Annotated in this window: 53 protein-coding genes, 1 pseudogene and 1 riboswitch (2 of these 55 cut by a window edge); of the genes and pseudogenes, 32 read left to right on the forward strand and 22 right to left on the reverse strand. The window is 54.3% G+C overall.

The features are described from left to right. A protein-coding gene (gene glnE, locus AAEY27_RS03480; RefSeq protein ID WP_342323531.1) for a bifunctional [glutamate--ammonia ligase]-adenylyl-L-tyrosine phosphorylase/[glutamate--ammonia-ligase] adenylyltransferase crosses the window boundary here: on the forward strand, window positions 1-1656 show its 3' portion. Its footprint begins 1194 nt before the window's first position; only the last 1656 of its 2850 coding nucleotides appear in the window; its start codon lies off the left edge, out of view; the stop codon is at window positions 1654-1656. A 46-nt stretch (window positions 1657-1702) separates the two neighbouring features. Further along, entirely contained in the window at window positions 1703-3133 is a 1431-nt protein-coding gene (gene hldE / locus AAEY27_RS03485; RefSeq protein WP_342323532.1) for a bifunctional D-glycero-beta-D-manno-heptose-7-phosphate kinase/D-glycero-beta-D-manno-heptose 1-phosphate adenylyltransferase HldE, read from the forward strand. Window positions 3134-3373: 240 nt separating this feature from the next. On the opposite strand, the gene AAEY27_RS03490 is transcribed toward hldE, so the two are convergent. The 3 genes from AAEY27_RS03490 to ubiK all read right to left on the reverse strand — a co-directional run bounded on the left by AAEY27_RS03490 (window position 3374) and on the right by ubiK (window position 6217). Then, window positions 3374-5098, reverse strand: a complete 1725-nt coding sequence (locus AAEY27_RS03490; protein WP_342323533.1) for a flotillin family protein — start codon at window positions 5096-5098, stop codon at window positions 3374-3376. 18 nt (window positions 5099-5116) lie between these two features. After that, on the reverse strand, window positions 5117-5746 hold the full coding sequence (locus AAEY27_RS03495) for an OB-fold-containig protein (protein ID WP_342325453.1): 630 nt from the start codon (window positions 5744-5746) through the stop codon (window positions 5117-5119). 174 nt (window positions 5747-5920) lie between these two features. Beyond that, on the reverse strand, window positions 5921-6217 hold the full coding sequence (ubiK, locus tag AAEY27_RS03500) for a ubiquinone biosynthesis accessory factor UbiK (protein ID WP_342323534.1): 297 nt from the start codon (window positions 6215-6217) through the stop codon (window positions 5921-5923). Between the two features lie 122 nt (window positions 6218-6339). Beyond that, a riboswitch (FMN riboswitch) is annotated at window positions 6340-6489 on the forward strand. 106 nt (window positions 6490-6595) lie between these two features. Between ubiK and ribB the strand changes: the two genes are divergently transcribed. Further along, window positions 6596-7249 (forward strand): 3,4-dihydroxy-2-butanone-4-phosphate synthase, encoded by a 654-nt coding sequence (ribB, locus tag AAEY27_RS03505; protein ID WP_342323535.1) that lies wholly within the window; start codon window positions 6596-6598, stop codon window positions 7247-7249. 398 nt (window positions 7250-7647) lie between these two features. Here ribB and zupT read toward each other — a convergent pair whose 3' ends face one another. Continuing rightward, complete coding sequence (zupT, locus tag AAEY27_RS03510; RefSeq protein WP_342323536.1) at window positions 7648-8424, reverse strand: zinc transporter ZupT; 777 nt, start codon at window positions 8422-8424, stop codon at window positions 7648-7650. Window positions 8425-8619: 195 nt separating this feature from the next. On the opposite strand from zupT, the gene ygiD reads away from it, so the two are divergent. The 4 genes from ygiD to AAEY27_RS03530 all read left to right on the forward strand — a co-directional run bounded on the left by ygiD (window position 8620) and on the right by AAEY27_RS03530 (window position 12564). After that, the gene (gene ygiD / locus AAEY27_RS03515; RefSeq protein ID WP_342323537.1) at window positions 8620-9408 is read left to right on the forward strand and encodes a 4,5-DOPA dioxygenase extradiol; all 789 of its coding nucleotides are present in this window, start codon (window positions 8620-8622) and stop codon (window positions 9406-9408) included. Window positions 9409-9716: 308 nt separating this feature from the next. Then, complete coding sequence (locus AAEY27_RS03520) at window positions 9717-10694, forward strand: TRAP transporter substrate-binding protein (protein WP_342323538.1); 978 nt, start codon at window positions 9717-9719, stop codon at window positions 10692-10694. Window positions 10695-10748: 54 nt separating this feature from the next. Further along, window positions 10749-11258 (forward strand): TRAP transporter small permease, encoded by a 510-nt coding sequence (locus tag AAEY27_RS03525; protein ID WP_342323539.1) that lies wholly within the window; start codon window positions 10749-10751, stop codon window positions 11256-11258. Window positions 11259-11277: 19 nt separating this feature from the next. Beyond that, window positions 11278-12564 (forward strand): TRAP transporter large permease, encoded by a 1287-nt coding sequence (locus AAEY27_RS03530; protein WP_342323540.1) that lies wholly within the window; start codon window positions 11278-11280, stop codon window positions 12562-12564. 82 nt (window positions 12565-12646) lie between these two features. Here AAEY27_RS03530 and AAEY27_RS03535 read toward each other — a convergent pair whose 3' ends face one another. From AAEY27_RS03535 to tolC, 3 genes are all read right to left on the reverse strand, one after another. Then, window positions 12647-13807 (reverse strand): glutathionylspermidine synthase family protein, encoded by a 1161-nt coding sequence (locus AAEY27_RS03535; RefSeq protein WP_342323541.1) that lies wholly within the window; start codon window positions 13805-13807, stop codon window positions 12647-12649. A 5-nt stretch (window positions 13808-13812) separates the two neighbouring features. Further along, the gene (locus AAEY27_RS03540; RefSeq protein WP_342323542.1) at window positions 13813-14484 is read right to left on the reverse strand and encodes a DUF1190 family protein; all 672 of its coding nucleotides are present in this window, start codon (window positions 14482-14484) and stop codon (window positions 13813-13815) included. A 149-nt stretch (window positions 14485-14633) separates the two neighbouring features. Next, complete coding sequence (tolC, locus tag AAEY27_RS03545) at window positions 14634-16073, reverse strand: outer membrane channel protein TolC (RefSeq protein WP_342323543.1); 1440 nt, start codon at window positions 16071-16073, stop codon at window positions 14634-14636. A 206-nt stretch (window positions 16074-16279) separates the two neighbouring features. Between tolC and nudF the strand changes: the two genes are divergently transcribed. From nudF to AAEY27_RS03580, 7 genes are all read left to right on the forward strand, one after another. After that, a complete protein-coding gene (nudF, locus tag AAEY27_RS03550) occupies window positions 16280-16912 on the forward strand; it encodes an ADP-ribose diphosphatase (protein WP_342325454.1) in 633 nt (210 codons plus the stop codon). Beyond that, a complete protein-coding gene (locus tag AAEY27_RS03555) occupies window positions 16909-17331 on the forward strand; it encodes a DUF1249 family protein (RefSeq protein WP_342323544.1) in 423 nt (140 codons plus the stop codon). The genes nudF and AAEY27_RS03555 overlap by 4 nt, the downstream gene beginning before the upstream one ends. Window positions 17332-17355: 24 nt before the next feature. Further along, on the forward strand, window positions 17356-18183 hold the full coding sequence (gene cpdA, locus AAEY27_RS03560) for a 3',5'-cyclic-AMP phosphodiesterase (RefSeq protein ID WP_342323545.1): 828 nt from the start codon (window positions 17356-17358) through the stop codon (window positions 18181-18183). Next, entirely contained in the window at window positions 18183-18758 is a 576-nt protein-coding gene (yqiA, locus tag AAEY27_RS03565) for an esterase YqiA (RefSeq protein WP_342323546.1), read from the forward strand. Before cpdA ends, yqiA begins: the two co-directional genes overlap by 1 nt. 41 nt (window positions 18759-18799) lie before the next feature. Then, window positions 18800-20692 carry a DNA topoisomerase IV subunit B gene (parE, locus tag AAEY27_RS03570; RefSeq protein WP_342323547.1) on the forward strand — a complete coding sequence of 631 codons (1893 nt, stop codon included), beginning with the start codon at window positions 18800-18802 and terminating at the stop codon, window positions 20690-20692. A 65-nt stretch (window positions 20693-20757) separates the two neighbouring features. After that, complete coding sequence (locus AAEY27_RS03575; RefSeq protein ID WP_342323548.1) at window positions 20758-21582, forward strand: hypothetical protein; 825 nt, start codon at window positions 20758-20760, stop codon at window positions 21580-21582. After that, a complete protein-coding gene (locus AAEY27_RS03580) occupies window positions 21579-21980 on the forward strand; it encodes a hypothetical protein (protein WP_342323549.1) in 402 nt (133 codons plus the stop codon). Before AAEY27_RS03575 ends, AAEY27_RS03580 begins: the two co-directional genes overlap by 4 nt. Window positions 21981-22032: 52 nt before the next feature. On the opposite strand, the gene AAEY27_RS03585 is transcribed toward AAEY27_RS03580, so the two are convergent. From AAEY27_RS03585 to AAEY27_RS03600, 4 genes are all read right to left on the reverse strand, one after another. Next, window positions 22033-22989 carry a glutathione S-transferase family protein gene (locus AAEY27_RS03585; RefSeq protein ID WP_342323550.1) on the reverse strand — a complete coding sequence of 319 codons (957 nt, stop codon included), beginning with the start codon at window positions 22987-22989 and terminating at the stop codon, window positions 22033-22035. Window positions 22990-22999: 10 nt separating this feature from the next. After that, the gene (locus AAEY27_RS03590; protein WP_342323551.1) at window positions 23000-23407 is read right to left on the reverse strand and encodes a DoxX family protein; all 408 of its coding nucleotides are present in this window, start codon (window positions 23405-23407) and stop codon (window positions 23000-23002) included. A 102-nt stretch (window positions 23408-23509) separates the two neighbouring features. Beyond that, the gene (locus AAEY27_RS03595; protein ID WP_342323552.1) at window positions 23510-24421 is read right to left on the reverse strand and encodes a LysR family transcriptional regulator; all 912 of its coding nucleotides are present in this window, start codon (window positions 24419-24421) and stop codon (window positions 23510-23512) included. Between the two features lie 52 nt (window positions 24422-24473). Next, a complete protein-coding gene (locus tag AAEY27_RS03600) occupies window positions 24474-25334 on the reverse strand; it encodes a helix-turn-helix transcriptional regulator (RefSeq protein WP_342323553.1) in 861 nt (286 codons plus the stop codon). 165 nt (window positions 25335-25499) lie between these two features. Between AAEY27_RS03600 and AAEY27_RS03605 the strand changes: the two genes are divergently transcribed. Genes AAEY27_RS03605 through AAEY27_RS03615 form a run of 3 tightly spaced genes read left to right on the forward strand, consistent with a single transcriptional unit; the run spans window position 25500 to window position 29869 of the window. Beyond that, window positions 25500-27326 carry a DUF2264 domain-containing protein gene (locus AAEY27_RS03605; protein WP_342323554.1) on the forward strand — a complete coding sequence of 609 codons (1827 nt, stop codon included), beginning with the start codon at window positions 25500-25502 and terminating at the stop codon, window positions 27324-27326. Window positions 27327-27384: 58 nt separating this feature from the next. Further along, entirely contained in the window at window positions 27385-28641 is a 1257-nt protein-coding gene (locus AAEY27_RS03610) for an oligosaccharide MFS transporter (protein ID WP_342323555.1), read from the forward strand. Window positions 28642-28678: 37 nt separating this feature from the next. Then, window positions 28679-29869 (forward strand): glycoside hydrolase family 88 protein, encoded by a 1191-nt coding sequence (locus AAEY27_RS03615; RefSeq protein ID WP_342323556.1) that lies wholly within the window; start codon window positions 28679-28681, stop codon window positions 29867-29869. A gap of 40 nt (window positions 29870-29909) precedes the next feature. Here the strand turns inward: AAEY27_RS03615 and AAEY27_RS03620 are convergent, their stop codons facing one another. The 4 genes from AAEY27_RS03620 to qseB form a co-directional block, all read right to left on the reverse strand. Continuing rightward, the gene (locus tag AAEY27_RS03620) at window positions 29910-30224 is read right to left on the reverse strand and encodes a putative quinol monooxygenase (RefSeq protein ID WP_342323557.1); all 315 of its coding nucleotides are present in this window, start codon (window positions 30222-30224) and stop codon (window positions 29910-29912) included. Between the two features lie 28 nt (window positions 30225-30252). Further along, window positions 30253-30834, reverse strand: coding sequence for an NAD(P)H-dependent oxidoreductase (locus AAEY27_RS03625; protein WP_342323558.1), 582 nt, complete (start codon window positions 30832-30834; stop codon window positions 30253-30255). A gap of 107 nt (window positions 30835-30941) precedes the next feature. Further along, window positions 30942-32288, reverse strand: a complete 1347-nt coding sequence (gene qseC, locus AAEY27_RS03630; protein WP_342323559.1) for a quorum sensing histidine kinase QseC — start codon at window positions 32286-32288, stop codon at window positions 30942-30944. Next, entirely contained in the window at window positions 32285-32944 is a 660-nt protein-coding gene (gene qseB, locus AAEY27_RS03635; RefSeq protein ID WP_342323560.1) for a quorum sensing response regulator transcription factor QseB, read from the reverse strand. Before qseB ends, qseC begins: the two co-directional genes overlap by 4 nt. A 145-nt stretch (window positions 32945-33089) precedes the next feature. On the opposite strand from qseB, the gene AAEY27_RS03640 reads away from it, so the two are divergent. The 5 genes and pseudogenes from AAEY27_RS03640 to AAEY27_RS03660 all read left to right on the forward strand — a co-directional run bounded on the left by AAEY27_RS03640 (window position 33090) and on the right by AAEY27_RS03660 (window position 40643). Beyond that, the gene (locus AAEY27_RS03640) at window positions 33090-33494 is read left to right on the forward strand and encodes a YgiW/YdeI family stress tolerance OB fold protein (RefSeq protein WP_342323561.1); all 405 of its coding nucleotides are present in this window, start codon (window positions 33090-33092) and stop codon (window positions 33492-33494) included. Between the two features lie 118 nt (window positions 33495-33612). Further along, on the forward strand, window positions 33613-35871 hold the full coding sequence (parC, locus tag AAEY27_RS03645; RefSeq protein ID WP_342323562.1) for a DNA topoisomerase IV subunit A: 2259 nt from the start codon (window positions 33613-33615) through the stop codon (window positions 35869-35871). A 222-nt stretch (window positions 35872-36093) separates the two neighbouring features. Beyond that, complete coding sequence (locus tag AAEY27_RS03650; RefSeq protein ID WP_342323563.1) at window positions 36094-36831, forward strand: 1-acylglycerol-3-phosphate O-acyltransferase; 738 nt, start codon at window positions 36094-36096, stop codon at window positions 36829-36831. A 96-nt stretch (window positions 36832-36927) separates the two neighbouring features. Beyond that, the gene (gene ftsP, locus AAEY27_RS03655) at window positions 36928-38340 is read left to right on the forward strand and encodes a cell division protein FtsP (RefSeq protein ID WP_342323564.1); all 1413 of its coding nucleotides are present in this window, start codon (window positions 36928-36930) and stop codon (window positions 38338-38340) included. Beyond that, window positions 38341-40643 (forward strand): annotated as a pseudogene (locus AAEY27_RS03660) (YgiQ family radical SAM protein). It begins immediately after the preceding gene. 135 nt (window positions 40644-40778) lie between these two features. Here the strand turns inward: AAEY27_RS03660 and dkgA are convergent. Both dkgA and yqhD read right to left on the reverse strand, forming a co-directional pair. Beyond that, a complete protein-coding gene (gene dkgA / locus AAEY27_RS03665; protein ID WP_342323565.1) occupies window positions 40779-41606 on the reverse strand; it encodes a 2,5-didehydrogluconate reductase DkgA in 828 nt (275 codons plus the stop codon). A 102-nt stretch (window positions 41607-41708) separates the two neighbouring features. Beyond that, entirely contained in the window at window positions 41709-42872 is a 1164-nt protein-coding gene (gene yqhD, locus AAEY27_RS03670) for an alcohol dehydrogenase (protein WP_342323566.1), read from the reverse strand. Window positions 42873-43066: 194 nt separating this feature from the next. Here yqhD and AAEY27_RS03675 point away from each other — a divergent pair, with 194 nt between their 5' ends. Beyond that, window positions 43067-43966 carry an AraC family transcriptional regulator gene (locus tag AAEY27_RS03675; RefSeq protein ID WP_342323567.1) on the forward strand — a complete coding sequence of 300 codons (900 nt, stop codon included), beginning with the start codon at window positions 43067-43069 and terminating at the stop codon, window positions 43964-43966. Window positions 43967-44002: 36 nt separating this feature from the next. On the opposite strand, the gene AAEY27_RS03680 is transcribed toward AAEY27_RS03675, so the two are convergent. Both AAEY27_RS03680 and metC read right to left on the reverse strand, forming a co-directional pair. Then, the gene (locus AAEY27_RS03680) at window positions 44003-44662 is read right to left on the reverse strand and encodes a DedA family protein (protein WP_342323568.1); all 660 of its coding nucleotides are present in this window, start codon (window positions 44660-44662) and stop codon (window positions 44003-44005) included. Between the two features lie 117 nt (window positions 44663-44779). Further along, window positions 44780-45967: a cystathionine beta-lyase gene (metC, locus tag AAEY27_RS03685; protein ID WP_342323569.1), complete on the reverse strand. Its 1188-nt coding sequence runs from the start codon at window positions 45965-45967 to the stop codon at window positions 44780-44782. A 238-nt stretch (window positions 45968-46205) separates the two neighbouring features. On the opposite strand from metC, the gene exbB reads away from it, so the two are divergent. Continuing rightward, window positions 46206-46937: a tol-pal system-associated acyl-CoA thioesterase gene (exbB, locus tag AAEY27_RS03690; RefSeq protein WP_342323570.1), complete on the forward strand. Its 732-nt coding sequence runs from the start codon at window positions 46206-46208 to the stop codon at window positions 46935-46937. Window positions 46938-46943: 6 nt separating this feature from the next. After that, window positions 46944-47369 (forward strand): TonB system transport protein ExbD, encoded by a 426-nt coding sequence (gene exbD / locus AAEY27_RS03695; RefSeq protein WP_342323571.1) that lies wholly within the window; start codon window positions 46944-46946, stop codon window positions 47367-47369. A 45-nt stretch (window positions 47370-47414) separates the two neighbouring features. On the opposite strand, the gene AAEY27_RS03700 is transcribed toward exbD, so the two are convergent. Together AAEY27_RS03700 and AAEY27_RS03705 are read right to left on the reverse strand one after the other, a co-directional pair. After that, entirely contained in the window at window positions 47415-47849 is a 435-nt protein-coding gene (locus AAEY27_RS03700) for a cytoplasmic protein (RefSeq protein ID WP_342323572.1), read from the reverse strand. Between the two features lies 1 nt (window position 47850). Further along, the gene (locus AAEY27_RS03705) at window positions 47851-48255 is read right to left on the reverse strand and encodes a hypothetical protein (protein ID WP_342323573.1); all 405 of its coding nucleotides are present in this window, start codon (window positions 48253-48255) and stop codon (window positions 47851-47853) included. Between the two features lie 101 nt (window positions 48256-48356). Here AAEY27_RS03705 and AAEY27_RS03710 point away from each other — a divergent pair, with 101 nt between their 5' ends. Further along, a complete protein-coding gene (locus AAEY27_RS03710; RefSeq protein WP_342323574.1) occupies window positions 48357-48860 on the forward strand; it encodes an ESA_00282 family adhesion-associated protein in 504 nt (167 codons plus the stop codon). A gap of 156 nt (window positions 48861-49016) precedes the next feature. On the opposite strand, the gene AAEY27_RS03715 is transcribed toward AAEY27_RS03710, so the two are convergent. Then, the gene (locus tag AAEY27_RS03715) at window positions 49017-50057 is read right to left on the reverse strand and encodes an aldo/keto reductase (RefSeq protein ID WP_342323575.1); all 1041 of its coding nucleotides are present in this window, start codon (window positions 50055-50057) and stop codon (window positions 49017-49019) included. Window positions 50058-50224: 167 nt separating this feature from the next. Between AAEY27_RS03715 and yghX the strand changes: the two genes are divergently transcribed. The 6 genes from yghX to hybB form a co-directional block, all read left to right on the forward strand. Beyond that, complete coding sequence (gene yghX / locus AAEY27_RS03720; protein ID WP_342323576.1) at window positions 50225-51112, forward strand: YghX family hydrolase; 888 nt, start codon at window positions 50225-50227, stop codon at window positions 51110-51112. A gap of 857 nt (window positions 51113-51969) precedes the next feature. Further along, window positions 51970-53619, forward strand: a complete 1650-nt coding sequence (locus AAEY27_RS03725) for a methyl-accepting chemotaxis protein (RefSeq protein ID WP_342323577.1) — start codon at window positions 51970-51972, stop codon at window positions 53617-53619. A gap of 66 nt (window positions 53620-53685) precedes the next feature. Continuing rightward, the gene (locus AAEY27_RS03730) at window positions 53686-53973 is read left to right on the forward strand and encodes a DUF2623 family protein (RefSeq protein WP_342323578.1); all 288 of its coding nucleotides are present in this window, start codon (window positions 53686-53688) and stop codon (window positions 53971-53973) included. Between the two features lie 232 nt (window positions 53974-54205). Next, window positions 54206-55324 (forward strand): hydrogenase 2 small subunit, encoded by a 1119-nt coding sequence (gene hybO / locus AAEY27_RS03735; RefSeq protein ID WP_342323579.1) that lies wholly within the window; start codon window positions 54206-54208, stop codon window positions 55322-55324. A gap of 2 nt (window positions 55325-55326) precedes the next feature. Further along, a complete protein-coding gene (gene hybA, locus AAEY27_RS03740; RefSeq protein ID WP_342323580.1) occupies window positions 55327-56307 on the forward strand; it encodes a hydrogenase 2 operon protein HybA in 981 nt (326 codons plus the stop codon). After that, window positions 56297-56890 carry the 5' portion of a Ni/Fe-hydrogenase cytochrome b subunit gene (hybB, locus tag AAEY27_RS03745; RefSeq protein WP_342323581.1) on the forward strand. 579 nt of this gene lie beyond the right edge of the window, so the window shows 594 of its 1173 coding nt (coding positions 1-594); the start codon lies at window positions 56297-56299; its stop codon lies beyond the right edge, outside the window. The genes hybA and hybB overlap by 11 nt, the downstream gene beginning before the upstream one ends.

The following is a 56890-nucleotide window of genomic DNA, read 5'->3' on the forward strand; positions in this document are numbered from 1 at the left end:
CTGAACCGCGCGCGCCTTGCCTGGGGAATGGGCACGGAGAGTTGGGACGCGCTCAGCAGCCAGCTTGAGGCGCATATGGCCGCCGTGCGCCGCATTTTCAATGAGCTTATCGGCGATGATGAAACGGACGCGTCCGATGATGCGCTTTCCGAACACTGGCGTGAGCTATGGCAGGATGCTTTGCAGGAAGAGGACACTACGCCGGTGCTGGTGCATCTCAGCGATGAGGATCGCCGTCGCGTGGTGGCGCTGATTGCGGATTTTCGCAATGAGCTGGATAAACGCACCATCGGCCAGCGTGGCCGCCAGGTGCTCGATCATTTGATGCCGCATCTGCTGAGCGACGTCTGCTCGCGTGACGACGCGCCGGTGCCGTTGTCGCGCCTGACGCCGCTGTTGACCGGCATTATTACGCGCACCACCTATCTTGAACTGCTAAGCGAATTCCCCGGTGCGTTGAAGCACCTGATTTCGCTCTGCGCCGCTTCGCCCATGGTCGCCAGCCAATTGGCGCGCTACCCGATTCTGCTTGATGAGCTGCTCGACCCGAACACGCTTTATCAACCGACGGCGATGAACGCCTATCGTGACGAGTTGCGCCAGTATCTGCTGCGCGTGCCGGAAGAGGATGAAGAGCAGCAACTGGAAGCGCTGCGCCAGTTTAAACAGGCGCAATTGCTACGCGTGGCGGCGGCAGATATCGCTGGAACCTTGCCGGTCATGAAGGTGAGCGATCATTTAACCTGGCTTGCCGAAGCAATTATTGATGCCGTGGTGCAGCAAGCCTGGGGGCAAATGGTCGCGCGTTACGGCCAACCCACGCATCTCAACGATCGTGAAGGGCGCGGTTTCGCCGTGGTGGGCTACGGCAAACTGGGGGGCTGGGAACTGGGTTACAGTTCGGATCTCGACCTGGTGTTTTTGCATGACTGCCCGGTGGAAGTGATGACCGACGGCAAGCGGGAAATCGATGGCCGCCAGTTCTATCTGCGCCTGGCGCAACGCATCATGCACCTGTTCAGCACCCGCACGTCGTCCGGCATTCTCTATGAAGTGGACGCGCGTCTGCGCCCCTCCGGCGCGGCAGGCATGCTGGTAACCACCACCGAATCCTTCGCCGATTACCAGAAAAACGAAGCCTGGACGTGGGAACATCAGGCGCTGGCTCGCGCCCGCGTGGTGTATGGCGATCCGCAATTGACCGCCGAGTTTGATGCGATTCGCCGCGATGTGTTGATGACGCCGCGCGACGATGACACGCTGCAAACGGAAGTGCGCGAAATGCGCGAAAAGATGCTCGCCCATCTCGGCAACAAGCACAAAGATCGCTTCGATCTGAAAACCGATGAAGGCGGCATCACTGACATTGAGTTTATCGCGCAATACCTGGTGCTGCGTTACGCGCACGAAAAACCGAAGCTGACGCGTTGGTCGGATAACGTGCGCATTCTGGAAGGGCTGGCGCAAAACGACATTATGGATGAGCAGGAAGCGCAGGCGCTGACGCGCGCTTACACCACACTGCGCGATGAGTTGCACCATTTGGCGTTGCAAGAGTTGCCGGGAAATGTGGCGCTTTCCTGCTTTGCCGCCGAACGCCAGCTTATCAAAACCAGCTGGGACAAGTGGCTGGTGGAACCGTGCGCCCCGGCGTAAGTGTGGTATCATCGCGCGCAAATTTTGTATCTCTCAGGAGACAGGAATGAAAGTTACGCTGCCAGAGTTTAAGCAAGCGGGTGTCATGGTCGTGGGCGATGTGATGCTGGACCGTTACTGGTACGGGCCAACCAGCCGCATCTCCCCGGAAGCGCCGGTACCGGTCGTCAAAGTCGACACGATTGAAGAGCGTCCGGGCGGCGCGGCGAACGTGGCGATGAACATCGCTTCACTGGGCGCAACAGCGCGCCTGGTGGGTCTGACGGGCATTGACGACGCGGCGCGCGCGCTGAGCCAGGCGCTGGCGGATGTTAACGTTCATTGTGACTTCGTTTCTGTTCCCACTCACCCGACCATCACCAAGCTGCGCGTGCTGTCTCGTAACCAGCAGTTAATCCGCCTGGATTTTGAAGAAGGTTTCGAAGGCGTTGATCCGCAGCCGATGCATGAACGCATCAGCCAGGCGCTGGGTTCTATCGGCGCGCTGGTGCTCTCCGATTACGCCAAAGGCGCGCTGACCAGCGTACAGCAGATGATCGCGCTGGCGCGCAAAGCGGGCGTTCCGGTGCTTATCGACCCGAAAGGCACTGATTTTGAACGCTATCGCGGGGCGACACTGTTGACGCCGAACTTGTCTGAGTTCGAAGCTGTTGCCGGGAAATGCAAAAGCGAAGATGAAATTGTTGAACGCGGCATGAAAGTGATCGCCGATTACGATCTTTCCGCGTTGCTGGTCACCCGCTCCGAACAGGGGATGACGCTGTTGCAGCCGGGCAAAGCACCGCTGCATATGCCAACGCAAGCGCAGGAAGTCTATGACGTAACCGGCGCAGGCGATACGGTGATTGGCGTGCTGGCGGCAACGCTTGCCGCAGGTAATTCTCTGGAAGAAGCCTGTTACTTCGCTAACGCCGCCGCAGGCGTCGTGGTCGGCAAACTCGGTACCTCTACCGTTTCGCCGATCGAGCTGGAAAACGCGGTGCGCGGGCGCGCCGAAACGGGCTTCGGTGTGATGAGCGAAGACGAGCTGAAAGTGGCCGTTGCCGCCGCACGTAAGCGCGGTGAGAAAGTGGTGATGACCAACGGCGTTTTCGACATCCTGCATGCCGGACACGTCTCTTACCTGGCGAACGCGCGCAAGCTGGGCGATCGCCTGATTGTGGCGGTCAACAGCGATGCTTCCACCAAACGTCTGAAAGGCGAAACCCGCCCGGTGAACCCGCTCGAGCAACGCATGATCGTGCTGAGCGCGCTGGAAGCGGTGGATTGGGTGGTGTCGTTTGAAGAAGATACGCCGCAGCGCCTGATTGCCGGTATCCTGCCGGATCTGCTGGTGAAAGGCGGCGATTACAAGCCGGATCAGATTGCTGGCAGCGAAGAGGTTTGGGCCAACGGCGGTGACGTGCTGGTGCTCAACTTTGAAGACGGCTGTTCAACCACCAACATCATCAAAAAGATCCAGAAAGACAGCCACTAAACCTGGCCGTTGCAATGAAAATGCCCTCTTCGCGAGGGCAGTTCAGATTGCTGATAAAGGGTTGTGCAGCGTTTATGCCGGGTGGCGGCTACGCTTTACCCGGCCTACAAAATCTGCAATATCAATGCGTTGAGAAATCCTTGAGTAGGCCTGATAAGCGAAGCGCCATCAGGCAGCGGATTCGCCATCAGTCTCTAATGCCCTCTGCGCGAGGGCATTTTTGCGATCTCTTAATGAGAACTATTGGTTCGCCGCGGGTGTTTCGGTATCGACATCCACCGGCGCCGGGCTGGTTTCATTCGCCGCGGGCGCTTCAATGGTTTCCTCTGCGGCTTTGAGTGGTTCGGCCAGCGCGGCCAGTGAGCCACCGGTAATGCCAATCTCTTTCAGTAGCGAGTCAATCAGCGGCGCCTGCGCACGGTAAGAGAGCGCGGCAGAGAGCGCCTGTTCCGCCAGGTTGCCACCACCACCCGCGCTTAAGTTGGCACCTTGTGCCACTGTGCCGCCACGGTTGAGGCCATCGACCTGCACAATCTTAATGCCATCAATAGACTTCATCGGTTCAACGGATTTCTCAATTACCGCTGGCAGCGTTTGCAGCAGCGCCAGTTTGAACTTCAGGCTGGTCTGCTCGTTGGAAAGCACGTTAATGGCGTCGTTCAGCGCGCGTTGCGCTTCCGCTTCCGCCAGGCCTTTTTTCCGTGCCGCTTCTGCCAGTTCCACAATCGCGGCCGCTTGCAGTTCCGCCGCCTCTTTTTCCGCTTTCGCGCGTACTGTCAGCTCAACCGCTTTGGTTTCTGCATCCTGCGCGGCGGCAATCAATGCCACCTGTTTCGCACGATCCGCTTCGGCGGTCTGGCGCATCGTTTCAACGTTCTGCTGTGCGCGCACGGCATCGGTCTGCGCATCGCTGGCGCGGGCTTCGGCCTGTGATTGCTGTTCAGATTTGGCGGCAATGGCGATGGATTTGGTCTGGTTAGCGATTTCGGTAACCTGTTGCTGCTCGATCTCTTTAATGCGGATTTCGCGGTCGGCTTCGACTTTGCGCGTTTTCACCGCCTGCTCGCGTTCGATCTCGCTTTCCTGAATCTGGCGCTCGGCAAAAATACGCGTTTGTTCCGCTTCACGGCGGCGCTCGGCTTCAAAAGAGGTGATTTTGGCGTTCTGCTCGGCGGAGCGGGTTTTCACCTGCTGCTCCTGCTCCAGCGTCATAAACGCTTCCTGCTGCTCAATTTCCAGCTTACGCGCCAGCGCGTCGCGGTTTTTCTCGCGCACGGCAACTTCGACATCCTGCTCAACTTCGTTGCGCTCGCGACGGCGGCGTTCCGTCTCCTGCGTCAGCTTGGTCAAACCTTCCGCATCAAAGGCGTTATTGGGGTTGAAGTGCTCTTTCGACGTCTGGTTGAAGTTGGTCAGTGAAACGCTTTCCAGTTCCAGGCCGTTTTTCGTCAAATCTTCGGCAACAGTGTTTTGCACGCCCTGGACAAAGTTTTCACGTGTGTCCTGTAATTCGTACATGGTCATTTGCGCGGCGGTGGAGCGCAGCGCATCGACAAACTTGTCTTCCACGAGCATGCGCAGATCTTCCGGCGACAGCGTGCGTTGGCCCAAGGTTTGCGCGGCCGTCGCGATGCCTTCAACGGTCGGTTTAACCCTGACGAAAAACGCGACTACCACATCCACACGCATACGATCTTTGGTGATCAGGCTGTCGATGGTGGAACGGCTGACTTCAAGCTTCAGCGTGTTCATATTGATGGGGACAATTTCATGGAAGATCGGCATCACAATTGCGCCACCGCTCATCACCACTTTTTGCCCGCCAAGCCCGGTTCGCACAAATGCCTGTTCAGCCGATGCGCGGCGGTAAAGCCGCGCGAAAATAATCCCCACCACCAAAATAACGATCGCCGCGACGATAGCGGAAAATACTCCCGAAGGGAGTGAATTAATCATACTTTCCATTGTTGTTGTTCCTTGGAATTACAAATGATTTGGCCACGGATTCAGTTCGGCTAAATAACGACTGGGCGATATTTGGCAAATGATGAGCACCTTGTCGCCTTTGTTAAATGCTTTACCGTCCTCGGGCTCTAACAGTAAATAATGCGTTTGCCCAAATTCGTCGGTGAATTTCCCTTCGCAAGGGCGGCCCGCGCTGGCGGAATGGCCGGTGACTATCGCCATCTTGCCAATAAAATCATTTTCGGTAATGGCGCTGGTTTCATCAGTTGGCAGCCATGGCGCAATCGCCCGGCCGGTGTAATGCACGGCAACCCCTGCAATAATCAGGCAGACCGGTGCCAACAGCAGGTTGCTCAGCGGCGTTTGCCACAGCGTTACCCAGCCATGCTGAAGAAGAATCCCAAGCAGGCCGAAATAACCCGCGAGCAGGCATAAAACAATGAGGGAAGGGATTCGTCCGATATTCAAATAATGCAGAACTTGCCCGGTGTTGCCAGTGGTTAAAAAGTCAGAATCGCTGATATGGGCATCAAGCGCGCCGGAAAGCAGGCTACCGAAAATAAGAGAGATGATTTCCAACAGGCCGATAAATATGACGAGTGAAATGGCAAATAAATAGGGGGAGTTATAGCCGGAAAATAAATGCATCCTTCGCTTTCTGTACCTCAATATCCAGGTCATCCTTCCTGAACCATGCTAGCGTGTGCACATTTTGTATGCAAAGCATAATTGCCCATTATTATTGGTGGTTATTTAATAAGGAAGGATAACTCAGAGGTAGAGAAGAGCAGGGATAACAACGGGCCTTGCGGCCCGTGGTGATTAAGGTTGTTCGTCGACCGGGGGAATAGCTGGAGCGGGTTTCACTTCGGCGGCAGGGCTGCGGTTTTCCAGCTCATTCAGGCGCTGTTCAAGCAACGCCAGTTTTTCGCGGGTGCGCAGCAGCACTTGCGTTTGCACGTCAAACTCTTCACGGCTGACCAGATCGAGGCGGGTTAATTGTGCCTGCAAAGTCTGGCGAATCTTCTTCTCAACGTCTTCCCCGAGCTCACGGATCCCTTTCGGCATGGATTCGTGAACCTGTCGCGCAATCTGTTCAATTTTCTTCGGATCAATCATTTTGGGTTCCCTGCTCGGATAGGCTCAACTAGTCATTGTAGTGTGATAAACCCGGGTGATAAACCACAATTGTTTAAAGCGAATGCATTGCCGTAGGTTATCAATAGCGCTATAGTTACCCCGCTTATTCTCAGGGCGGGGCGAAATTCCCCACCGGCGGTAAATCAGCGAACGCTGAAAGCCCGCGAGCGCTTCAAATCCACGTTTGAAGGTCAGCAGATCCGGTGTAATTCCGGGGCCGACGGTTAAAGTCCGGATGGGAGAGAGTAACGATTCTGCCGGGCAATAGTGCCCGCTCGCGTTATTTTTTTGCCGCTATGCGACACTCCTAAGACTGCCCTGATTCTGGTAACCATAACTTTATTGAGGTCTTTTACCATGAATCAGACGCTGCTTTCTTCTTTTGGCACGCCTTTCCAACGCGTTGAACACGCGCTTTCCGCTTTGCGTGAAGGTCGCGGTGTGATGGTGCTCGATGACGAGGATCGTGAAAACGAAGGCGACATGATTTTTGCCGCCGAAACCATGACCGTTGAGCAAATGGCGCTGACCATTCGTCACGGTAGTGGGATTGTTTGCCTGTGCCTGACCGACGAACGCCGTCAACAACTCGACCTGCCAATGATGGTCGAGAACAACACCAGCGCTTACGGTACCGGTTTTACCGTGACCATCGAAGCGGCGCATGGCGTGACTACCGGCGTTTCTGCCGCTGACCGCCTGACCACCGTTCGTGCCGCGATTGCCGATAATGCAAAACCGTCCGACCTGAACCGTCCTGGCCACGTTTTCCCGCTGCGCGCGCAGCAGGGCGGCGTGCTGACTCGTGGCGGTCATACTGAAGCGACCATTGATTTAGTGACGCTGGCAGGGTTTAAACCGGCCGGCGTCCTTTGCGAATTAACCAATGACGATGGTTCCATGGCGCGCGCGCCGGAGTGCATCGCGTTTGCTAAGCAGCAGAACATGGCGGTAGTGACAATCGAAGACCTGGTTGCCTATCGCCAGGAACATGAGCGTAAAGCCAGCTAACGTTCACCGTTAACGAAACGAAATCCGATGCCAATGGCGTCGGATTTTTTTTGCCTGTTCCAGGTCAAAGTTTGTTGCGCTTCCTCAGCTCGCGCATTGATATTTCAGGGGGCTACTTATAAAGTGGTAGCCGCTGTGGCGAAGGTTAACCACACCTAACTCATTCAATTTGCGAAGATTTATATTGGAGGCAATGTGTTCATTTCATGGTATTGGCTTCTGGCGATTGTCGTGCTGGTTGCCGGTTATATCCACGTACTCAAACGTCATTGCAAAGCCTGCCGTCACGACCGGGAAGCGATTTATAAGGGTTATCAACGCGTGCTTGAAGAATTAAAAAAGAGACGTAACGTTGGGCAAAGAGATTGAACGCGGCTGCTAGTTCGCAGCCGCTTTTATTAACCGCCAAATCCCATCGCTTGCAAAGCCACCAGACTTAGTCCCATCACCGACATGCCGCACAGCACGCCATAGCTTGGGTTGTTATTCGGATCGATCTCTTTGGCCAGCGGCATTAACTCATCCACCGACAGCGCCACCATAATGCCCGCGACGGTCGCCATAATTGCCGCCATCACCACGGGCGAAACCAGGCTTCCCAGAATCAACCACGCCAGCACGCCGCCGAGGATTTCCGCCAGTCCCGAAATCCCTGCCCAGAACACCGCGCTGCGTTTAGAGCCGGTTGCGGCATACACCGGACCGGCAACGGCAAGTCCTTCAGGAATATTGTGCAATGCCACCGCAAGCGCGATACCGAAGCCGAGTTCCAGATCGTTGCTGGCGGTAACATAGGTGGCGATCCCTTCGGGGAAGTTGTGCAGGCTGATGCCGAGTGTCAGCAGGATCGCGGTGCGGCGGATGCCGCGCGGGAAGGTGCGCTGCGTGCCTTGCATCAAATCTTGCGCGTGTGCATGAGGCAACATGCGATCCAGCGCGAAGTAGCCCAACAATCCCACCACAAACATGCCGTAACCCAACATCGGCGACATATTCTCTGTCGCCAACGCGGCGGGCAACATTTCCATTAATGAAATAAGCAGCATGATCCCGGCGGCAAAACCGAGCGAAAACGCCAGTACACGGTTCGAGGGTTTCTGGCCGATCACGCCCAGGATTGCGCCGATAAAGGTCGCGGCACCTGCCAATATGGTCAGAGTCAAAGGTACTGACATCCATTACTCCTTTTGATAATGATTCTCATTAATGTAAGTTTTCATCACCTGAAAAGCGAGGCGGGCGCATGACTTTTACGTATTCCTTACATTCAAAATAACTGATGATCTTCATCATGCTTATCTGAGTTCTTCGCCCCGTGAAAAAGCGTACCCTAACTTTATCAAATTGACACACTCAGTAAGGATATCCTTATGTCCGTACCTCGCATGCCCGCCCTGTTTCTGGGCCACGGAAGCCCAATGAATGTTCTGGAAGACAACGTCTATACCCGCGCCTGGCGCGAGTTGGGCGAAACATTGCCACGCCCGAAAGCGATTGTGGTGGTTTCCGCGCACTGGTTTACCCGTGGTACTGGTGTCACGGCGATGGAAGCACCGCAGACGATCCATGATTTCGGCGGTTTCCCGCAGGCGTTGTACGACACGCATTATCCTGCTCCGGGTTCGCCAGAACTGGCGCAGCAGCTCGTTGAACTGCTGGCACCGATTCCGGTAACGCTCGACAAAGAAGCCTGGGGTTTTGACCACGGTTCGTGGGGCGTGCTGATCAAGATGTACCCGAATGCCGATATTCCGATGGTGCAACTCAGTATCGACAGCACCAAACCGGCGGCCTGGCATGTTGAAATGGGACGCAAACTGGCGAAACTGCGTGATAAAGGCGTGATGTTAGTTGCCAGCGGCAACGTGGTGCACAACTTGCGCACCGCGCGCTGGCATGGTGAAAACACGCCATACCCGTGGGCAACCTCGTTCAATGAGTTTGTGAAGGAGAATCTGACATGGCGTGGGCCGGTTGAGCAGCATCCGCTGGTCAACTATCTCGACCACGAAGGTGGCTCACTCTCTAACCCGACGCCGGATCACTTCCTGCCGCTGCTGTATATGCTTGGCGCGTGGGACGGCAAAGAACCTGTGTCGATCCCGGTGGACGGCATCGAGATGGGATCGTTGAGTATGCTTTCGGTACAGGTGGGTTAAAGGGATGGCGCGCAATGCGCCATCGTTTTCCTGAAAAGAGAAAAATTCGAGAGAGATCCCAAAAAATCACGCCTGAAATACGGTTTTTTTGAAAATAAAAAGAGCTTCGCTGCAAAAATGAAACGCCGTGCTGAATTTAACCGCTTTTTGTGAACACCATCGTCGCAATAACCCTTCCGAGTGACTACTCTTCTGAGTGTCTAATTCGTACACATACTCATAAAAACTATCCGAAGTTATGCCACGAACGTTCTGTTCGCGGTTGGTCTTATTTTTCTAAAAATTAAACCCTCTGGAGACCCGGAAATATGAACTCAGCAAAAACCTTACTGAAAGTCTGTATTAGTTCCGCTCTGCTGTTTATTTCCCACGCCACTCTCGCCCAAACCTTTCGCGCCGCTGATGTTCACCCCGCTGACTACCCAAATGTCGTGGCGGTAAAACATATGGGCGAAAAGTTAAGTAAGGCAACAGACGGACGCCTGGATATTAAGACCTTTCCCGGCGGCGTATTAGGTGATGAGAAGCAAGTTATTGAGCAGGCGCAAATTGGTGCCATCGATATTATCCGCGTCTCAATGACGCCCGTGGCAGCGATATTGCCGGAAATTAACGTCTTTACGCTGCCCTATATATTTCGCGATGAAGACCATATGCACAAAGTGCTCGATGGCATGATTGGCCAGGAGATTGGCAATCGGCTGTCGGAAAGTAGCAAATCACGGCTGATTTTCCTCGGCTGGATGGATGCCGGCACGCGTAACCTGATCACCAAAGCGCCGGTAACAAAAGCTGAAGATCTAAAAGGCATGAAGATCCGCGTGCAGGGCAGCCCGATTGCGCTGGATACCTTAAAAGCCATGGGTGCTAACTCGGTGGCGATGGGCGTCAGCGAAGTGTTTAGCGGCATGCAAACCGGGGTGATCGATGGCACCGAAAATAACCCACCGACATTTGTGGCGCATAACTATTTGCCGGTAGTGAAGAATTACACCTGGAGTAAACACTTCATTATTCCCGAGCTGTTTTTATTCTCGAAAGCGAAATGGGACAAGCTGAAAAAAGAGGATCAGGCATTGATCCTGAAACTGGCGAAAGAGGCGCAGGTCGAGCAGCGTGAATTGTGGAAAAGCTATAACGAAAAATCCCTCGAAGCGATGAAAGCGGGCGGTGTGCAATTCCATGAAATGGACACCACGGCGTTTTATGAGGCAACACAATCGGTGCGCGATAAATACGGTAAAGATCATCAGGACTTGATTACGCGTATTCAGGAAGTGCAATAACTACTGCCGGGCAGGTCTTCCTGCCCGATTGCAACCTTCACCGGGAAAACTGCTATGGCGGAACGCTATTCGTCGTTGATGGATATTCTGTATCGAATATCGATGTGGATTTCAGGCCTGGCGCTGTTAATTATGGTGGCGATTATTCCGGTGGGCATTTTCGCCCGCTATGTCATGAACAGCGCATTATCCTGGCCGGAACCGGTCGCCATTATTTGTATGGTGACGTTCACCTTTATTGGCGCTGCCGTAAGCTACCGCGCCGGTTCCCATATCGCGGTCAGTATGGTGACGGATCGGTTAAGTGAACCGCTGCGTAAAATCTGCTTTGTGGTGGCCGATCTCATGCTGATGGCAATCAGCCTGTTTATTCTTTGGTATAGCGGTGTTTTGTGCGCCGAACTGTGGGAGCAGCCGGTCGCGGAATTCCCGCTGTTTACCGCCGGAGAAAGCTATTTACCGCTGCCGATCGGTTCAGCCATCACCCTTTTGTTCATTGTCGAAAAAATGCTTTTTGGCGCGCAATACCACCGCCCGGTGGTGATGCTGGGCTCGTCGAGCTGATTTCCAGTAAGGAACCTTTATGGATGCGTTTATTCTGGTCTTTACGTTAGCCATCATGCTGGCGGTGGGTGTGCCGGTCGCTTATGCCGTGGGTATCAGCGCAGTGTTGGGCGCGTGGTATATCGATATTCCGCTGGAAGCGGTGATGATCCAGTTAACCAATGGCGTCAATAAATTCTCGCTGTTGGCGATTCCTTTCTTCATCCTCGCCGGCGCGATTATGGCCGAAGGCGGTATTGCCCGCAGGCTGGTCAACTTCGCCTATATCTTTGTTGGCTTTATTCGCGGCGGCCTGTCGCTGGTCAACATTGTCGCGTCGACCTTTTTTGGCGCGATCTCAGGTTCGTCGGTTGCCGACACCGCCTCGATCGGTTCGGTGATGATCCCGGAGATGGACAAAAAAGGCTATCCGCGGGATTTCGCCGCAGCGGTCACCGCCAGCGGTTCCGTGCAGGCGATCCTTACACCGCCAAGCCATAACTCGGTTATCTATTCCCTGGCGACCGGTGGCACGGTGTCCATTGCCGCGCTGTTTATCGCCGGGATTTTGCCGGGTTTACTGCTGAGTTTTACCCTGATGGTGATGTGCGTCGCGTTTGCCCATAAACGCGGTTACCCGAAAGGGGAGCGCGTACCGTTTCGCCAGGCGTTGAAGATTTTCGTCGATACGCTGTGGGGATTGATGACGGTGGTGATCATCATGGGCGGCATTCTGTCCGGTATTTTTACCGCTACAGAATCGGCGGCGATCGCCTGTCTGTGGGCCTTTTTCGTCACCATGTTTATCTACCGTGATTACAAATGGTCGGAACTGCCGAAGCTGATGTATCGCACCGTGAAAACGGTGACCATCGTGATGATCCTGATCGGTTTTGCCGCCGCGTTTGGCGCCATCATGACCTATATGCAGCTGCCTGCGCGCATCACGGAAGCGTTCACCAGTATTTCGGATAACAAGTACGTCATCCTAATGTGCATTAACATCATGCTGCTGCTGATTGGCACGTTGATGGATATGGCGCCGCTGATCCTGATCCTTACGCCCGTGTTGCTGCCGGTGACCAATGCGTTGGGTATCGATCCGGTGCATTTTGGCATGATCATGCTGGTGAACCTGGGGATTGGATTGATTACGCCGCCGGTAGGGTCGGTGCTGTTTGTGGCCAGCGCGGTCAGTAAGCAGAAGATCGAGCAGGTGGTGAAGGCGATGCTGCCGTTTTACGCGATCCTGTTCGTCGTGCTGATGTTGGTAACGTACATTCCGGCAATTTCGTTGTTTCTGCCAAAACTGTTTGGGGTGCTTTGATTGGTTCTGGATTGCCGGATGGCGCTGCGCTTATCCGGCCTACAGAATGAGAAAACCCGGCGCTGAAGGCCGGGTTTTTGTTTTATTCGACGAAGATATGCGGATAAAAGCGGGAGAGATCTTGGGTGATCAGCGCCCGGTCTTCGCGGATGCCGATCCCGGCGGGCTGATCGTTGATAAGCCAACTGCCAATCAACGTATAGCTGTCGCCAAACTTCGGCAGCGGGTAAAACTCCTGCACAATCATCCCCTCTTCGCCGTAGGGCCCCTCAACGGCTTCAACCGTTTTGCCATTCTCAATGATCGACACATTCGCGCCTTCACGGGAAAAAATCGGCTTAACGACGTATTTTTCCATTGCGGGGTGATCGTCTTCGGCGAAATACGCTGGCAACAGATTCGGATGATCCGGGAACATTTCCCACAGCATCGGCAGCAACGCTTTGTTGGAGATAATGCTCTTCCAGGCCGGTTCCAACCAGCGCACACCGGCGTCTTCCAGCTTGGTGGAGAACATCTCACGCAGCATGTATTCCCACGGATAAAGCTTGAACAGATTGCCGATGACCTGATCCTGCAAGTCCGAAAACTGGCCCTTTTCCCCCAGACCGATGTCTTCGATGTAGAGGAACTCCGACGCCAGTTCCGCTTCCGCTGCGCAATCTTGCAGATATTGCACGGTCCCGCGATCTTCAACGGTGTCGCGACAGCAGGTGAAATGCAGTAACTGGAAGCCGTGTTGCTCGCGCAATTCAGCGAAACGCGCGATCAGCTTCTCTTGCAGGCTGTTGAACTGATCGCTGCCTTCCGCCAGGTTGCCAGCGTTGAGCTGATCTTCCAGCCAAATCCACTGGAAGAATGCTGCTTCATACAGCGAGGTGGGTGTATCGGCGTTATTTTCCAGAAGTTTGGGGTCACCGACGCCATCCCACGCCAGATCGAGGCGTGAATAGAGTGAAGGTTGATGCGTGGCCCACGACTGGCGCACAAAGCTCCAGGTGTGTTTCGGGATGCGAAACTTCGCCATCAGCTCATCGCTGGCGACCACTTTCTCGACCACTTTCAGGCACATTTGGTGCAGTTCAGCGGTAACGTCTTCCAGCTTCTCAACCTGCGCGAGCGTCAGCTTGTAATACGCCTCTTCACACCAGTAAGGCTCGCCATACATGGTGTGAAAATTGAAGCCATACTCCGTGGCTTTTTCGCGCCAGTCCGGGCGCTCGGTAATACTGATTCTTTCCATGAGGATCAGCCGCCCATTGAGCGGGTGGAAGAGCCTGTCGCGCTGCGCTGCATGGTGTTCTGCTTCGCGACTGACTCACCAAAACCACCGCGGGTGACTGTGGTGGTGGTCGCCGGTTTCGGCGCCATCGCGGTTTTCGGCACTGTCGTCGTGCGGCCTGGTTGCGCGGCACCATAGCCTTTGCCGGACGCATCGGTGTACTGACCATAAGCCGGGCTTGCCGGGTTACGCGAGCTAAACAGCGGTTGCTGGGCAAAGCCCGCGCCGCCGCCCATCATACGGCCCATCATGTAACCGGCCATCAGCGGCATCCAGAAACTGCCGCCGGACTGCTGCGCCTGGGCCTGGTTTTCCGGCGCCATACCTGCCTGAACAGGTGCAGCCTGGCACTGGCCTTCGCCAAACTCGGCAACGCAATCTTCACGCGTCGCGTATTTCGGCGCGGTACGTTCGGCTTCTTTCAGGGCATTGTTATAGGCGGTGGTGCACTCGGCACTTTTACCAGGATTCGCGGATGAGCAATCGTCGGCGTTCTGGTACATGGAAACTGTTTCGTCACTTTGTTCACAGCCTGACAGCATAAACACGGCGGTCACCGCTAATGCGACAGGTGTCAGATGGCGCGCGCCCCAGCTTTTGCGGAACGTCGCGTGTTGAATGTTTTTTGTCCGTTTCATTTTTATCTTCCTGGACCCCAAAGGTAGAAATAGATGCCAAGAATAGAGGATGGGTGGTTGAAATTAAAGCGAGGAAAGGAGGCCTTTACGTTGCCTTACGTAAAAACGGGGGCTGGATGCCCCCGTTGTGCAAAAGTAACGATTAACGATTAACGATTGGCGCTGGTGCGCGCTGCGGCAGGTTGCGTGTTAGCGCCCATGTTATCCACGCTCGCTTGCTGCTGCGGGTTTTCCGGTGCCACACTTTCCGGCGCGGTAGAGATCGATTTGCCCAGCGCGTTGTTAAGCGCCAGCAGATCTTGCTCGTTCAGAGAACCCAGCGCTTGTTTGATATTCAGCTGGTTAATCAGGTAGTTATAACGTGCGCTCGAAAGCTGTTGTTTCGCGTTATACAGCGTAGTGGTCGCATCCAGCACATCAACAATGGTACGCGTACCCACGGAGTAACCGGCTTCCATCGCATCCAATGAGCTTTGCGCAGACACAACGGCCTGTTTGTAAGCGTTGATGCTGCTGATGGACGCATTCACGTTATTGAAGGAGGAACGGACGGTCTGCACGACGCTGCGGTGCGCGCTTTCCAGTTGCTCGCTCGCGCCGACAAAGTTGTACTGCGCCTGTTTCACCTGCGAATTCACCTGACCACCCTGGTACAGCGGCAGGGAGAAGCTCAGGCCAACTTTGTTCTGACCCACGTCAGAATCATTATATTGCGCGCTGTCACGGGTTCTGGAGCCGCTGTAAGAGGTGTTGGACACGCCCGTTGAGGCGGTTAAATCCAACGTCGGCAGGTGACCATCCTGAGCCTGACGAATTTGCTCGCGTGCCAGATCCTGGTTCAGACGCGCTTGCAGCAGCGTCAGGTTGCGGTTTTCCGCTTCCTTCAGCAGCGTGTTAACGGCCTGCGGTTTGTCGGTTTTGAAGCTGTCGACATTCAGTGATGCCAGCTCCGGATAATAATTGCCGGTCACCTGGCGCAGGGCTTCCACTGCGTTATCCAGTTCGTTACGGGCGGTCACTTCATTTGCCAGTACGGTGTCGTATTGTGAGCGGGCGTTTTGCACGTCAGTAATGGCAACCAGACCCACGTTGAAACGTTGCGTGGTTTGGTCCAACTGACGATAAATAGATTGTTTCTGTGCTTCAGTGTAGGAGAGCGTATCGATGGCGCTCAGTACGTTGAAGTAGGCGGTTGCCGTGTTCAGCATCAATGTTTGCTGATCGGTCTGCCAGGTGACATCCTGAATACCGGCCGTTTTTTCCTGCAATGTCAGCGCACGCCATTTCGACATATCAAAAATGGATTGCGTTAATTGCAGGGTACCACTGGTCACGTTTGAGTCCACACCCTGGCTATCACGAAAGCCGTTGGTATAGGTGTAATCTGCCCCCAAACCGAGCTGCGGCAGTAACGGGCTGCGCGCTTCATTGATCTTTTCGAAAGCGGCATCGCGGTCGGCGGCGGATTTACGCAGATCCGGGTTGCTTAAACGCGCCTGCTGATAAACCTGTAGCAGGTTTTCTGCCTGGCTCATAGCGCTGAAACCGGTCAGGCTCAGGCCGATAAGGAGGGGGAGCAATTTCTTCATTTGCATTCCTTGTTGTGAAGCAACATAAGCGCTGGTCTAAATTGGAAAAAATAATCGCCGATTCTACCAGAAAGACGCACCGCGAAAGCTTGGCGTTACGTGCCATCGGCATAAATTTGCACCAATCTAACACACCGAGCTTGAAACGACAGTTAATCGGACTTGAAATCCAGTGTTTTATCATTACTTCAGAAGAGATGTCGCCAATGAATAAGCCAGAAACGTCCGCAGTGACTTTCACAAAAAACGATGTAGAAATTATTGCACGGGAAAAACTCTATAACGGATTTTTTTCTCTCGATCTTTATCGTTTCCGCCACCGTTTGTTTAACGGCGAAATGAGCGGCGAAGTACGCCGTGAAATTTTTGAACGCGGTCACGCCGCAGTCTTGCTACCCTATGACCCAGTACGTGATGAAATTGTGCTGATTGAACAGATCCGCATTGCGGCTTTCGATACCAGTGAAAGTCCGTGGCTGCTGGAGATGGTGGCCGGCATGATCGAAAAAGGCGAAACCGACGAAGATGTTGTGCGTCGCGAAGCGGTTGAAGAGGCCGGTTTGCAGGTCGGGCGTGTGAAAAGAATGTTGAGTTATCTGGCAAGCCCTGGCGGCACCAGCGAGCGTTCTGCTGTATTGGTTGGCGAAGTGGATGCCACTCAGGCCTCAGGTATTCATGGTCTGGTGGATGAAAACGAAGACATTCGGGTTCATGTGGTAAGCCGGGAGCAGGCTTATCAGTGGGTTGAAGAGGGGAAAATCGACAACGCAGCGTCTGTCATCGCCTTGCAATGGCTGCAACTGCATCATGAGAGCTTACGAAACGAGTGGAAAAAATGAAGCGTTACACACCTGACTTCCCTGAAATGATGCGCCTGTGCGAGACCAATTTCGCCCAGTTGCGTCGCCTGTTACCGCGTAATGATGCGACGGGTGAAACGGTGAGCTATCAGGTGACTAATGCGCAATACCGGTTAACGATCGTTGAATCCACCCGCTACACTACGCTTGTGGAAATTGAGCAGACCGCGCCCGCCATCAGTTACTGGAGCCTGCCGTCAATGACGGTGCGCCTGTACCACGATGCGATGGTGGCTGAAGTGTGTTCGAGCCAGCAGATCTTTCGTTTTAAAGCGCGTTATGATTATCCTAATAAAAAGTTGCATCAACGCGACGAAAAGCATCAAATTAATCAGTTTCTGGCCGACTGGCTGCGATACTGTTTAGCACATGGAGCAATGGCGATTCCGGTTTGTTAGCGTCGTGAAACCTAAGGACACCATTTGGAAAGCCTGTTAAACCTGCCTCTGGTTGGTGAGTCCAGAGTCAGGGTATTACAAATAACTGATTCTCACCTGTTTGCCGAAAAGCATGAAACGCTGTTAGGGGTAAATACCTGGGAAAGCTATCAGGCGGTACTGGAGGCCATCCAGTCCCAGCAGCGCGCATGCGATCTGATCGTCGCCACCGGCGATTTGGCGCAGGATCACACCGCTGCGGCTTATCAGCTTTTCGCTGAAGGCATCGCAAGCTTCGACGCGCCTTGCGTCTGGCTGCCCGGTAATCACGACTTCCAGCCTGCTATGTACAGCGCCTTACAGGATGCAGGGATCTCATCCGCAAAACGCGTTTTTGTCGGCGAACACTGGCAAATTCTGTTGCTGGACAGCCAGGTGTTTGGCGTCCCGCACGGTGAACTGAGCGAGTTCCAGCTCGACTGGCTGGAGAAAAAACTCAGCGACAGTCCGCAGCGTCACACGTTACTGCTACTTCATCATCATCCGCTCCCGTCGGGTTGTGGTTGGCTCGATCAACACAGCCTGCGCAACGCCGCGGAATTAGATAACGTGTTGCAACGTTTCCCACTGGTGCGCAACCTGCTGTGCGGGCATATTCATCAAGAGTTGGATCTCGACTGGAACGGGCGCCGTCTGCTGGCGACGCCCTCGACCTGCGTGCAGTTCAAACCGCACTGCGCCAATTTTACGCTTGATACCATCGCGCCAGGCTGGCGCTGGCTGGATTTGTACGCTGACGGAACATTGCATACCGAAGTCTGCCGTCTGGAAAGTACAGAATTCAGTCCGGACACCGCTTCAGAAGGCTACTGATGTCGACGCTTCTTTATCTGCATGGCTTTAACAGTTCGCCCCTTTCGGCGAAGGCGACACAGCTTTCGCAATGGATGGCGCAGAACTACCCGGACATCAACGTGCTGGTGCCGCAATTGCCGCCTTATCCGGCTGCTGCTGCCGAGCTGCTGGAGTCGCTGGTGCTGGAGCAGGGTGGAAAACAACTAGGTTTAGTCGGCTCTTCATTGGGCGGTTATTTGGCGACCTGGCTTTCGCAATGTTTTATGTTGCCTGCGGTGGTGGTGAATCCTGCGGTGCGACCGTTTGAATTGCTGGCAGATTATCTCGGGCATAATGAGAACCCCTACACAGGGCAGCAATATGTGCTAGAGTCTCGCCATATTTACGAGCTCAAAGTGATGCAAGTTGACCCGCTTGAAGCGCCGGATTTAATCTGGCTGCTGCAACAAACCGGGGATGAAGTGCTTGATTACCGCCAGGCGGTGGCCTATTACGATGCCTGCCGTCAGACAGTTGAAGAGGGTGGAAGTCATGCCTTTACGGGCTTTGAGAATCATTTCACACAGATTATCGATTTCCTTGGGCTACATTGAGCTAACCGGGAAACGATGCGGTCACTATCTACGAACACACCATGACGCAATCCTATAACGCTGATGCCATAGAGGTACTCACCGGGCTTGAGCCGGTTCGCCGCCGTCCGGGGATGTACACCGATACCACGCGCCCTAACCATTTAGGCCAGGAAGTTATTGATAACAGCGTCGATGAAGCGCTGGCGGGCCACGCGAAGCGCGTGGACGTAATCCTGCACGCCGATCAGTCGCTGGAAGTTATCGACGATGGACGTGGCATGCCGGTGGATATCCACCCGGAAGAGGGGGTACCGGCCGTTGAGCTGATCCTTTGCCGTTTGCATGCGGGCGGTAAATTCTCCAACAAAAACTACCAGTTCTCCGGCGGCCTGCACGGCGTGGGGATTTCGGTGGTTAACGCCTTGTCCCGCCGCGTGGAAGTGACCGTCAAACGTGACGGCCAGGTTTACAGCATCGCGTTTGAAAACGGTGAAAAAGTGCAGGATCTGCAAGTGATCGGCACCTGTGGCAAACGCAACACCGGCACCAGCGTGCATTTCTGGCCGGATGTATCCTTCTTCGATAGCCCGCGCTTTTCCGTTTCCCGCCTGACCCATTTGCTGAAAGCCAAAGCGGTATTGTGCCCCGGCGTTGAGATCACGTTCAAAGATGAAGTGAACAACGCCGAGCAGCGCTGGTGCTACCAGGACGGTCTGAACGACTATCTGTGCGAAGCGGTGAACGGCTTGCCGACACTGCCGGAAAAACCGTTTATCGGCAATTTCTCCGCCGAAACAGAAGCGGTGGATTGGGCACTGCTGTGGCTGCCGGAAGGCGGCGAACTGCTGACGGAAAGCTACGTTAACTTGATTCCAACGATGCAGGGTGGTACGCACGTTAACGGTTTGCGCCAGGGGCTGCTTGATGCCATGCGTGAGTTCTGCGAATACCGCAATATTTTGCCGCGCGGCGTGAAGCTTTCTGCGGAAGATATCTGGGATCGTTGCGCTTATGTGCTGTCGGTGAAAATGCAGGATCCGCAATTCGCCGGGCAGACCAAAGAGCGTTTATCGTCTCGTCAGTGCGCCGCGTTTGTCTCCGGCGTGGTGAAAGACGCGTTCAGCCTGTGGCTGAACCAGAATATTCAAACGGCAGAGCTGCTGGCGGAAATGGCGATTTCCAGCGCCCAACGCCGTATGCGCGCCGCCAAAAAAGTGGTGCGTAAAAAACTGACCAGCGGCCCTGCGCTGCCAGGCAAACTGGCGGATTGCACCGCGCAGGATTTAACGCGTACCGAGCTGTTTCTCGTGGAAGGTGACTCAGCAGGCGGTTCGGCCAAACAGGCGCGCGACCGCGAATTCCAGGCGATCATGCCGCTGAAAGGGAAAATCCTGAACACCTGGGAAGTCTCTTCCGATGAAGTGCTGGCCTCGCAGGAAGTGCACGATATCTCGGTCGCGATCGGTATCGATCCGGACAGCGATGATCTCAGCCAACTGCGTTACGGCAAGATCTGTATTCTCGCGGATGCGGATTCCGATGGTCTGCACATCGCGACGCTGTTATGCGCGCTGTTTGTGAAACATTTCCGTGCACTGGTGAAAAACGGTCACGTCCATGTGGCGCTACCTCCGCTGTACCGTATTGATCTCGGCAAAGAGGTTTATTACGCGCTGACGGAAGAAGAGAAAACCGGCGTGCTGGAGCAGTTGAAACGCAAAAAGGGCAAACCGAACGTGCAGCGCTTTAAAGGGCTGGGCGAGATGAACCCAATGCAACTGCGTGAAACCACGCTCGATCCAAATACTCGCCGTCTGGTGCAGCTGATTATCAGCGATGAAGACGAGCAGCAAACCAACGCCATGATGGATATGCTGCTGGCCAAGAAGCGTTCGGAAGACCGCCGCAACTGGCTGCAAGAAAAAGGCGATATGGCGGATATTGAAGCCTGATTGCCACTGCCGACAGAAAGTAAAGGGACGCTATTTGCGTCCCTTTCTATTTTTACGAGCCTGCGATGAAATCGGAAAATGCTAATGGGGGAAGTGCGATTAATGTGATGGCACGTTGTAAGTCGAAAGTGGATTTCGCCTATAAACGTCTTGATGTTTTCCCTCTTATTAAAGGACTAATAATAATGAGCAAACGGAGTGACATAATCGATCCATCCGCGGCGCCAACGGCAGATTTTGGTTTGGTATATTCTGAAGTCCTCGGTTGGATCGATCTGGGGCATGCATATGGAGACGACATACGTAATTTATTAAAGCAAATGACCACCGGCGAAAACGGCACCGCGCCTTACTATGAGTTGGTATATTCGCAGTCAATGTATAAATGGTCGCATAACGTTGGGTCGGGTGTTTATGCTCTTTGGATGGTGAAAAAGGGTACGCCTTTACACATTAGACACAGCATCGCGTTAGCCATCATGATGAGAACCGCTATACGCTTTGAAAGTCGTCAGCTTTCAGTTCCCTTTGCATGGACAACGGACAGTGGGTTCAGTGCCGAAGATTTAGTGTCTGATTTATTGGGCTTTTATCGTGTTATCAGGCCACAAAATTATTTTTCGCAGCTTAAACTCGTTAGCAAAGCGGAAGCATTGAAGCGATGGGATTATTACGGAGCCACCGGAAGTTATAAAAACAAGCTATTTCAGCCACTGCTTTTCCCCGATCCTGAAAAGAATAAAACGGGTAAACCCTTCTACGGTGAGTTACCGAATTTCATGACATCTATTCAGCCCTACAATGATTTTACCCGCGATACTGTATTGGTCGTTTCTAATAACGGAGTGCTTATGAACATTGGGCTACAGCCGCAGGAAAGGTTCCGATGAGAAAAATAATGAAATGTGCCCTGGCGGCTATCGCGGCGGTGCTACTTATTGTTTTGTATAAAGTCGGTTCAGTTTATCTGGCAGATAGCGCGGATTACACCCAGGCAGATTGGTTAGAATACAAATTGCTTACCCCCGCTGAAATTAAAAATGCCCCCCTTTTCAGCGACGTTATTGTATTGCGTTACCGCGCAGCCGATGGGCCTGCTCCTCAGTTCAATCAGATTGAATATGACGGGAAAGCGAAGGTGCTTGAAATACAACGCTACTTAGTTTCACTGGGTTACCGCGAAAAAGGCGATCCTGTAAAAGGGAAACGATGGGTCCGCGAGCAGGATAATAAGAGCGCCTCCGTTGCCCAAACTGGCAATGCCACAACACTCACCTTTGCTGATTAAACCCGGCAGATAAAAGGGATGTTACAAGCATCCCTTTTATCCATCATGCCCGTTAAAAACCATAAGCACTCAAATCCGGTCCCTGCGGTACAATGCCGTTCGGGTTTAGGGCTTTGATGGAGTAATAGCCCTGTTTGATATGGTCGATATTCACCGTTTCGCGAATGCCGGGCACAGCCAGCATCTGGCGCAAATAGCGGTCGAGATGGGGATATTCCGCGAGCTTGCGGCGGTTGCATTTAAACAGCCCGTGATAAGCGGCATCAAAGCGAATCAACGTGACAAACAGGCGAATATCCGCTTCGGTTAGCGGCTCACCGCACAGGAATGAGCGCTTCGCAAGATGGTTTTCGAGCTTATCGAGCATCGCAAAAACATCGTTAACCGCTTCTTCATAACTCAGTTGCGTGGTGGCAAAGCCCGCGCGGTAAACCCCGTTATTGAGCTTTGGATAAATTTCCGCATTCAGGTGGTCAATCTCATCGCGCAAGTGCTGTGGGTAAAGGTCGATATCTGCGCGTGCCAGTTCGCCAAAACCGCTATTTAACATGCGCACAATATCGGCGGACTCGTTATTGACGATGGTGCGGGTTTGCTTGTCCCACAGTACCGGAACCGTTGCCCGGCCGGTAAAACGCGGATCGGCGCGGGTATAAAGCTGGTGCAGCCATTCGGTTTGATTCAGCGTATCGCGATCGGCACCGGGGTAATCGCCAAAGTGCCAGCCTTCATCAAGCAGCCAGGGTTCAACCACTGACACGCTAATCGTCGCTTCCAGTCCCTTTAATTTACGTGCAATCAGCGTTCGCGAGGCCCACGGGCAAATCAGCGCGACATACAGATGATAGCGACCGGCTTCGGCCTGAAAACCGCCGTCGCCGGTCATGCCGGGTGCCCCGTCAGGGGTCACCCAGTGGCGAAAGCTGGAGGTCTGGCGGACAAAACCGCCTTTTTCATCGGTGGCCTGCACCGGGTGCCAGTCGGCCGTCCATTTACCCTCAATCAGCATGCAGCCTCCGTTAACCTTTTACCGGGGTCGGTTTCAGGGCGAATTTACCGTCGCCGGTTAATGCCAGCGTCAGCAAACCAATAATCCAGAAGGCCGGGAATTCCCATCCGCCGTTCGGGTTAGTGAAGAAGAAGCCCGCCGGGCCGTGTACGGTAAAGATGGCGCCGAGCAGAATCGGGATCAGTACAATCGCCACGATCCGGGCATAAACACCGAGGATTAGCGCAATCGCGCCCACCAGTTCAACCGCCATCGTCACATACGCCAGCCAGCCTGGCAGGCCGAGCGAGCCAAAAAATTGCGCGGTGCCCGCCGGGGTAAACGCGAAAAACTTCAGGCCAAAATGCGCCAGAAACAGAATGCCCAGCGCGAGGCGCATAATCAGGGCGGCATACGGGGCAGTGCGTTGATCGAACATGGTGTTTTCCTCTCCTGTCAGTTGATGAGAGGAGTGTAGAGTTTTTCCATCCGGATGATTATCTGGGCAAAATAGGGATGTTTATTTCCGTTTTGGAAATTATCACCAACCCTGTTCCCACTCCGGCTGAGGCGCGAAAGCGTCGACCAGAAAATCGATCAACACGCGGGATTTTTGCGCCAGATAACGGGCGGGCGGATAAACGGCAAAAAGCGCCAGCGGCGGCGCTTCATAGGCGGTCAGCAGCGGTTTTACCCGCTTCTCTTTCAATGCCTGGCCTGCCACAAACACCGGCACGCGGGCAATGCCTAACCCGGCGCAGGCCGCTTCAAGGCAAACTTCGGCGTTAGAGAATTTCATGCGCCCGCGCACCGGCTGTGCATGCAATTGCTGATGCGCATCGAGAAACGGCCAGTGCCAGGGATCGCGAAAGTTGGTATCGACAATCAGGCTGTGCTGTTCAAGCTGTTGCCAGTGCGCAGGTTCGCCGTGTTGGGCAAGATAATCCGGTGCTGCTACCAGCACATTACGGATGGCACACAGGCGACGGGCAACGAGGCTGCTGTCGGCGAGGTTGCCGATACGCAACGCAAGATCAAAACCTTCATCCACCACGCTGACCAACCGATCGGCGAAGCTGACATCCAGTTCAATTTCCGGATAACGGCGGGCAAACGCCACCAGATGCGGCGTTAATTGCGACGCGCCAAAGGTCACCGGTGCCGAAATGCGCAGCAGACCGGAAGGCGCATTGGCGATATTGCGCACCGAATCGTTTAGCGCATCGTAATCAATCAGCAACTGGCGAATACGTTCGTAATAGGCAAGCCCGACTTCCGTGGGCGTCAGCGAACGGGTACTGCGGCGCAGCAGGTTGACGCCAAGTTCATGCTCCAGGCGGGAGATCAATTTCGACGCCTGGCCGTGGCTGGTGCCACAGCGCTGTGCCGCGCCGGTAAAGCTGCCTGTTTCCATGACCGCAACAAACATGCGATCGCAATCCAGCCGTTCCATATGCCCTTTCCGGGTGGTTTTGTCGGAACATCACCATAGCAAAAGCCAAAAGTCAGCGCGACGCTGGCGGGTGGTTTTTACGGTATTGCAGCGGCGTCTCGCCGATACCGCGCTTAAACGCGCTGATAAAGTATGTCACGTCGGAAAAACCGACGTCGCTGGCGATATCGCGGATGCTGCGCGGGCTGTGTAGCAGGTAGTCGCAGGCTTTACGCAGACGCAGTGTGTTGAGGTATTGATGAATCGGTTCGCCGGTCTCAAAGTGGAAACGGCGCGACACATAACTGCGGGATTTGCCCAGCTCCTGCGCCAGCCGTTCAAGGCTGAACTTGTGGCGGTAATTTTCTTCGAGCCAGAACATCACCGGCGTGGCGATGCCGCTGCGCTCTTCCGGTAATTTCTCGTTATCTTCCGGCAACATTCCTAACAGATTGAGCAACAGGCAGGCGACCTGTTCGACGTTCAGTCGACGGCTTTCGGCGAGCCGGGCATAACAGCTAAACAGGTGATCGATATGCGGGTGGATCTCCGCCGCATCCATCACCACGGCCGCGGCGCCGCGCAACGACAACCGCTGTAAACGCTGGTGATTATGCGGAAAATCGCGCAGGTGTTTGAGCACGACATGGTGATCAACATGAATAATGGTGCGCCGGTAACAATGTTCTGCCTGCTCATCCACCATCACCCGGTGCAGGGTAAACGGCGGAAAGAAAAAGAGCCGTCCGGGGCGCATGGTGTACTGGCGATTATCGACAATCACCACGCCAAAACCCTCTTCGACATACAGCACTTCCAGGCACTGATGCCAGTGGTGGTAACGCACGGTATTGGCGAAAAGCCGGCTAAACGACACGATGGCATCGTTGAGGGTAATCAGCTCCAGCCGCTCTTCCTGCAAGGTCGAAGTCATAGTGCAACCATTCTCAATTTTTCCTTCCCACGAGGCATTTATAAACCACGGTTTTAAATTTTATTCATTATTGGTTCAGGCAACTTTCGGCGGTGTGACAAAGGTAACATTTCCTCTTCCTGGTCATTAACTATCCTTCTGCGACACCTAAAGGGAGGGAACGTTATGCTGGCGGCGCAAGAGAAAACATCAAATCCATTGTCATCTCGCGACGATGTCGTTGGGGCACTTATTGAGATGCTCGGCGCGTTGGATAAGCAGTTCCCTGAAGGGGCGTCGCAATTTTCCCTTGGCGCGACCAGCGCCCATTACCGTGACGCGATTGCCGAAATGGAAGGGTTATCCCGCGCATTGTGGGGGCTGTTTCCACTGATGGCGGGCGGCGACGCCGAACCGTTCAGCGCGAAATACATTGCGGCGATCAAGCGCGGAACCAACGCGCAAAACAGCGGTTACTGGGGGGATACCGAACCCTACGATCAGCGCCTGGTCGAGATGGCGGCGTACGGTTTAGGGCTGGCGCTGCTGGGTGACAAGCTGACGGCGGCCTTCAGCGAACGTGAAGTGGATAACCTGCATCAGTGGCTTTATCAAATCACTGATGCGCAAATGCCCGACAGCAACTGGAATTTTTTCGCCATCATGGTGCAACTGGGTTTTAAACGCGCGGGGTTGCCGTGGGACGCCGCCGCGATTGAACGCCGCTTTGCGATGATGGATGCCTACTATCTGGGCGATGGCTGGTATTCCGATGGCCCGGGCCGACCCAAAGATTACTACATCTCCATGGCGTTCCATTTTTACGGCCTGATCTACGCCACGCTTAATGGTGAAGACGATGCCGGGCGCGCGGCCATCATCCGCGAACGGGCCAGCCTGTTCGCGCAGGACTTTATCTATATGTCGGCGGCGGAGGGGGAATCGGTGCCGTTTGGCCGCAGCCTGACGTACCGCTTTGCGATGGTCGCGTTCTGGAGCGCGGTGGCGTTTTCCGGCCTGCCGGTATTTTCACCGGGCGTGGTGAAGGGCCTTGTCCTGCGCCATCTGCGCTGGTGGCTTATGCAGCCGATTTTCGATCGCGACGGCATTTTGACGCTCGGTTTTGCCTACCCGAACCTGGCGATGTGCGAAGACTACAACTCGCCGGGTTCACCTTATTGGGCGCTGAAAGTGTTTTTGATTCTCGCATTGCCGGCGTCCGACACGTTCTGGCAAGCCGCCGAGCAACCGTTACCCGCATTAGATGTGCAGCGGACAATCCCGCCAGCCGGGCAAATCATTGTTCAAAGCGACCAGTCGCGGCATGTCTGGATGCTCACATCCGGCCAGCTTGAGTTGAACAACTACGTCAATACCGAGGCGAAATACACCAAATTTGCCTACTCCAGCCGCTTTGGTTTCACCATTGAGCGCGGGCGGTACGGCATTAAACATGCCGCGTGTGACTCAATGTTGCTGCTCAGTGACGGGGATAACTACTTTCGTGGTCGCCGTGAATGTGAAGAGGTGAAGATCAGCCCGCAGGCGATTTTCTCGCGCTGGTCACCGTGGCAGGACGTGCATATCAGTACCTGGCTTATTCCCTGCGGCGACTGGCATGTACGCGTGCATTGCATTGATTCCGCACGCCATTTGCAGAGTGTGGAAGGCGGTTTTGCGGTGTTGAAAGCGCCGCATCGTCTTGAATCTGGCGGTAGCCTGGTGGTGGCGGAAAACGGCGTCAGTGGCATTTTCGAGCTGCTTACCGATGCGCCGCGCGAGGCCGACAGCGTGGTGACGCCGCCCAATAGCAGCATCATGTTTTCGCCGTGCGCCGCGATCCCCGTGCTGCGCGGCGATATTGCGCCTGGCAGGCAGTGGCTGGCCTGCGCCGTGCAGGCTGGCATAACTGAAAACGCTTTTAATCACGACTTACCGATATTGCAAATAGAAGACCATGCGCTGGTGATTTCTCATCCGGGGCAAAAAAATAACAACGTTATTGCTTTTTAATTCCCGGTCTCGACCGGGCAATAAACTCTGAACCCTACATGCTTTCGTCGAGGATAGTATGGAAAAAATAGCCATCAATAATAAAACTGAGTATTACAAAATCAGCACCTTTATATTCCTCTACTTTTTTACCTGGTCGGCGAGTATTGGCTTGCTGGCTATCTGGTTGGGGCAAAAAGCCAACCTCAGCGGTACGGTTATCGGCACGGTATTTGCCGTTAATGGGATATTTTCGGTGATCCTCAAACCGATCTACGGCTATATCCTGGATAAAATCGGCATGAGCAAATACTTGCTCTATTTCGTCGTATTAATGTCGGCGTTAATGGCGCCATTCTTTATTTACGTTTACCAACCGCTGTTAATTTCTAACACCTTAGCGGGGATTATTGTCGGGGCGATTTATCTGAGCTTCGCCTGGTATGCGGGCGTGGCGGCGTGCGAATCCTATACCGATCGCTACAGCCGTTTAAATGGCATGGAGTTCGGCCAAATCAGAATGTGGGGATCGCTGGGTTGGGCAGTCGCGTCGTCGTTTTCCGGCCTGCTGTTTAACCTCTCTCCGGCGTACAACTTTATTATGGGATCCGTGGCGTCACTGATTATGTTGGCGGTGCTGCTGAGCCTGAAAGTGAACGTGCATTCCGCGCATGCCAGCGACGTGCTGGCGAAGGAAAAAATCGCCCCGGCGGATGTTTACGCGCTGCTGCGTAACCGCAAGTTCTGGGCTTTCTGCCTGTATGTCGCCGGTGTCGCCTGGATGATGTTTATCGCCGAACAGCAGTTCTCGCGCTATTTCGTCACCTTCTTTGATGATGTTCATCAGGGCAATGCCGTCTTTGGTTATTTGGGGACGGTGCAATCCGGAATGGAATTCGTCATGTATATGGTAATTCCGCTGTTTGTGAACTTTATCGGCGCTAAACGCGGGTTATTAATTGTCGGGCTGGTAGTTGGCGCGCGGTTAATTATTTCCGGCTTGTGCGAATCACATTTACTTATTTCGGTATTGAAACCGCTGTACGGTCTGGAAATTTGTTTACTGCTGGTGTCGGTCTTTAAATATATCGCCGAGCATTTCGATAAGCGGGTTAACGCCACCATGTATTTATTGGGTTATCAGGCGATGTTGTATGTCGGTAATGTGGTGATTTCCTCCCCGGCCGGGATTTTGTATGACCGCATCGGTTTTGAAAACACCTACATTATTATGGGCAGTATTGCGCTGGCCTTTACTTTAATTTCCCTGTTTACCTTATCGGCCTGTCAGAGCAAATGGCGTCAACATAATGCGCTGGATATTGCGACGCGTTAATGGCTACTTATTTTCTGTAAAAAGAAGGAACCGAAATATGTTAAGTAAAATCGTTGAGGAAAGGTTACGTGAACTCCCCGGTGCGCCCATTGATGTGCAGGCGTTTAAAGATGAGCTGGATTCCGCGCGTAACCATACCCTTGAACTGATTCGCCGTCATTTAACGCAATTCGGTGAACAATTCCCGGCGGAAACTTGTGTGCAGGGCTATTACCCGTTAACCGATAATGTCGAGTGGACCACCAGTTTCTGGACCGGGCAGTTATGGCTGGCGTGGGAAATGAGTGGCGACGAACAGTGCCGCGCGCTGGCAGAGCGCCATGTGCGCTCGTTCGGCCTGCGCATTGCCGGGCGACAGGATACCAACACCCACGATCTTGGCTTTTTATACACGCTCTCTTGTGTGGCGGCCTGGCGTCTGACCGGCAATCGCGAAGCGCGCGGTTTCGCGCTGTTGGCGGCAGAAGCCCTGCTGGAGCGCTTTCACGAAAAGGCGCAGATCATTCAGGCGTGGGGCGATCTACAAGATCCCGAACAGGCCGGGCGCATGATTATCGACTGCAATATGAACCTGCCGCTGCTGTACTGGGCGACGGAGCAAACCGGGGATCGGCGTTTTGCCGACGCCGCGCAGGCACATGTAAATCAGGCGGCGAAGTACCTGATTCGTGAAGATGCCTCAACGTTTCACACGTACTACATGGATGTGCAAACCGGCGCGCCGCGCTACGGCAACACGCAGCAGGGCTACGCGGATGACTCCTGCTGGTCGCGCGGCCAGGCGTGGGGGATTTACGGTTTTCTGCTGAGTTATATCTACACCGGCGACAAAGAGATGGTGGCGCTATCGAAACGCCTCGCCAACTACTTCCTCAACCGTTTGCCGGAAGACGCGGTTTGCCACTGGGATTTGGCGTTGGTGGGCACCGATGCGCTGCGCGATTCGTCATCGGCGGCAATTGCGGTGTGCGGCTTGCTGGAGTTGGTTAAGCAACTGCCGGTGACGGATCCGGATCGCGCGCATTATCAGCAGTGGGCGATGCGCATTATGTCGTCATTGGGTAAGCATTATCTGGCGGGCAAACAGGACGCGACAACCGGGCTGCTGAAACATTCGGTGTATCACCTGTCGAGCAATAAAGGGGTCGATGAGTGCTGTAGCTGGGGGGATTATTTTTACGTGGAGGCACTGGCGCGGTTTTCGCAAAGCTGGAAGTTATATTGGTAGAGCGTCTTTTCCCTCTCCCTTTAGGGAGAGGGACATTCTCTTACAGACCCGCTTCGAGAATGCGGATATGTGTTTCCAGCACGTTCCCTTTGACCGCTTCGCTCCACGCTTTCATATGCGGAGTTTGCAGGTGCGCTTCAAGATGCGCCACGCTTTCCCATCGCTCCACCATCATGATTGAATCCGGCGCTGTTGCCTGAAAGCTCACGCCCGCAGCGTGATCCACCAGCGGTGCATAGCCGTGGCAGCCTTCTTCTTTCAGTACAACGGGTACAATCTTCGCGAATTCATCAAGCACTGCCTGGCGATGATGCTGGCCCGGGCGAGTGCGGATTTCTGCAATTACTGTCAACATGGTTTACTCCTCCTAAGTCCAGCTACAGTTAAGCAAAAATCTCGGCCAGATGCTTGCGATATTCTGCGATATAACGCGGTACGTCCGGCATTTTGATGACGTCATTAACGATAAATGTCGGCAGCGGATCCATGCCGAGGAATTGATTGGCTTTATGGAAAGGCAGGTAAACACCGTCAACACCAACACCGTGGAAGAACTGATCTTCATCGGTAAATGCATCCATCGGCGCGTTCCAGGTCAGCGACAGCATATAGGTTTTGCCCTGAATCAGGCCGCCGGAACCGTATTTTTTCGACGCATCAGAACGCGTACGACCATCGCTGGCATACAGTGATCCGTGGCCTTCGGTGAACACATCGTCCATGTATTTTTTGACGGTCCACGGCGCGCCCATCCACCAGCCCGGCATCTGCCAAATGATGGTGTCGGCCCACAGGAAGTTTTCAACTTCCGCTTTGACATCGTAATCGCCGTCAGTACGCACGGTTCTAACATCATGTCCGGCGTCGCGCAGGAAACCTTCCGCGACCTCGGTCAGGGTGTCGTTCAACTGACCATTAGAGTGAGCGAATTTCTTCGCGCCGTTGATAATCAAGATATTGCTCATAATTTGTCCTCGGATAAAAGCGTTTGGCGGCGATTCTACCCGGATCAACGGTGCAGTGTAATTGGCAAAAATTGCAAAGACTTTTGCGGCAATAGCAATAATTGCCGCTACCAGTTCAGGCGAGCAATAAATCCGCCTTGCGGATGATTAGCAAAGGTGACCGTCATTTGATGCATCGCGGCAATGCGCTGCACAATCGACAAACCAAGCCCGCTACCGGTTTCGCTTTGCCCCGGCGGACGGTAAAAACGCTCGCCAATACGCGCCAGCGCTTCGTGGCTGATGCCCGGCCCGTTATCCCGCACGCTAAACGCGTTTGCTTCCAGCGTGACGTCGACCACACTGCCCGGCGGGCTGTAGCGAATGGCGTTATCCAGCAAATTACGCACTAACAAACTGAGTAACAGCGGCTGCCCTTGGCGGTTAACGGATTGCGCGTGCAGGTGCAGACGCACGTCAATGCCCGCCTGTTGCGCGCAGTGGTAAATATCCATGACTGCTGATTGCAACAGCGCGTCCACCGAGAGGGTTTCGATGCCATCGATTTTGTCCAGCGAATCCAGCCTTGATAGCGTCAGCAGTTGATCCACCAGCCGCGTGGCGCGATCGATGCCCACGTGCAACTGCGCGAGCGCTTTCTGGCGTGAATCGGCATCGTCATCGGAGAGTTGCGCCACTTCCGTTTGTACTTTCAACGCCGCCAGCGGGCTGCGCAACTCATGGGCCGCATCGGACGTAAAGCGCCGTTCGCGCAGCATCATGGCGTGGGTTCGCGCGAAAAGCTGGTTCAGGGCATCAACCAACGGGCGCACTTCGCTGGGCACGCCTTGTGTGTTAAGCGGTTCAGCATGATCCGGCGCGCGGGAACGCAGCGCCAGCGCCAGCTTTTTCAAAGGGCGCAGTTCAAAAGAGAGCAGCACAATCAGCAGCGCCAGCATTAACGGCAGGGCTACCAGCCACGGTGTCAGTTGCGAGGCGATAATTTCCAGCGCCATCTCCTGGCGATACTCCCATTCCTGGCCGACGACTACGCGGAATTTGCCGCCCGGCGCGGTGAGCCACAGGAAGCGCCATTGATCATCTTCATCCTGCAAATGGCCGTTATCAAAGCCTTCGCGGCGATAGTTGTACGGAATATCCCGGCCATTCTCGCCGTCGTTCAGCAGCATTTTGCCGTCCGTGGAATAGATAGCGAACGCCAGCGCGTCATCATCCAGATGCCCGTGTTTGATCTTCTTTTTGCCAATTTGCGGTGTTATGCCGGGTAACTGGTTGAGTTCCATCACGCTGAGCCGTTTGGCGAACAGCATCTGTTGCGTATCAAACAGCTTGTCGAGTTTGTCGCGGGTTTGTTGCCAGGCCACCAGGCTGGCGCACAGCCAGGCTGCCATTGAGAGCAATAAAAATAGCAGCGTGAGGCGCAGGCGCAGGCTCAACGGAAAGGTGAGTTTCATTGGTCTCCCAGGGTGTAACCGATACCGTGCACGGTGCGGATAAACTCGCTGCCGAGTTTGCGCCGCAGGTGGTGCACATGCACCTCCACCGCATTGCTGGAAACGTCGTCGTCCCAGTTATAGAGCTTCTCTTCGATAAGTTTGCGCGGCAATACGCGCCCGGCATTGCGCAGCAGCAACTCCAGCAGGGCGAACTCTTTGGGTTTCAGCGAGAGCGTTTCATTGTTGAAGGTCGCAACCAGATTTACGGGATCGAGCGTCACTTGCCCGTGACATAACACGCTCTGCGCCTGGCCGTGCGTTCGGCGAATCAACACTTCCAGGCGAGCGGCCACTTCGATCAAGGCAAAAGGTTTGCACAGGTAATCATCCGCGCCGAGTCGCAAACCTTCGACGCGCTGGTCAATGGCGTCGCGGGCGGTGAGGATCAGCACCGGTTCCGCGCGTTTCTCTTCGCGCCAGGCGCGTAAAATATCCAGCCCGTCGATGCCTGGCAGCGTTAAGTCGAGGATCACCGCGTCATAAGGTGCGGCAAACAGCGCAGCTTTGCCAAGCTTGCCGTCGGTAAACCAGTCGACGCAGAAGCCTTTTTTGCTTAATCCGGCTTTGATGCCGTCGCCGATTAACGTGTCATCTTCAATTAATAAAATGCGCATAACGCCTCCTTTCACCGCTTTCTGATGGCAGTAAACCCGCTCGCGACCGGCAATGTACAGCGAAAAATTATCTTTTTTCCCCTTAAGAAGTTGTTAAGAAATGGCAGGTTAAATGGAGCCTCACCACTGGAAAGGGAGAGAAAAAATGAAAAAGTTCGCTGCTATTACCGCTGTTATCGCACTCTGTTCCGCCCCCGCATTTGCGGCTAATCAAGGCGGGTTCACCGGGCCGGGTTCCACCCAGCAAACCTCGTCCCAACAGAACGGCGGCTTTACCGGGCCAAATGGCAGTAAAGCCACCGTCGAAAGCGCCAAATCCTTGCGCGATGACGCCTGGGTTACGCTGAGCGGCAACATCGTGGAACGTATCTCTGATGACACCTATTTATTCAAAGATGCCACCGGCACGATTAACGTCGAAATCAAGGATAAACGCTGGAACGGCGTGACCGTTGGCCCGCAGGATAAAGTCGAGATTCAGGGTGAAGTCGATAAAGACTGGAACTCGGTGGAAATCGACGTGAAAGAGATCCGCAAAGTCAGTCAGTAAGCGCTAACTGCGAGTGAAAAAATCGCTCATCGCTATGACTCCTCGCCGCAGATAGGGTAGTATCTGCGGCAATATTGCCGCCGCAAAGGTGGGCGCATACGTTGAGGAATCACGATTAATGAGCGATATGGCAGAGCGCCTTGCGCTGCATGAATTTACGGAAAACGCATACCTGAACTACTCCATGTACGTCATCATGGATCGTGCGTTGCCGTTTATCGGTGATGGCCTGAAACCCGTTCAGCGTCGCATCGTTTACGCAATGTCTGAACTGGGGCTGAACGCCAGCGCGAAGTTCAAAAAATCCGCCCGTACCGTGGGTGACGTGCTGGGTAAATACCACCCGCACGGCGATAGCGCATGTTACGAAGCCATGGTGTTAATGGCTCAGCCATTCTCCTACCGTTACCCGCTGGTGGACGGCCAGGGGAACTGGGGCGCACCGGACGATCCGAAGTCCTTCGCCGCCATGCGTTATACCGAATCCCGTCTTTCCAAATATGCCGAATTATTGCTTGGCGAACTGGGGCAAGGCACCGTTGATTGGGTTCCCAACTTCGACGGGACGATGCAAGAGCCGAAAATGCTGCCTGCACGCCTGCCAAACATTCTGCTGAACGGCACCACCGGCATTGCCGTTGGTATGGCGACAGACATTCCGCCGCACAACCTGCGTGAAGTGGCGAACGCCGCAATCACCCTGATTGAACAACCGAAAACCACCCTCGAGCAACTGCTGGATATTGTGCAGGGGCCGGACTACCCAACCGAAGCGGAAATCATTACTTCCCGCGCGGAAATCCGCAAAATTTACCAGAACGGCCGCGGTTCGGTGCGCATGCGCGCGGTGTGGAAAAAAGAGGACGGCGCGGTCGTTATTACCTCGCTGCCGCACCAGGTTTCCGGCGCGCGCGTGCTGGAGCAAATCGCCAACCAGATGCGCAACAAAAAGCTGCCGATGGTTGACGATCTGCGTGACGAATCGGATCACGAAAACCCGACGCGTCTGGTGATTGTGCCGCGTTCCAATCGCGTGGACATGGATCAGGTGATGAACCACCTGTTCGCCACGACCGATCTGGAAAAGAGTTACCGCATCAACCTCAATATGATCGGTCTGGATGGTCGCCCGGCGGTGAAAAACCTGCTGGAGATCCTCACCGAATGGCTGGCATTCCGTCGCGATACGGTGCGCCGCCGTCTGAACCACCGTCTCGATAAAGTGCTCAAACGCCTGCATATCCTCGAAGGTTTGCTGGTGGCGTTTCTCAATATCGACGAAGTGATTGAAATTATCCGCACGGAGGATGAACCGAAACCCGCGCTGATGTCGCGCTTTGGCATCAGTGAAACCCAGGCGGAAGCCATTCTTGAGTTAAAACTGCGTCATCTCGCCAAACTGGAAGAGATGAAAATCCGCGGTGAGCAGAGCGATCTGGAAAAAGAGCGCGACCAGTTGCAAGCGATCCTCGCCTCTGAGCGCAAGATGAACAACCTGCTGAAGAAAGAGTTGCAGGCCGATGCCGACGCGTTTGGCGATGATCGCCGTTCGCCGCTGCACGAGCGCGAAGAAGCGAAAGCGATGAACGAGCACGACATGCAGCCGTCTGAGCCGGTGACCATCGTGCTGTCGCAAATGGGCTGGGTGCGCAGTGCCAAAGGCCACGACATCGACGCGCAGGGCCTGAGCTATAAAGCGGGCGATAGCTGGAAAGCGTCGGCTAAAGGCAAGAGCAATCAGCCGGTGGTGTTTATCGATACCACCGGGCGCAGCTACGCCGTTGATCCGATTTCGCTGCCGTCTGCGCGCGGGCAGGGCGAGCCGTTAACCGGCAAGCTGACGCTGCCGCCGGGCGCGACGGTGGATCATATGATCATGAGCAACGAGGATCAGAAGCTGCTGATGGCGTCCGACGCGGGTTATGGCTTCGTGTGTACCTTCAACGACTTAGTGGCGCGCAACCGTGCCGGTAAAACGCTGATCAGCCTGCCGGAAAATGCACGGGTGATGCCGCCGCTGGAGATCGAGAATGACAGCGATATGCTGCTCGCCATCACCGCGGCTGGCCGCATGCTGATGTTCCCGGTCAGCGACCTGCCGCAGTTGTCGAAAGGCAAGGGCAACAAGATTATCGGCATTCCGTCCGCCGATGCGGCGAAGGGTGTGGATGGGCTTGCGCACCTTTACCTCCTGCCGCCGCAAAGCACGCTGACCATCCACGTTGGCAAACGCAAAATCAAACTGCGCCCGGAAGAGCTGCAAAAAGTGCAGGGCGAACGCGGGCGTCGCGGTACGTTGATGCGCGGCTTGCAGAAAATCGACCGCGTGGAGATCGATTCGCCTTCACGCCCAGGCGCGGGCGATAGCGAAGAGTAATCTTCAACACCTTCTCCCCACCCTTCTGGTGGGGAGATATTTCTTAGAAATTTCCCGTAAAGACGTTGTTAATTCGGCAATTGCGATTAACAATACGTTCTTTTTAAAGGCCGCATAACACACAAGCCCGGGCCGCAAACGGTCAATCGTGGCGCAGCCAGCTTCAGCGTAATTGCGCTGGCGTGTATATAATGCTCAAAGGTATGGGCTTCAGAGGTCGCTATGTTATTCATTTTTCGTGTAATCATTGTCGTTATTTACTCTATTCTGTTGTGTATATTTGGGTCGATTTACTGCCTGTTCAGCCCACGAAACCCTAAACATGTCGCCACCTTCGGCCATCTTTTTGGCCGCCTTGCACCGGCGCTGGGCCTGAAAGTTGAAACCCGTTTACCGCCGGGTGCCGGCCAGTTCGGCAACGCTATCTATATTGCTAACCACCAGAACAACTACGACATGGTCACCGCTTCCAGCATTGTGCTGCCGCCAACGGTCACCGTCGGGAAAAAAAGCCTGCTGTGGATCCCGTTTTTTGGCCAGCTCTACTGGCTGGCTGGCAACCTGCTGATTGACCGTGATAACCGTGCAAAAGCGCACGGCACGATTGCTCAGGTCGTTAAGCAAATCCAAAAACGCAATATCTCTGTCTGGATGTTCCCGGAAGGCACCCGTAGCCGTGGGCGCGGTCTGCTGCCGTTCAAAACTGGGGCGTTTCACGCAGCGATTGCCGCCGGTGTTCCGATCATTCCGGTGTGCGTTTCCAACACCTCAAACAAAATTAATCTCAACCGCCTGAAGAACGGGCTGGTGATTGTCGAAATGCTGCCGCCGGTGGACATCTCGCAGTTCGGTAAAGATCAGGTTCGTCAACTGGCGACCCATTGCCGTGAACTGATGGCCGCGAAAATCGAAGAGCTCGATAAAGAAGTTGCTGAACGCGAAGCAACCGGTCGGGTTTAACCTTTAGTTTGAAAAAAGTTATTCAGCAAGCGTTGTTCAGCAAGCCCGAAGGCCAAAAACCTTCGGCGAATTTTGTCAGTGTTACACGGAGCAAATATGTCACTCAGTCGGCGTCAGTTTCTTCAGGCATCCGGGATTGCGCTTTGTACCAGCGCGGTGCCGCTGAGGGCAAATGCTGCCGGGCAGCAACCGCCGCTGCCTGTTCCTCCGCTGCTCGAATCCCGACGCGGTTCACCGCTCTTTCTGACGTTGCAGCGTGCGCACTGGTCTTTTGCCACTGGCACGCGTGCGCAAATTTCGGGCATTAACGGGCGTTATCTCGGGCCGACCATTCGCGTCTGGAACGGCGACGACGTCAAACTGATTTACAGCAACCGGCTGGCCGAAAACGTGGCGATGACCGTCAGCGGCTTGCAGGTTCCCGGCCCGCTGATGGGCGGCGCGGCGCGCATGATGACGCCAAATAACGACTGGGCGCCAGTGCTGCCGATTCGCCAGAGCGCCGGGACGCTGTGGTATCACGCCAATACGCCGAATCGTACCGCGCAGCAGGTGTATAGCGGGCTGGCGGGAATGTGGCTGGTGGAAGACGAGGTCAGCAAATCGTTGCCGATCCCTAACCACTACGGCGTGGATGATTTCCCGGTCATTATTCAGGATAAACGGCTGGATAACTTCGGTACGCCGGAGTACAGCGAGCCGGGCAGCGGCGGCTTTGTCGGCGATACCTTGATGGTCAACGGCGCGCAAAGCCCGTTCGTGGAAGTGTCTCGCGGCTGGGTGCGCCTGCGTTTGTTGAACGCTTCCAACTCCCGCCGTTATTTGCTGCAAATGAGCGATGGCCGCGCACTGCATGTGATTGCGGGCGATCAGGGCTTTTTGCCTGCGCCCGTGGCGGTAAAACAGTTATCTCTGGCACCCGGCGAGCGCCGCGAAGTGCTGGTGGATATGACCAACGGCGATGAAGTGTCGATTACCTGCGGCGAAGCGGCGAGCATTATGGACCGGCTGCGCGGTCTTTTTGAGCCGTCGAGCATTTTGATCTCCACGCTGGTGCTGACCCTGCGCCCCACCGGGCTGTTGCCGCTGGTCACGGATACATTACCGATGCGCCTGCTGCCGTCCGACATGATGGCCGGTTCGCCGACGCGCAACCGCGACATCACGCTGGGCAGCGATCCGGGCATCAATGGTCAACTGTGGGATACGCAACGCATCGATATCACCGCCCAGCAAGGCACGTGGGAGCGCTGGACGGTGCGTGCGGAAATGCCGCAATCGTTCCATATGGAAGGTGTGATGTTCCTGATCCGCAACGTTAATGGCGCAATGCCATTCCCGGAAGACCGGGGTTGGAAAGATACGGTGTGGGTCGACGGGCAGGTTGAGTTGCTGGTGTGGTTTGGTCAGCCTTCGTGGGCGCATTTCCCGTTCCAGTATCAAAGCCAGACGCTGGAGATGGCCGATCGTGGATCGGTGGGTCAGTTACTGGTCAATCCGGCGCCGTAAATAGCCCATGCCTGGCGGCACTTTGCTTGCCAGGCTTATACAAAATCCTCCTATATTTCCGGTCGAAATACGGCGTATAATCGCCGCCCTTTGATTATTTTTTTACCATTTTTGGAAGCAAGATGAGCGCAATATCCCTGATCCAGCCGGATCGTGACCTTTTCTCCTGGCCCCAGTATTGGGCGGCCTGCTTCGGCCCTGCGCCTTTCTTGCCGATGTCGCGCGAAGAGATGGATCAACTTGGCTGGGATAGCTGCGACATTATTCTGGTCACCGGCGATGCCTACGTCGACCATCCGAGCTTCGGTATGGCGATTTGCGGGCGCATGCTGGAAGCGCAAGGTTTTCGGGTTGGCATCATTTCCCAGCCGGACTGGAACAGCAAAGACGACTTTATGCGCCTCGGTAAACCGAACCTGTTCTTCGGTGTCACTGCGGGCAATATGGATTCGATGATCAACCGTTACACCGCCGATCGTAAGCTGCGCCATGACGACGCTTACACAGCGGATAACGTCGCCGGGAAACGCCCGGATCGCGCCACGCTGGTCTACACCCAGCGCTGCAAAGAAGCGTGGAAAGAGGTGCCGGTGATCCTCGGCGGTATTGAGGCCAGCCTGCGCCGTACCGCGCATTACGATTACTGGTCTGACACGGTGCGCCGTTCGGTGCTGATTGACGCCAAAGCCGATATGCTGATGTTCGGCAACGGTGAGCGCCCGCTGGTGGAAGTGGCGCACCGCCTTGCCGCCGGTGAACCAATCGCGCAGATCCGCGATGTGCGTAACACTGCGATTATCGTCAAAGAAGCGCTGCCAGGCTGGAGCGGTGTGGATTCCACCCGCCTCGATACGCCAGGCAAAATCGACCCGATTCCCCACCCGTATGGCGAAGATTTGCCGTGTGCGGATAACAAGCCGGTAGAGCCAAAGGCGCAGGAAACCAAAACGGTGACGGTTCAGCCGCCGCGCCCGAAACCGTGGGAAAAAACCTATGTGCTGCTGCCTTCTTACGAGAAGGTGAAAGCCGACAAAGTGCTGTATGCGCATGCGTCGCGTATTTTGCACCACGAAACCAACCCTGGCTGCGCCCGCGCGCTGCTGCAAAAGCACGGCGATCGCTACATCTGGATCAACCCGCCGGCCATTCCGCTCTCTACCGAAGAGATGGACAGCGTTTTTGCGCTGCCCTACAAACGTGTGCCGCACCCTGCGTACGGCGACAGCCGAATTCCGGCTTACGAGATGATCCGTTTCTCGATTAACATCATGCGCGGCTGCTTTGGCGGATGCTCTTTCTGCTCCATTACCGAGCACGAAGGGCGCATTATTCAGAGCCGCTCCGAAGATTCGATCATCAATGAGATCGAAGCGATTCGCGACTCGGTGCCGGGTTTTACCGGCGTGATTTCCGATCTTGGCGGGCCGACCGCCAACATGTATATGTTGCGTTGTAAATCGCCGCGCGCCGAGCAGACTTGCCGCCGTCTCTCTTGCGTTTACCCGGATATCTGCCCGCACATGGACACCAACCATCAGCCGACGATCGATCTTTATCGGCGTGCCCGCGACCTGAAAGGTATCAAGAAGATCTTGATCGCGTCCGGCGTGCGTTACGATCTGGCGGTGGAAGATCCGCGTTATGTGAAAGAACTGGCGACGCACCATGTCGGCGGTTACTTGAAAATTGCCCCGGAGCACACCGAAGAAGGGCCGCTGTCGAAGATGATGAAACCGGGAATGGGCAGCTACGATCGCTTTAAACAGCTGTTCGATACCTATTCCAAACAGGCGGGCAAAGAGCAGTATTTGATTCCGTACTTTATCTCCGCGCACCCCGGTACGCGTGATGAAGATATGGTGAACCTCGCGCTGTGGCTGAAACGCCATCGTTTCCGCCTCGACCAGGTGCAGAACTTCTACCCGTCGCCGCTCGCCAACTCGACGACCATGTATTACACCGGTAAAAACCCGCTGTCGAAGATCGATTACAAGAGCGAAGAGGTGGTGGTGCCGAAAGGGGATAAACAGCGTCGCTTGCACAAAGCACTGCTGCGTTACCACGATCCGGCGAACTGGCCGATGCTGCGTCAGGCGCTGGAAGCGATGGGTAAAAAGCACCTGATCGGTTCCCGCCGCGAATGCCTGGTGCCAGCGCCGACGTTGGACGAAATGCGTGAAGCGCGTCGCCAGAGTCGCCATGCGCAGCCTGCGCTGACCAAGCACACGCCGATTGTGCACCAGCGTAGCAACGGCAAAAACGCTGCTGCGAGCGTGAAGAAAAAACCCGCCCGCGTGCGCTGAGATAACAAAAAGCCCGGTGAAGACCGGGCTTTATTCTTTTGTGGGCTGGCGAGGCCGCCAAATATCGCCGGATGGCGCCTGCGCTTATCCGGCCTACAATTGGCAGGTCGGATAAGCGCCATCCGGCATCAGCCATTAACCGCTGAACTTATCGGGATCGGGCCCCAGGCGTTTGCCCTGATCCAGTTTGGCGATTTCACCGAGCTCGTCTTTGTCGAGACGGAAATCCCAGACGTTGAAGTTTTCGGCAATGCGCGCTGGCGTCACCGATTTCGGGATCACCACCAGGCCGCTGTCGAGATGCCAGCGGATCACAATCTGCGCCGGGGTTTTCCCGTATTTATCCGCCAGATCGCGGATAATTTTCTGATCAAATACCCCTTCGCCGCCCTGGGCTAACGGGCTCCAGGACTCGGTCTGGATCTTGTGCGTTGCATTCCATGCATGCAATTGACGCTGTTGCATCAGCGGATGCAGTTCGATCTGGTTGATCACCGGAATAACGCTGGTTTCATCAATGATTTTTTGCAGATGATCGGTCTGGAAATTACAAACGCCGATACTCTTGATCAGCCCCTGTTTTTGCAGCTCGATCATGCTTTTCCAGGCTTCAACATAATGATCCCGCGCCGGTAACGGCCAGTGCATCAAATAGAGATCCACATAATCAAGTTGCAGCTTTTCCAGGCTCGTTTTCAATGCTTCAGCCGGGCGCTGTTGATCTTCATTCCTCAACTTGGTGGTGATGAACAGTTCTTCACGCGGCACGCCCGCGCCGGCTAATGCTTTACCGACACCGTCTTCATTCTTGTAGGCTGCGGCGGTATCAATCGAACGATACCCCACTTCCAGCGCCTTATGGATGGCGGTGACCACTTCCTCGTTGCTCGCTTGCCACACGCCAAGACCCAGTTGCGGCATGAGGTTGCCGTCAGAGAGCTTAATCACGGTTGGTTGTGTCATGCATATCTCCTTTTAATAAGCTTACCGGGACGAGCCCGGTAAGGTGGTTTGCATTAAGTGTGGTCGAAAAAACCAAAAACGGAAGCTGATGCTGCGAAGTGCTTAGCGAGCGGCTTCGTAAATGCGGCGGCTGACATCCAGCGTAATATCCTGATGTTCGCCCAGTTTCGTCATGCCGTGCTCTTCCAGTTTCGCCAGCAGCGCCGGGATAGAGCTGCCATCAAAACCGTAATCAGACAGGCGCGTTGGTACGCCCATACGCTCGAAGAAATTGCGCGTCGCTTCGATGGCCGCATCAATGCGCTCGTTTTCGGAACCTTCAGTGATATTCCATACGCGTGCGGCGTATTGCAGCAGTTTTTCGCGCTTGGTATCGCGTTTCTCATTCCACAGTGACGGCAGCACAATTGCCAGCGTTTGCGCATGATCGAGACCGTGCATCGCTGTCAATTCGTGGCCCAGCATATGTGTTGCCCAATCCTGCGGCACGCCGGCGCCAATCAGGCCGTTCAGCGCCTGCGTTGCTGCCCACATGACGTTGGCGCGCACATTATAGTTTTCCGGTTCCTGCAACGCTTTCGGGCCTTCTTCGACCAGCGTCAGCAGAATCCCTTCGGCGAAACGATCCTGGATTTTGCCATCGACCGGGTAAGTGACGTACTGCTCAACGGTATGGACGAACGCGTCAACCACGCCATTCGCCACCTGGCGCGGGGGCAGGGTGTAGGTGTAAACCGGATCGAGCACGGCGAAGACGGGCTGTACAAACGGCGAGTGAAACGCTTGTTTGTCGCCGGTGGTTTTACGTGAAACCACCGCACCGGCGTTGGATTCAGAACCGGTTGCCGGCAGTGTCAGCACGGAACCCATCGGGATGGCGCTTTTCACTTCGCTACCGCGCGTTTGTAGGATGTGCCACGGATCAACGCCGTCAGCGTAATGTGCCGCCGCGGCGATAAACTTGGTGCCGTCCAGCACGGAACCGCCGCCGACCGCCAGCAGGAAGGTGATGTTTTCTTGCTGGACAATTTTTACCGCTTTCATCAGTGTTTCGTAAGCCGGGTTTGGCTCGATACCGCTGAACTCCCGCACGTCCAGCCCTTCCAGCGCGCTATACACTTGATCGAGAACACCGTTTTTCTTCACGCTGCCGCCGCCGTAGGTGATAAGTACGCGTGCGTTAGCCGGGATTTGCGCACGCAGATCGGCAATGGCGCCTTTGCCAAACAGAATGCGCGTCGGGGTATGCAGATTAAAATTATTCATTGCTCGTTCCCTTCTGAAGAGGTGAAAAAAACCGTGGCGAGAGGCCGCCAAGTGGAGGTTATTGTGGGCGCGGGCCTGCGCACGCTCAATGCACATTCCTGCCGATGTCTTGCCTTTTTCTCCATGCTACTGGAGAAAGTGCACAAAACTTTGCATATTGTACGGGTCGAAAATGCCTGCCGGAGTGGCAAAAAATGAACCGAGAAGAGATTTGCCTGCGACTAACTGAAAAAGTTAAGCGTTTGAAAGATAATGAAAATAGACTCAGTGCGTTGCTGCCAGATATCCGCCTGCTGTACGGTACGCAGCCTGGCACCCGAACGCCGGTGATGTACCAACCGGGGATCGTTTTTCTCTTTTCGGGCCATAAAATTGGCTATATCAATGAACGTGTCTTTCGTTATGACACTAATGAATATTTGCTGCTCACCGTGCCGCTGCCTTTTGAATGCGAAACTTTTGCTACACCGGAAGTGCCGCTGGCGGGTATTCGCCTGAATGTCGATATCCTGCAATTGCAGGAGCTGCTGATGGATATTGGCGAAGATGAACACTTCCAGCCGAACGTTGCGGCGAGCGGCATCAACTCGGCGGTATTATCAGAAGAGATATTGTGCGCTGCCGAGCGGTTGCTGGATGTGATGGAGCGCCCACTGGATGCGCGCATTCTCGGTAAGCAGATTATTCGCGAGATGCTTTACCACGTGCTGACTGGGCCATGCGGCGGCGCATTGCTCGCGTTGGTCAGCCGTCAAACGCATTTTAGCCTGATAAGCCGGGTGCTGAAACGCATTGAAAGCCAGTACACGGAAAACCTCAGCGTCGACCAGCTTGCCTCGGAAGCCAACATGAGTGTGTCGGCGTTTCACCACAACTTTAAATCCGTTACCAGCACTTCGCCGCTGCAATACCTGAAAACGTACCGCCTGCATAAAGCGCGGATGCTAATGGTACATGACGGCATGAAAGCCGGAGCGGCGGCAATGCGCGTCGGTTATGAAAGCCCGTCGCAATTTAGCCGCGAATTTAAGCGCTATTTCGGCCTGACGCCGGGGGAAGATTTGGCAAGAATTCGTACGATTCAGGGGATATAAAACAGACCCTCTTCCGCCGGGAAGAGGGCGGTTTTATCAGGCGTTGCAGTACTTCTTTTTCAACACCACGGTGACCGCGCCGATAAGGCCAATGACCAGCAGGAAAACCGGCAGCAGCATTAAGAATGTCATCACCTGGTCTTCATGGCGTTTGACGAACGGAATCATGCTGATGGCATAACCCATTGATGTCACGACAAGAACCCAAAGCAGCGCGCTCAACCAGTTAAACAACTGGAAGCGGCGATTCGAGAGACCGGAAATGCCCGCCATTGTGGGCAACAGGGTGCGGATAAACGCCAGAAAACGACCGGCCAACAGCGCCAATAAACCGTGACGGTCAAACATGTAGGTTGCGCGTTCGTGATATTTCATCGGCAATTGCGACAGCCAGCTTTTCACCAGCCGCGTGTTGCCAAGCCAGCGCCCCTGAATGTAGCTCAGCCAGCATCCGAGGCTGGCGGCAGACGTGAGGATCGCCACCGTGGAGACAAAATCCATGCAGCCGCGTGCAATTAATGCTCCGGCCAGTAACAACAAGCTGTCACCGGGTAAAAATGAGGCAGGAAGTAAGCCGTTCTCTAAAAAAAGCGTTGCGAACATCACTAAATAGACGACGCCAACGACGTGAGGATTCGCCAGCGCAGCAAAGTCGTGATGCCAGAGCGCAGCAATAATATCTTGAATAACAGCCATGGACTTTCCTGTGGTACCGCGTAGAGGAGGCTATTGTACTCCAGTTCGCCTAAAACACCTTGATCCGGGGCGCAAGAAAAAGAGAATTATCTTATGTTGTGCCCCGGTCACTCAGGTTTACACGATGCGCTGAAAGCCTGCCACTAAATCTTCTATCAGATCGTCAACGTTCTCTAAACCAACATGCAAACGGATTAATGTGCCGCTGAAATCAAGCTCACCGTCCGGGCGAATCGCCGCCAGTTGCTCCGGCTGGTTCGCCAGAATCAATGACTCAAAACCGCCCCATGAATAGGCCATGCTGAACAGCGAGAAGTGATCGAGATAATCCGACATCTCTTCATTTGTCAGGCGTTTGTTGAGCACAAAAGAGAACAGGCCGCTGCTGCCGGTAAAATCGCGTTTCCAATATTCATGCCCTTTGCTGCCTGGCAGCGCCGGGTGATTCACGCGCGCCACCTGCGGGTGCGTAGCCAGCCATTCGGCAATTTTCAGGCTGCTTTCATGATGCTGACGTAAACGGACGCCGAGCGTGCGCAGGCCACGGCTGGTCATATATGCAGTATCGGCATCCAGCATTTGTCCCATTAAATAGGCGTTTTCGCGCAGTTGTTCCCAACAACGAGCGTTGGAAACGGCGGTACCGACCATCGCATCCGAATGGCCAATCAAATATTTCGTGCCCGCCTGAATGGAAATATCGATATCGAATGCCAGCGCTTTGAACAGAATGCCTGCCGCCCAGGTGTTGTCGATCATAATGATGGCGTCAGGCGCGACGCTTCTTACCGCCTGCACAATGGCTGGAACGTCGTGCACTTCCATGGTGATGGATCCGGGCGATTCAAGGAACACGACTTTGGTGTTGGGCTGGATAAGCCGCACGATGCTGGAGCCGATCATCGGGTCGAACCAACTGGTGGTGACGCCGAGTTTCGCGAGAATTTTGGTGCTGAAATCCTGGGTGGGTTCGTAAGCGGTGTTGGTCATCAACACATGATCGCCTTGCCCGACAAACGCCAGAATGGTGTTTGCCACTGCCGCCGCCCCACAGGGGAACAGCGCACAACCCGCGCCGCCTTCCAGCTCGCACATTGCTTCCTGTAAAGAGAAGTGCGTTAAGGTGCCGCGACGACCATAAAAGAGCTCGCCATTGGCGCGGTTGCGCGTGGCGTGTTTTTTGGCTTCGACTGTTTCAAATACCAGTGAAGAGGCGCGTTGGATAACGCTATTCACCGAACCCTGCGTGTATTTTTTGCTGCGCCCTGCGTTCACCAGAGCGGTTTCAAGATGCTTCGCCGTCATGTTTGCTTAACCTGGTTTTATACGTCTGGATGTCCAGACTACCATGATTGAGAACTGTTGCGTCATGTAGGGTTAATTTTTCTAAAAAACGCTCAATGGCGTTTGTTTACTGCGTCAACGCAAAGAAAAGGACGTTTACTTAGTGCACTATGTAAATACTAATGAGAACTACTATCAATTCGACGTCGTTTTGATATTATGGCGCACAGTTTTGTGATTTGCGTCTCGGAGAAACACAGTGGGTAATAATTTGATGCAGACGGATCTATCCGTATGGGGTATGTATCAGCACGCTGACATCGTCGTGAAGATCGTGATGATCGGCCTGATTCTGGCGTCCGTTGTGACATGGGCGCTCTTCTTCAGCAAAAGCGTTGAGATGATTTCGCATAAGCGTCGCCTCAAGCGTGAGCAGCAGCAACTGGCTGAGGCTCGCTCGCTGGATCAGGCAACGGAAATTGCCGCCACTTTCCACGCCAGAAGCCTCAGTTCACTGTTGATTAACGAAGCCCAGAACGAGCTGGAGTTATCCGCAGGCAGTGAAGACAACGAAGGGATCAAAGAGCGTACCGGTTTCCGCCTTGAGCGCCGCGTCGCCGCCACCGGTCGTTATATGGGCCGTGGTAATGGTTTTCTCGCCACCATCGGCGCGATTTCTCCGTTCGTCGGTCTGTTTGGTACCGTTTGGGGCATCATGAATAGCTTTATCGGTATCGCGCAGACGCAAACCACGAACCTCGCAGTTGTCGCGCCGGGCATCGCGGAAGCGCTGCTGGCCACGGCAATTGGCCTGGTTGCCGCTATCCCGGCGGTAGTAATTTACAACATTTTCGCGCGCATGATTGGCAGCTATAAAGCGACCCTCGGCGACGTTGCCGCGCAGGTTCTGCTGCTGCAAAGCCGCGATCTTGACCTGGCTGCCAGCAATGCTCAGCCGGTTCGTGCCGCTCAGAAATTACGTGTAGGTTGATGCGCCATGGCAATGCGTCTTAATGAAAACCTGGACGATAACGGCGAAATGCACGAAATCAACGTCACGCCGTTTATCGACGTGATGTTGGTGCTGCTGATTATCTTTATGGTGGCCGCGCCGCTTGCCACGGTAGATGTGAAAGTGAATCTGCCGGCATCCTCCAGCCAGCCGCAACCGCGCCCGGAAAAACCGATTTACCTGTCGGTAAAAGCGGATAACACCATGTTTATTGGAAACGATCCGGTGACCGATGAAACGATGGTTAACCAGCTCAATGCGGTGACCGAAGGGAAAAAAGACACCACCATCTTCTTCCGCGCAGACAAAACTGTGGATTACGAAACGATGATGAAGGTGATGGATACCCTGCACCAGGCGGGTTATTTGAAAATCGGTCTGGTGGGTGAAGAGGTCGCGAAAGCGCAATAATAATCTACCGCTGACGAAAGTAAAAAGCTGGTCGTAGCGCCAGCTTTATTTTTTTGAGAGCGGCCTTTCCTGCTCGCTCTCTTCTTTCAGCGCCACAGTGGTCACTGTTGACGTGTGATATTCACCGTCGCTCAGCTTACGGCTCAAACGCAGCGTCGCGGCTTCCCGCTTCACAATGTGCTGATAATTCGCTTCCAGCCGCCCCATGATTTTTTCTAGCAGTTCAGGTTGTTGTTCGATGATGGCGGCAATCGTCGCGCCATAAATCTCTTCTTTGACTTGCAGAGGATAGGTTTCACGGCGGTTCTGCCATTTCAGGCGCACCAGCGCGGCCGGAATAGAGACCAACTCACGGGCAATCTGCTCAATAGTGGCATTTTTACTTTGCACCAGTGCGTCTATATTTTGCTTTAAGATAAATTCGTCGCTTTTCGTTTCATCGTAATTAATATAAACGTTATTATTTTCGACTTCTGGCACGTTATTCATCCCCAAGTTTATAAAACATTGGCGCGTCTGTTTCTCGGGTAATCAGATTAAGCCAAATCTCATTCCCTGCTTCATTTATTTGCTGAGTTTTATCGGAAATTATTTTGCTTAATGCCTGGGCGTCGATCTCACCTTCGGCTTGCAAGTCATTAAGTAAACGCGCAAAGGCCTCGATTTTTACAACGCGAAATAGCCGCTCTTTTATATGGCGATCGCGTTCTTCAAGTAACATATTGCGCGATTGCCCGGTACGACTGGCATTGGCTAATATATTGTTCGCGTGTTCAGAGAGGGTTGTTTTACCCTGAGCTAAATTAGGCTCTTTTCCTTCTTCTCCGGGTCTGTTTTCAACGGCAGAAATGTGAAAGCGCGCCGGGACAAGATTCTCGGGAAGCATTCTATTGTCCTTAAATATCAACAAGGAAGAGGGTATTTGGACGTGAGGTTCGTTGACAATATCATGGTGCACTTTTAAAATCAAAAAAAAGGAGTCGGCTGATGAACAGCATTTTTTATTCTGTTATTGCTTTATTGCTGCTGACGGGCGGCGTTCTTTTATTGATGCGTGAGTACAATAAAAAAACTCCCCTGAGTGAAATTAATTATCAGCCGCAGTTGCAGCCATTGTCAAAAGAGGAAGGCGAAGATCATTTCTCGGTGTTAATGAATGCGATTACCCCCGTGTGGTACTGGCGTGTTAATCACGAATATATAGATTTTCTGCACGCGACTATTAAGCGCATGAACGTGGCGGAATTAAATAACACCCCAGGATTATTCGAAGCCCAGCGCCGCTGTAGCGATCTCAATTCCGCTGTTTATAAGTATTACGACAATATTAAAAAACGCTGTGTGAACGGTGAAAAAGTCTCGCACGCGGATTTGGATGTGCTCAATCTGCGCCAGTGTTTCCACGAATTCAGTACGGAAGCCTATCCCGCGCTGGTGGTGCTGGTGTGGCCGGAAAACCAGCGGCCGTGGGTGAACCCGCAAGACGTGTAGTTTTGTGTTGTCTCGGTGTTGCAAAAGGTTTACCGGGCACTTTCTGCATTTGTGATGGGGTATTTGGATCGTTTAACCCGCGGGCATCATTAACAATCGCCTGATGGCGGCTGCGCCTTATCTGGCCCAGGCGCAGCGCCACCCGGCAATACGTTATTACTTATCCGACGATGCCTGCCACAAATTCAACTCGCCATCGGCAACATGCTTATCAATCTGCGCCAACTCTTCGGCGCTGAATGTCAGATTACTCAACGCCTGCACATTCTCCTCAATCTGCTCTGGGCGACTGGCGCCAATCAATACTGACGTCACGCGGTTATCTTTCAACAACCAACTCAGCGCCATTTGCGCCATGGACTGCCCGCGACGCTGCGCCATCTCATTGAGCAAACGCAAGCTTTCGAGGTTGCTCTCGGTCAGCATTTTCTCCGTCAGGCCACGCACTTTCTTCCCTTCGCGCTGCATACGTGAACCGTCCGGAATTCCATTCAGGTATTTGCCGGTCAACAACCCCTGCGCCAGCGGCGTAAAGGCGATACAGCCAACACCGTTATCTTCCAGCGTATCCAGCAAGCCGGTTTTATCGACCCAGCGGTTCAGCAGGTTGTAAGACGGTTGATGAATCAGCAGCGGGATTTTCCACTCGCGCAGAAGCGCCGCCATCTGTTGCGTGCGCTCGGTGGAATAAGAGGAGATGCCCACATACAGCGCTTTACCGCTTTGCACGGCGTGAGCCAGCGCGGCGGCGGTCTCTTCCATCGGCGTTTTTTCATCCACGCGATGCGAATAGAAGATATCCACATACTCCACGCCCATGCGCTTCAGGCTCTGATCGAGGCTGGCGAGCAGGTATTTGCGTGAACCGCCGGAACCATAAGGCCCTGGCCACATGTCGTAACCGGCTTTGGTAGAGATAATAATTTCATCGCGATATTGCGCGAAATCATCCCGTAATAAACGGCCAAAATTGATCTCCGCGCTACCCGCAGGCGGCCCGTAATTATTGGCTAAATCGAAGTGGGTAATACCAAGATCAAACGCTTTACGTACTAAGGCTCGCTGTGAATCCAGCGTTTGCGCATGACCAAAACTGTGCCACAAACCAAGCGAAAGGGCAGGCAATTGCAGGCCGTTTTTGCCGCAGTAACGATACTGCATCTGTTCGTAGCGATTGGGATTGGCGAAGCCAGACATGATGTCTCCTTTCTTATCTATCTTGTAGAGGTAAATTCGAAACAACGTTTCTATCTTACGTCTCTTTTCTACACATCAAAAGGTTAGGAGTGTTTCCGAGTATTTTTCAGGCAGAAAACGCGCCGCTATGCTTTGCTTAGAGAGGCAAAAAATAATGGAGACAGGCGATGACGCGTTTAACAGCGAAAGACTTTCCCCAGGAACTGCTTGATTACTACGACTACTACGCGCATGGCAAAATCAACAAGCGCGAATTCTTACAGTTGGCCGGCAAGTACGCGGTTGGCGGCATGACGGCGCTGGCGCTGTTCAACCTGCTGAAACCGAACTATGCGCTGGCGACGCAGGTCGAGTTCACCGATCCGGATATTCATCCTGAATATATAACCTACCCATCGCCAAACGGGCATGGCGAGGTGCGCGGTTATCTGGTTAAACCAACGAAAACTACCGGCAAGATCCCGGCGGTGGTCGTGGTGCATGAAAACCGCGGGCTAAACCCGTATATCGAAGATGTCGCGCGCCGCGTCGCCAAAGCAGGCTACCTTGCGCTGGCACCGGATGGCCTTAGCTCGGTGGGAGGTTATCCCGGTAATGATGATGAAGGCCGTGAACTCCAGCAAAAAGTTGACCCAACAAAGCTGATGAATGATTTTTTTGCCGCTATCGAGTTTATGCAAAAACATCCGGATGCCAGCGGCAAAGTGGGCATCACCGGTTTTTGCTATGGCGGCGGCGTGTCGAATGCCGCAGCGGTGGCCTACCCCGAACTGGCGTGTGCGGTGCCGTTTTACGGGCGTCAACCGCCTGCAACCGAGGTGGCAAAAATCAAAGCTCCCTTGCTGCTGCACTATGCGGCGCTGGATAAAAACATCAACGAAGGTTGGCCGGCTTACGAGCAAGCGCTGAAAGCGACCAAAAAAGTCTACGAGGCGTACATCTACCCTGGCGTGAACCACGGTTTTCACAACGACTCCACTCCGCGCTACGATCACGCCGCCGCTGAACTGGCGTGGCAGCGCACGCTGGGCTGGTTCGAAAAGTACTTACGCTAGCCAGGGTAAAAGGCAGGGATGCCGTAAATCGCCGTAAAAATAATGGCAAACCGCGTGCTCATTGCGGCGTTTAATTTCCTTTAGGACTCGCCTTATCTCTGCGAAAATTCCTGGATAAATGGCGTAAAAACCATCGTAAACGAAAGCATTGTGCGCGACGGAAAATAATGGTTACAGCGCGCAAATATAAGCAGATGTGATTGTTGCATTCTTGCAAAAACGCGGAGTGATAGCGTGTCGGGATCATCCCGATCGCCGCGCCAGACCGCATGGTTACTGGCTTCTCCAACGTTGTTTATCCATGGCAAAGCGCTACAAATGCGAATAATGTGATTAATAAATCATTTGTTTTAACAAGGCTTAAGTCTGGGTTAAATAATACTTAACGCCACGGTTTTTATTCTTTCAGAGCAAGGAGTCTTATTTATTAATTTTTTAATGAGCACTTGGTAGGTGCGATTCATTAAATTTTAGTGCGTTAATAAATTGGCTTTAAATAACAAAATCCAGGCGATTAATATTGTTCATAAATAATATTTATGAGTCGTTAATAATAATGAGTGGATTCATTGTTAAATATACCGTCAAGAATGTGTTAAAAAAGTGCTAATTAAATTCCCCTTTAGAATCGGTGAGTTACGTTTGGTTTCCTGCCGTTACGCTATTTTACGTTATGTGCAAAAACGCGGCGTAACGTTAGCAGAATAACGATTTCCCCCGTCATAAACCGAGAAAAAGTAGGGTTCTTTTTTTAATAAAATTCTTACTTAGACCATACAAGTTCTCTAAAACTTGCCGATAACGGATATAACTCTCGCCCGCAGGCGAGAATGTACCTTCACCGTAAGGATAATATTATGAGTATGCTTCGTAACTTTACTATACGAGCCGTGATGCTGGTGATCCTCGGGATCTTCGGCGTGCTGTGGTCTGGCGTCGGTTTGTATAGCGTTTCTTCACTGTCGAAAGTGGCAGATGGCAATGAAGTCGATCGCCAGTTAGTGTCACAGATGACGCTCCTTAGCCAGGGTAATGATCAGTACTTTCGGTTTGTGACTCGTCTCAGTCGTGCAATGGAAGCCAAAGCTGCGGGTGGCACGCCAGATATGGCGCCGGTGCAACAGGCGCTGGATAACATGGCGCGCCGCCTGGCGGATTTTAAAGCCGTTTCACCCGGCCCGATGGACACCAAAGTCTCCGAGCAAGTTATTGCGGGCTGGCAGGCGTTGTTGGATCAAGGCATCGCCCCGCAAATGCAGCTCGCGCAGCAAGGGACGGTGGATGCGTATCGCAAGCAGGCGAACGATGTCACCCCTGTGTTAAGCCGTAATTTTGGCGCGGCGACCGAAAACTTCAACAAAACTGCCAGTGCGACGCTTGATCAAACCCGCGTGATGGTTGACCACCAAACCAGCACCACCCGCGCGGCGATCATCGTTGCGATGGTAGTGGGTTTGCTGATCCTGCTGTTCACGGACCGTTACCTGGTCACCATGCTGGTCAAACCGCTGAACCGCATTCGCGCGCACTTCCACCTGATGGCGCAAGGCGATCTTAGCCAACCAATAGAAGACTTCGGGCGCAACTGCGTCGGCCAGGTTGTTCCGCTGCTGTTAGCCATGCAGGACAGCCTGCGCGAAGCGGTGAGCAGCATTCGTCACGGCAGTGAAAACATCTGGCGCGGCGCGACAGAAATTTCCTCCGGCAATAACGATCTCTCTTCGCGTACCGAAGAGCAGGCGGCGGCGCTGGAAGAAACCGCCGCCAGTATGGAAGAGCTGACGGCGACAGTGAAACTGAACGCCGATAACGCCAGCCAGGCCAGCGAACTGGCAGAAGTCGCCTCCGCCACCGCCAGCAAAGGTGGTGCGCTGGTTAAAGAAGTGATCAGCACGATGGACGGCATTTCCGGCAGTTCGAAGAAAATTGCCGAAATCACCAACGTGATTAACAGCATCGCGTTCCAGACTAATATTCTGGCGCTTAACGCGGCCGTTGAAGCGGCACGCGCCGGTGAACAAGGCCGTGGCTTTGCCGTCGTCGCCGGGGAAGTGCGTAACCTTGCGAGCCGCAGTGCAGGCGCGGCAAAAGAGATCGAAACGCTGATTGCAGATTCCGTAAACCGCGTGGCAAAAGGGGCGCAGTTGGTGAACGACACCGGCACCACGATGGAAGGCATTCTGCGCGCGGTCACCGAAGTGACCACCATTATGAAAGAGATTGCCGCCGCGTCTGCCGAGCAGAGCAAAGGCATTTCGCAGGTGGGCGTTGCGATTACCCAAATGGATAACGTCACGCAACAGAACGCCTCGCTGGTTGAAGAAGTTTCTGCCGCGGCCGCCGCGCTGGAACGCCAAACCGAAGAGTTACAGCGCTCTGTTCAGCAGTTCCGTCTTTCCAGTAATGAGGAGCACAAACCTGCTGCGCCGACGCTGGTTAAGCCGGATTTATCACGCAAAACTGGCAGCAAACCTGCCGCTTCGCAGGATGAGTGGGTGGCGTTTTAATCAGCGCTATCACCCCCGTGAAAGATCGTTATATAATTATTTATATAGCGATTGAGGGGGAAAGAGATGGACAACCATTTTGGTAAAGGTTTGATGGCCGGGCTGAATGCCGCGCAGGCGGATAGCGCCAATAATGTGGCGAAATTTTGCCCGGACTATAAACGGGGCTTTGTGCTGGGGTTTTCGCATCGCATGTTCGAAAAGACCGGCGACCGTCAACTCAGCGCGTGGGAAGCTGGCATTCTGACGCGCCGTTATGGGCTGGACAAAGAGATGGTGATGGACTTCTTTCGCGAGAACCACTCCAGCACCGTGATCCGCTTTTTTATGGCAGGTTATCGCCTCGAAACCTGATTTGCTCAATGTGGTGTTTTCTTTTGTGAAGGTCACTTATGTCGAGGGTGACCTTCTTTTTTTAGTTTTAAAATCCTCTAAAACCCTTTTTTAAGTATGGCTACTTTCGCTGCTGGATGTTTTTTGCATAATGACCCTGTTTTTTATGTGATTAATTGTCGGGGCGATCGCAGCATTCCCCTACCGAATGGGTGGAGAATATTCTCAGTCCGGACTAAGGGAAAACCAACGAATGGCAGGAGAAAACCCACATTTCGCATCTTCGGGTGTGAGTCGTCGTGATTTTGTGAAGTTGTGTGCCGCGCTGGCGGCCACCATGGGATTAAGCGGCAAAGCCGCGGCGGAAATGGCCGCCGCAGTGAGCCACCCACAACGTCCACCGGTTATCTGGATTGGCGCACAAGAGTGTACCGGATGCACGGAATCACTGCTTCGCGCCACCCATCCCACCGTCGAAAATTTGGTGCTGGAAACCATTTCGCTGGAGTACCACGAAGTGCTTTCCGCCGCCTTCGGTCACCAGGCCGAAGAGAATAAACACCACGCGCTGGAGCAGTACAAAGGCCAGTATGTGCTGGTGGTTGACGGTTCGATCCCGATGAAAGACGGCGGAATTTACTGCATGGTCGCCGGTGAGCCGATTGTCGATCACATCCGCAAAGCGGCGGAAAACGCGGCGGCGATCATTGCGATTGGCTCCTGCGCCGCCTGGGGCGGTGTCGCGGCGGCGGGTGTGAACCCGACCGGCGCGGTCAGCCTGCAAGAAGTGCTACCCGGCAAAACCGTGATCAATATTCCCGGCTGCCCGCCGAACCCGCAAAACTTTCTCGCCACCGTCGCGCACATTATCACCTTCGGTAAACCTCCAGCGCTGGATGCCAAAAATCGCCCCCGCTTTGCTTACGGACGGTTGATTCATGAACACTGCGAACGCCGCCCGCACTTCGATGCCGGTCGCTTCGCGAAAGCCTTTGGCGATCAAGGCCACCGCGAAGGTTGGTGCCTTTATCACTTAGGCTGCAAAGGCCCGGAAACCTGGGGCAACTGTTCGACGCTGCAATTTTGCGATGTCGGCGGCGCCTGGCCCGTCGCCATTGGTCACCCCTGTTATGGCTGCAACGAAGAAGGCGTCGGTTTCCACAAAGGCATCTCGCAACTTGCTCATGTGGATAACCCAACGCCGCGCGCCGAAAAACCGGACGTCAACCTGAAAGAGGGCGGTACTGTTTCGGCCACCGCTGTCGGGCTGCTTGGCGGTGTGGTGGGCCTGGTGGCGGGTGTCGGCGTGATGACCGTTCGCGAGCTGGGTCGCCAGCAAAAGAAAAACGACGCTGATTCGCAGGGAGACTAGCCGTGAACAGACGTGATTTTCTCAAAGTGGCGTCCGGCGGGGCGTTACTGATGGGGGGATCGTCCGCGAGTTTTGCCGCCGCGCAAAATCGCCCGCCGATCCCCGGCGCATTGGGAATGCTTTACGACTCCACGCTGTGTGTCGGTTGCCAGGCTTGCGTTACCCGCTGCCAGGACATCAACACACCACAGCGCAACCCGCAGGGGGAACAAACCTGGTCGAACAACGACAAACTCTCGCCCTATACCAACAACATCATTCAGGTCTGGCACAGCGGCAGCGGCAAAAACAAAGACCAACTGCGCGACGGTTACGCCTACATTAAAAAGCAGTGCATGCATTGTGTCGATGCCAACTGCGTTTCCGTTTGCCCGGTGCAGGCGCTGAAAAAAGACAGCAAAACCGGCATCGTCCATTACAACCCCGATGTCTGTACCGGCTGTCGTTATTGCATGGTCGCCTGTCCTTTTGATGTGCCGAAATATGACTACAGCAACCCGTTCGGCGCCTTGCATAAATGCCAGCTCTGCAACCAAAAAGGCGTGGAGCGGCTGGATAACGGCCAGTTGCCCGGCTGCGTTGAAGTCTGCCCGGCTGGCGCGGTGATTTTCGGCACCCGCGAGGAACTGCTGGCCGAGGCCAAAAAGCGCCTTTCGCTAAAACCGGGTTCTGAATATCACTATCCCCGCCAGACCTTGAACGCCAACGACACGTATCTGCATAACGTCGCCAGTTACTACCCGCATCTCTATGGCGAAAAGGAGGGCGGTGGCACGCAGGTGCTGGTGCTCTCCGGCATTCCTTATGAGGCGTTGGGGCTACCGGCGCTGGATGATTTAGCCACCGGCGCGCGTTCCGAACACGTTCAGCACACGGTCTATAAAGGCATGATGTTGCCGCTCGCTGTGCTGGTGGGGCTGACCGCGCTGGTGCGGCGCAATACCCGCAATGAGCACAAAGAGGGAGGTGACCATGAGTCATGAGCCACACGCGATGGGCGGCAAGCTGCTCAGCAAACCGGTTGTGCTGTTCGCCCCGCTGATCCTCCTGTGTGCGATCTTCATCTTCAAACGGTTGATCTTCGGGCTGGGATCGGTCTCCGATCTGAACGGCGGTTACCCGTGGGGGATCTGGATCGCCTTTGATTTGCTGATCGGCACTGGTTTTGCCTGCGGCGGTTGGGCACTGGCGTGGGCAGTGTATGTGTTTAATCGTGGGGATTACCACCCACTGGTGCGCCCGGCGCTGCTCTGTAGCCTGTTCGGTTATTCCCTCGGCGGCTTATCGATAACCATCGATGTCGGTCGCTACTGGAATCTGCCGTATTTCTACATTCCGGGACATTTCAATGTGAATTCGGTGCTGTTCGAAACCGCCGTCTGCATGACGATCTACATTGGCGTAATGGCGCTGGAATTCGCCCCGGCGCTGCTCGAACGGCTGGGCTGGAAAGTGGCCTTACACCGCCTCAACAAGGTGATGTTTTTCATTATTGCGCTGGGCGCGCTGCTGCCGACGATGCACCAGTCCTCCATGGGGTCGCTGATGATTGCCGCGGGCTACAAG

The sequence above is a fragment of the Kosakonia sp. BYX6 genome, from assembly GCF_038449125.1.
In the GTDB taxonomy this organism is placed as follows: Bacteria; Pseudomonadota; Gammaproteobacteria; order Enterobacterales; family Enterobacteriaceae; genus Kosakonia; species Kosakonia calanthes.

Bases quoted from the DNA above. Each gene is read 5' to 3' on its own strand.
- hldE (WP_342323532.1), top strand. From the start codon at position 1,703: ATGAAAGTTACGCTGCCAGAGTTTAAGCAAGCGGGTGTCATGGTCGTG.
- AAEY27_RS03490 (WP_342323533.1), bottom strand. From the start codon at position 5,098: ATGGAAAGTATGATTAATTCACTCCCTTCGGGAGTATTTTCCGCTATC.
- AAEY27_RS03495 (WP_342325453.1), bottom strand. From the start codon at position 5,746: ATGCATTTATTTTCCGGCTATAACTCCCCCTATTTATTTGCCATTTCA.
- ubiK (WP_342323534.1), bottom strand. From the start codon at position 6,217: ATGATTGATCCGAAGAAAATTGAACAGATTGCGCGACAGGTTCACGAA.
- ribB (WP_342323535.1), top strand. From the start codon at position 6,596: ATGAATCAGACGCTGCTTTCTTCTTTTGGCACGCCTTTCCAACGCGTT.
- zupT (WP_342323536.1), bottom strand. From the start codon at position 8,424: ATGTCAGTACCTTTGACTCTGACCATATTGGCAGGTGCCGCGACCTTT.
- ygiD (WP_342323537.1), top strand. From the start codon at position 8,620: ATGTCCGTACCTCGCATGCCCGCCCTGTTTCTGGGCCACGGAAGCCCA.
- AAEY27_RS03520 (WP_342323538.1), top strand. From the start codon at position 9,717: ATGAACTCAGCAAAAACCTTACTGAAAGTCTGTATTAGTTCCGCTCTG.
- AAEY27_RS03525 (WP_342323539.1), top strand. From the start codon at position 10,749: ATGGCGGAACGCTATTCGTCGTTGATGGATATTCTGTATCGAATATCG.
- AAEY27_RS03530 (WP_342323540.1), top strand. From the start codon at position 11,278: ATGGATGCGTTTATTCTGGTCTTTACGTTAGCCATCATGCTGGCGGTG.
- AAEY27_RS03535 (WP_342323541.1), bottom strand. From the start codon at position 13,807: ATGGAAAGAATCAGTATTACCGAGCGCCCGGACTGGCGCGAAAAAGCC.
- AAEY27_RS03540 (WP_342323542.1), bottom strand. From the start codon at position 14,484: ATGAAACGGACAAAAAACATTCAACACGCGACGTTCCGCAAAAGCTGG.
- tolC (WP_342323543.1), bottom strand. From the start codon at position 16,073: ATGAAGAAATTGCTCCCCCTCCTTATCGGCCTGAGCCTGACCGGTTTC.
- nudF (WP_342325454.1), top strand. From the start codon at position 16,280: ATGAATAAGCCAGAAACGTCCGCAGTGACTTTCACAAAAAACGATGTA.
- AAEY27_RS03555 (WP_342323544.1), top strand. From the start codon at position 16,909: ATGAAGCGTTACACACCTGACTTCCCTGAAATGATGCGCCTGTGCGAG.
- yqiA (WP_342323546.1), top strand. From the start codon at position 18,183: ATGTCGACGCTTCTTTATCTGCATGGCTTTAACAGTTCGCCCCTTTCG.
- parE (WP_342323547.1), top strand. From the start codon at position 18,800: ATGACGCAATCCTATAACGCTGATGCCATAGAGGTACTCACCGGGCTT.
- AAEY27_RS03575 (WP_342323548.1), top strand. From the start codon at position 20,758: ATGAAATCGGAAAATGCTAATGGGGGAAGTGCGATTAATGTGATGGCA.
- AAEY27_RS03580 (WP_342323549.1), top strand. From the start codon at position 21,579: ATGAGAAAAATAATGAAATGTGCCCTGGCGGCTATCGCGGCGGTGCTA.
- AAEY27_RS03585 (WP_342323550.1), bottom strand. From the start codon at position 22,989: ATGCTGATTGAGGGTAAATGGACGGCCGACTGGCACCCGGTGCAGGCC.
- AAEY27_RS03590 (WP_342323551.1), bottom strand. From the start codon at position 23,407: ATGTTCGATCAACGCACTGCCCCGTATGCCGCCCTGATTATGCGCCTC.
- AAEY27_RS03595 (WP_342323552.1), bottom strand. From the start codon at position 24,421: ATGGAACGGCTGGATTGCGATCGCATGTTTGTTGCGGTCATGGAAACA.
- AAEY27_RS03600 (WP_342323553.1), bottom strand. From the start codon at position 25,334: ATGACTTCGACCTTGCAGGAAGAGCGGCTGGAGCTGATTACCCTCAAC.
- AAEY27_RS03605 (WP_342323554.1), top strand. From the start codon at position 25,500: ATGCTGGCGGCGCAAGAGAAAACATCAAATCCATTGTCATCTCGCGAC.
- AAEY27_RS03610 (WP_342323555.1), top strand. From the start codon at position 27,385: ATGGAAAAAATAGCCATCAATAATAAAACTGAGTATTACAAAATCAGC.
- AAEY27_RS03615 (WP_342323556.1), top strand. From the start codon at position 28,679: ATGTTAAGTAAAATCGTTGAGGAAAGGTTACGTGAACTCCCCGGTGCG.
- AAEY27_RS03620 (WP_342323557.1), bottom strand. From the start codon at position 30,224: ATGTTGACAGTAATTGCAGAAATCCGCACTCGCCCGGGCCAGCATCAT.
- AAEY27_RS03625 (WP_342323558.1), bottom strand. From the start codon at position 30,834: ATGAGCAATATCTTGATTATCAACGGCGCGAAGAAATTCGCTCACTCT.
- qseC (WP_342323559.1), bottom strand. From the start codon at position 32,288: ATGAAACTCACCTTTCCGTTGAGCCTGCGCCTGCGCCTCACGCTGCTA.
- qseB (WP_342323560.1), bottom strand. From the start codon at position 32,944: ATGCGCATTTTATTAATTGAAGATGACACGTTAATCGGCGACGGCATC.
- AAEY27_RS03640 (WP_342323561.1), top strand. From the start codon at position 33,090: ATGAAAAAGTTCGCTGCTATTACCGCTGTTATCGCACTCTGTTCCGCC.
- parC (WP_342323562.1), top strand. From the start codon at position 33,613: ATGAGCGATATGGCAGAGCGCCTTGCGCTGCATGAATTTACGGAAAAC.
- AAEY27_RS03650 (WP_342323563.1), top strand. From the start codon at position 36,094: ATGTTATTCATTTTTCGTGTAATCATTGTCGTTATTTACTCTATTCTG.
- ftsP (WP_342323564.1), top strand. From the start codon at position 36,928: ATGTCACTCAGTCGGCGTCAGTTTCTTCAGGCATCCGGGATTGCGCTT.
- dkgA (WP_342323565.1), bottom strand. From the start codon at position 41,606: ATGACACAACCAACCGTGATTAAGCTCTCTGACGGCAACCTCATGCCG.
- yqhD (WP_342323566.1), bottom strand. From the start codon at position 42,872: ATGAATAATTTTAATCTGCATACCCCGACGCGCATTCTGTTTGGCAAA.
- AAEY27_RS03675 (WP_342323567.1), top strand. From the start codon at position 43,067: ATGAACCGAGAAGAGATTTGCCTGCGACTAACTGAAAAAGTTAAGCGT.
- AAEY27_RS03680 (WP_342323568.1), bottom strand. From the start codon at position 44,662: ATGGCTGTTATTCAAGATATTATTGCTGCGCTCTGGCATCACGACTTT.
- metC (WP_342323569.1), bottom strand. From the start codon at position 45,967: ATGACGGCGAAGCATCTTGAAACCGCTCTGGTGAACGCAGGGCGCAGC.
- exbD (WP_342323571.1), top strand. From the start codon at position 46,944: ATGGCAATGCGTCTTAATGAAAACCTGGACGATAACGGCGAAATGCAC.
- AAEY27_RS03705 (WP_342323573.1), bottom strand. From the start codon at position 48,255: ATGCTTCCCGAGAATCTTGTCCCGGCGCGCTTTCACATTTCTGCCGTT.
- AAEY27_RS03710 (WP_342323574.1), top strand. From the start codon at position 48,357: ATGAACAGCATTTTTTATTCTGTTATTGCTTTATTGCTGCTGACGGGC.
- AAEY27_RS03715 (WP_342323575.1), bottom strand. From the start codon at position 50,057: ATGTCTGGCTTCGCCAATCCCAATCGCTACGAACAGATGCAGTATCGT.
- yghX (WP_342323576.1), top strand. From the start codon at position 50,225: ATGACGCGTTTAACAGCGAAAGACTTTCCCCAGGAACTGCTTGATTAC.
- AAEY27_RS03725 (WP_342323577.1), top strand. From the start codon at position 51,970: ATGAGTATGCTTCGTAACTTTACTATACGAGCCGTGATGCTGGTGATC.
- AAEY27_RS03730 (WP_342323578.1), top strand. From the start codon at position 53,686: ATGGACAACCATTTTGGTAAAGGTTTGATGGCCGGGCTGAATGCCGCG.
- hybO (WP_342323579.1), top strand. From the start codon at position 54,206: ATGGCAGGAGAAAACCCACATTTCGCATCTTCGGGTGTGAGTCGTCGT.